Consider the following 57,466-nt stretch of genomic DNA (forward strand, 5'->3'; position numbering starts at 1 on the left):
GCTCGCCGACCAGTCCGCGGACCCGGTCGGCGACCTGCGCGAGTGGCTCCAGCGGTGTCGGCAGCCCGGCCTGGAGCGGCTGGACCGGACCTTGCAGGAGATGGCCGAGGCGCTGTCGAGTTACCCCGCGGTCGCCGAGCCCGCAGACCGGGTCGCCGTCCGCGACACGGTGGTCCGCGCGCTGGACACCGCGCTGCGCGAGGTCGGCGACCACGCCCACGTCCAGAGCCCGAAGCTGGCCCAGGAGTTCGCCCGGTACAGCTTCTACGAGAACGCGGTGCACCCCGGCACGACGGCTGTGCTGGACCGCGCGCGCTGGCGTCCGCTGCTGGACGACCTCGACGCGGTGCGCACCCTGCTCGGACTGATCGGCCCCGACCTGCCGTTCAAGCTCACCCTCGACTCGTGGTTCCGGCGCAGGTACCCGGCCGGCGCGCGGGTCCCGCTGGTGGTGTTCTACCGCGACGTCCTGGCCGAGCAGTCCGCCGATGCCGCCCCGGGCCCGGCCGGACGCCGCTCCCGTCCGGCGCACAGCCGGTTCGCCGACGCCGACAGCCCGGTGGCGGCCGTGCGCGAGCTGTACCGCCTTCGCACCGCCGCCAAGCGGCTGCTGGGCGAGCGGACGCCCGACCGGGACGGCGTGGTCAGGGTCGACCCCGAGGAGGTGCGCAAGCTGGCCGAGGAGTGGCCGGACTGGGTCCGCACCCCGACCTCGCTCGCGGTCTACTGCCAGCTGGCCGACGCCGAGCACGGCCCGGCCCTGGTGGTCAACAGCATCGCCTGCGGCTTCGGCCGCGGCCGCAACCGGGTGCGGCAGATCCTGGACGTCCTCGACCTGCGCGCCGACGTCCCGGACGAACCGGGCCTGGCGGCGTCCCACGACGACGTGCTGTTCGCCGAGTTCGAGGCGGTGGCCCGGTCCGCCGTCAACGTCCGCAGACCTGGCGTCGGACTGGTCGTCGACTACCCCGGGGTCCGCAGCACGCGCGCGGCCGACGACCGGCTGCCGGTCAACGACCTCCACGTGGAGTGCGGCGACGACGGGCTGCTCGCGCTGGTGTCGCGGCGGCTCGGCCGGCGGATCCGCCCGGTGCACCCGGGCCTCGGCGCCGACCGGCTGCTGCCGCCCGCCGCACGGTTCATGATCGAGGCGTTCGGCGAGTCCAACACCTGGTTCGGCGCGCACACCGAGCTCAGGATGACCTCCGACCCGCGCGCCGACGACGGCGTCCTGCGCCTGCCCCGGTTGACGGTCGGAGACGTGGTGCTGCGCCGCGCCATGTGGATGACCCGCGCGGACCGGCTGCCCCGGCGGGCCGACGCCGCGACCGGCGCGGCCTGGATGTTGAAGGTCGCCGACTGGCTGGCCGAACACGGCATCCCGGAGCGGTGCTTCGTCACCGTCCTCGACCCGGCCTCGCTGGTGGCGGGCGGGAACGGCCCGCGGCCGGGGAACGACACCAAACCGAACTACGTGGACTTCGCGAGCATGCTGCTGCTGCTCGGGCTGGAACGCCGGCTCACCGAGCCGGACGCGATCGTGCAGATCAGCGAGATGCTGCCGGACCCCGGCCAGGTCCGCGGCGAGCACGTGGCGGAGTACATCGTGGAACTGAACGAGCCCGGAGTCACTTATGTCTGAGACCTCAGCGCACCGTTGGGTCAGCGCCCACCTCTTCTACCACGGCGACCAGGACGCCGTGATCACCGGTGTCGTCAAGCCCGTCGTCGAGCGGCTGGGCCGGGCCGGACTGGTCGACGGCTTCTTCTTCCTCCGCTACTGGGAGGGCGGCCCGCACGTGCGGCTGCGGCTGCGGACCCGGCCGGAGCACGTCCAGGAGGCGCGCTCGGCCGTCGAGGAGACCGCGGCGGAGTTCTACCGGACGACGCCGTCGACCTCCGGGCTGACCGAGCGGGCCTACGCCGAGTCCGCGGCCGAACTCGCCGCCCTGGAGCGGATGGCCGACCACGACACGGTGCTGCACCCGGACAACTCGGTCGCGTTCGTCGACTACGTGCCCGAGACCGGGGCGTTCGGCACCGGCCGCTCCCTGGAGGCCGTCGAGAAGCAGTTCATGGCGTCCAGCGTGCTGGCGCTCCAACTGATCGCCCGCGGCCGGACCGCGGGGCAGCGCGCCATGGACGCCTTCGCCATGATGGCCGCCAACCGTACGGTCTTCACCGGCATCCTGCCCGAACTCGCCTACCAGGCGCGGTTCCTGGTGGAGAGCGGCGGAGCGGCGGCGGAGGTGCTGGGATCGCCGGACTTCGAGAAGCACTTCGAGGCCAACAAGGCCCAGTTGCGCGCCTCCCTGGAGACGGTCTGGGCCGTGACCAGGGGAACGGCCCTGCCCGCCGGGTCGGTGACCGGCAGCTGGCTCAGGACCGTACGGGAGGCCAACGACACCCTGGTCGAACTGGAGCTGCTCGGCCGCCTCGACGCCTACCCCGACTTCGAGGCCCCGGCCGACGTGCTCCAGCACATCAACCACCTGGTCCCGCAGCTGATCGTGGAGCGCTGCACCCACCTGATGTGCAACCGGCTCGGCATCAGCCTGGCCCAGGAGTCCCACCTGCGACTCCTCCTGACCAGGGCCGCCTTCGACCTGTGCGCGGTGTGAAGCCCATGAGCGACGAGGCGACCCGCTACCAGGACACCGTGCACACGCCGACGGAGGTGGCGGACCCGCAGGCGTTCCCGCCCCGGCTGGTCAAGAGCTACCCGGGCGCCCCGAGGCATCCGCTGCCCTGGCCGCCCGAGAAGTCCGAGCACCGGCTCGGCCGGCTGCTGGCCGAGCTCGGCGGCATCACCCGCGCCCAGTGGCTGACCCCGCTGGACATGCTGCCCTTCACCGACAGCTTCGAGGCCATCCCGGACGACGACCCGCTGCAATGGCTGGTGACCCGCCGCCCGACGCCATCGGGCGGCGCCCGGTACAGCGCCGAGTGGTACGTGATCGCCGGGCCCGACTCGGAGGTCCCGACCGGCATCCACTACTACGACCCGGCCCGGCACGACCTGGTGCGGCTGCGCTCGGGCGACTACCGCGGCTGGGTGGCCGCCCGCCCGGCCGGCACCGTCCTGGTGCACACCAACGTGTTCTGGCGGCTGGCCGCCAAGTACGGCGAGATGTACTACCGCCTCGCCTGCCTGGAGGCGGGCATCCAGGTGGCCCAGGCCCTGGTGGTCGGGGCCGACGACGGTGCCTCGGCCCGGCTGTGCTTCCCCGACGCCGACCTCACCGAGCTGCTGGGGCTGGACCCGAGGGCGGAGGGGGTGCACGCCGTGGTCGAGCTGGTCGCCCCGGTGCCCACCGCGTTCGAGGGCCCCTCGCTGGCGGCCTTCCCACGCGCCTTCGCCGCGCACGCGTCCGTGCTCCGGCAGAGCCGCCCCGCCCCCGAGCCGCTGCTGACCGCGCCCCCCGGCGAGGGCGGAGGCGAGGGCGGGACCGAGGCAGAGGGAGAGGGTGCGCGCGGGACCGAGGCCGAGCGCGAGTGGATCAGCCTCCCGCACGCGGAGCCGGACCTGCGGGCCGGCACCCGCAACCGCCGGGCGGCCGTGCGCGGCTTCAAGGCCGACACCATGGCGATCGGCACCCTGGCCACCGTCCTCACCGCCTACGGGCGGCAGGAGAACTGGGACCTGCCGGCCGGTCTGGTCGAGTTCTACTGCGTCGTCGCCGACGTGGCCGGAGTCCCGGACGGCGCCTACCGCTACCTCCCCGACGAGCACCGGCTGGAGTTGGTCGGCGAGGGCAACCCCCGGCAGCGGCTCCGCGAGGCCGCGCTGGCAGCCCTGACCCAGCAGGGCGCCCGCACGGCGAACCTCTGGCTGCTGCCGGTGGGCGACGCCGAGGCCGCCGAGGAGCGCTTCGGTGCGCGCTGGTACCGCCTGCAGCAGGCTGCGGCCGGCGCCGCCCTGCACCGGGCCTGCCTGGCCGCCGCGTCCGTGGGCGTGGCCGGCCGGATCCAGAACGACGTGCTCACCCACCTGCTGGACGCCTGGTTCGGTCTGGAGGGGCGCAGGCGCAGTCTGCTGGTGGCGCAGCTGGGCACCGAGCACCCGGCCGGGCCGCGCCCCGAGTTCCGGCTGACCTGGTGAGGAGGAACGGCTCGTGAGCGACACCGTACTGGGCGAGGGCCTGTTGGCCGACGCCATCGCCCGGCGCCCGCCGTCGATGCTGGTGGTGGCGCGCGACGGCTGGGACACCGGCGGCTGGACCGAGGCGCACGAACGGGGCGAGCCCTGGCTGCCGGTGTGGACCGAACTCGACCGGGTCGTGATCGGCCCGCTGGTGCGGCCCGGCGAACCCGGCTGCGCCCGGTGCCTGGAGACCTGGCGCTCCGTCGCACCCGAACGCGCGCCCTGGACGGCCGAACTGCGCGCGGACGGGCGGATCGCGACCAGCCCGTCGGCCTGGCTGTCCGGCTTCGCCGCCGAGGCCGTGCGCGAGCTGCTGCACTTGGGCGTCGCCACGGACCGCTGCTGGTACCTCGACCTGCGCGACCTGTCGCTGACCCGGCACGCGTTCCTCCCGGACCCGCTGTGCGCGGTCTGCGGCGCGCTGCCCGAGGACACCGCGGAACGGGCGGTGATCGCCCCCGTCCCCCGGCCCAAGCCGCGGGCCCGCGCCAGCCGGATCGGCGAACTCTCCGAGGCCCGGCTCACCGAGCTCTACGTGGACGCCGAGACCGGGGTGGTCGCCCCGCCGCGCGGCATGCGCGACTCGATGGTCCCGCTGACCGAATCCGTCCTGGCCGAGTACGGTTACCGGGGCGAGGCGGGGTTCGGGCGCACCCGTGACTTCGCCTCCAGCCGGGCCACCGCCGTCGCCGAGGCACTGGAGCGGCTCGGCGGCCAGTGGCCCTGGGGCAAGCGCACCACCGTGCGCGGCAGTTACGCGGACCTGGCCGGGGACGCCCTGGACCCGCGGTCGCTCGGCCTGCTGGCTCCCGAGCGCTACCGGGAGCCGGACTGCGCCTACCAGCCGTTCACCGAGGACGCGGTGGTGGACTGGGTGTGGGCGTACTCCTTCGTCCGGGCCCGCCCGGTGCTCGTGCCGGAGACCCACGCGTACTACCGGACGCGGTTCCAGCCGAGGGCCCGCCCCGACGACCGCAGGGACAAGCCCTTCACCTTCGAGATCTCCAACGGCTGCGCGCTCGGCGGCTGCGTCGAGGAGGCGATCCTGCACGGGATCCTCGAAGTCGTCGAGCGCGACGCCTTCCTGATGACCTGGTACGCCCGGATGCCGGTGCCCGAGGTGGACCTCGCCCGGGCGCCCGATCCGCGCATCCGGGTCCTCGCGGAACGCATCGAGCGCACCGGCTGCCGGGTGCGGGCCTTCGACATCACCCTGACCGAGGGGATCCGCGCGTTCTGGGTGCTCGCCCAGGACACCACCGGCGACGACACCCGGCCGAAGGTCGTCTGCACCAGCGGCTCGGCCCTGGACCCGGTCGCCGCCGTGCTCACGGCCCTCGGCGAACTGGCACCCATCGTCGAACAGGAGCAGGCCAGGTACCCGGCCGAGGCCGAACGGGCCCGCCGGATGGCCGCCGATCCCGAACTGGTGCGGATCATGACCGACCACTCGCTGGGCAACGCGACGCCCGAGGCCCTCGACCGCTGGTCCTTCCTGCTCGACGGCGACCGCCTGACCGGCTGGGACGAGGTGATCGCCCGCAACCCCTGGCCGCTCCACACCGACCTGCGGGACGACCTCACCGAGGCCGTCGACCGGATGCTGGCGGGCGGCATGGACGTCGTGGTCGTCGACCAGACCTCGCCCCTGCACGAGGCCGCCGGCCTGACCTGCGTCAAGGTGATCGCGCCCGGCGCCCTGTCCATGACCTTCGGCCACCGCAACCGCCGCACCACCGGGCTGTCCCGGCCGCTGGAGGTGCCGTACCGGCTCGGCCACGCGCCGCACCCGCTGACCGAGGCCGACCTCAACCCCCACCCACACCCCTTCCCGTGACCACCCACGCCACCACCCTCGGAGTACGTGTCGCGGGCCTGCCCGCCGACGTGGTCGAGCAGCTCGCCGACCGGCGACTGCGGCGCGAACTGCTCGCGCTCTCCCGTACGGCCGCCGAACTGCGCAGCGGCGCCGGGGCGCTGTCCGAGCGCTGCCACACCGTGATCGGGGAGCTGCGCGACCCCGCGGCCAAGCCCAGGCTCGTCGCGCTGCGCCGCACCGTGCACCAGCTGCGCGACCCCGCCCGACTGCTCGCCGACCCCCGGACCGCCGCCGCCCTCGGCCCCGAACTCTCCTCGGACATCGCCGAGTTCGGTCGAGCGCTGGGCCGCTACCGGGCCGACCGGGCGCAGCTGCCGACGGTGTACGCCGAGGCGGGCCGAGCCGTCGACGCCGCGCTGCGCGAACTCGGCGCGGACCCCCGCTTCGACCAGGGCCTCGCCCACGCCAGCCCCACCCTGCACCAGGTGCTCGGCCGCAGGCCCGGGCGGCAGGAGCTGATCCGGCTGGCCGCCTACGCGGCCCGCGCCGCCGTCAAGACCAGCCCGTTCAGCACCTTCACCGCCAGCGGCCTCGGCCGGTTCGTCCCGGACGGGCCCGCCCTGCGCTGGGCCGCGACCGAGCGGGCGCGGTCGATCGTCGATCTCGACCTGTCGGTCCTCACCCCGCTGGCCGCCGGCGCGACCGAGCCGACCGTCCGGATCAACCCCAGTGCGCGCCTGGAGGGCGACACCGTCCGCTTCCTCGGCCCGGCGCCGGCGGAGGACCTCCTCACCCTGCCGCTGACCCCGGCGCTGCGCCACTGCCTGCGCGCCGCGGTCGCCCGCCCGACCCTCGCCGCGCTGGCGGCGGGCTTCCCCGCGCCGCCGGAGCGGACGGCCGGATACCTGCGCTCCCTCGTGGCCGGCGGACTGCTCCTGCTCCAACCGGACTTCGACGACCAAGGGATCGACCCGCTGGGGCAGTTGGCCGGGACGGTCCCCGCACTGGCTCCCCTCCGGGAAGAGCTGCGCGCCTACGGCGATGCCGGGGGAGCCGACCGGGTCGTCCTCGGGAAGGCGCTCCACGAGCGGCTGCGCGGCGTCGGCGTCACCGGCAAGCTGCGGGACGTGCTGACCGAGCAGTCGGTCATCCCCGGCGTCGTGGTCGAGGCGGGCCTGCCGTCCTGGCAGGAGGCCCTGGACGACCTGGCGCTCGCCTGCCGACTGCTCGCCGTCTTCGACTCCGCACTGCCGTTCAAACTGGCCGTCGCCGCGTTCATCCGGGAGCGCTTCGGCGACGGGGCGACGGTGCCGTTCGACCGGTTCTACGCCGAACTCCTCCGCGACGGCCACGAGGCCAGGCGACTGCACCCCGCCGCCGTCGCCTTCGACCCGACCGGGCTGACCGCGACCCTGGCCGCCAGCCCGGTCGCGGAAGTGCGCCGGCTGGTGGACCTGGTCGCCGACCTCCGGCGCGCGCTGCCGGACCGGCGGCGGATCGAGGAGGTGCTCCACGCGCTGCCCGCCTGGGTGCGTCCGGTCGGCTCGGTCGCCGTCTACGCCCAGGGCGACGCCGACGAGTTGATCGTCAACGCGGTCAACTCCGGTTTCGGCCGGGCCCGGTCGCAGGTGCGCCGGCTGCTGCGCCACCTCGGGGACGACCCGCTCCCGGTCGACGCGGTGTACCCGGACGCGCCGACCTACGCGGAGTTCACCCAGACCCTGGCCACCTCGCTCAACCAGCGCGAGCCCGCCCTGCCGGACCGGCTCGACTACCCGCCGCCCGCCCGGCTGACCGTCGGCCTGGACGGCGACGGACTGCCGGCCCTGTTCGACGACGGCGCGGCCGTCAGGCCGGTCCACGGCGGACTCTCCTACGAGCGGCAGTTCCCGCCGGTCATGGCCCTGCTGGTCGAGGCGTTCGGCGAGAACCCGCTGCTGCTGCGCCCCGACCAGCCGCTCCAGCACGACGCGGCAGCCGGCAGCGGGCAGGGCCGGGTGCTGCACGCGCCGCGGCTGAGCATCGGCCGGGTGGTGCTCCGCCGGGCGACCTGGGTGGCCCAGCCGGGGACGCTGCCGTGTCGCGCGGCCGGGCAGTCCGACCCGGACTTCCTGCTCCTGCTGACCACCTGGCTGACCGAACTCGGAATGCCCCCGAGGTTCTTCGTGTCCGTGCTGCCGACCGGCGTCGTCGCGGACGGGTCGGTCGCGAGCGACCGCAGCCGCAAGCCGGTGTACGTCGACATCGGTTCACCACCCCTCGTCCTGGCCTTCGAGCGACTGGCCAGGGACCCGGCGAACGCGGCGGTGTTCCAGGAGGTCGCGCCGAGGCCCGAGGCCGCGCTCCTCGACCACCAGGGGGTGCCCAGAGTCACCGAATACGTCATCGAGCTCAACTGCCGAGGAGACCGGGAATGACAGAGACCGTGTGGCGCACGGTGAACGTGTTCCACCACGAGCCCGACCGCACCGATCTGCTGCTCGACGCGGTGCGCCCGTTCGTCGCGGAGGTTGCCCCCGCGGCGCGGCGGGTGTACTTCCAGCCGCACTGGCGGCGCGGGCCGCACGTGCGGATCGTGGTCCAGGCGAGCGCGGAGGTCTTCGACGGCGTCGTCGCACCCGCCGTGGCCGACGTGCTGGAGCCCTACCTGCGGGCGCACCCGTCGACCGTGGTCCTGGACGAGCGGGCCTCGCACGCCGAGCACGTCCGGCTCGCCGCGGTGGAGCGCGAACGCGGCCCGCTGACCCCCTGGGCGCCCGACAACAGCGTCGGGACGGAGCCGTACGACCGGCGCGAGCACGTGCTCGGCGGACCGGCCGCCGCCGACCTGCTCGCCGACTACTACGTCGACAGCAACGACCTGGTGTTCGGGATCCTCGACCGGATCCGCGACGGCGGCTCGAAGACGGCCCTCGCGGTGGACCTCTTCATCGCGGCGGCGCACCGCTTCCTCCCGCCGGTGACGTACGGGTACATGTCCTACCGCGGACACGCCGACGCCTTCCTGGCGAAGAACCCCGACGGCCTGCGCGCCCGCTTCGACCAGGTCTACGAGGCCAACGCCGGCGCCTTCCGGCAGCGGGTCGTCGAGATCACCGCGGCCGCGGACCACCACGACGCGGTGCGCTTCGGCGAACTCCTCGACGTCCTGCTGCGCTACCGCGACCGGGCCGACGGGCTGATCGGCACCGGCGAGCTGGCGCTCGACACCGACCCGAACGGCGACCCGGAGGCCTGGGGCGCCACCTGGAGCGCCTGGTCCGACCGCAGCCCGTTCCACCGGGTGCTCGGCGGTCACCGCCCGGCGGCCGAGCAGCTCGGCGGCTGGCACACCTTCAAGCGGTACCGGGTCGTCCTCAACTGGATGTACCTCAACATGTACCGGCTCGGCATCGGCGAGCTGGAACGCAACCTGATCTGCCACGTGGTCTCCCGGGCCGTGGAGGACGTCCACGGAGTCACCGCGATGGACCGCATCGAGGACCTGATCGGGTTCGTCGACGGCGGCGGTCGGCTGTGACCGGTCCGGGCACCCGAGGAAGGACGACGCGATGACGCACGCCGTCACCGTCAGCGAACTCGTCAAGCGCTACCACCCGCACGCCCCGGCGGCCGTGGACGGCCTGAGCTTCACCGTCGAGCGGGGCGAGGTCTTCGGCCTGCTCGGCCCGAACGGGGCCGGGAAGTCCACCACCGTCGGCGTGCTGACCACCCGGATCCGCCCGACCTCCGGTCGGTGCCTGGTCCTCGGCACCGACGTGGTGGCCCGGCCGGCCGCCGCCAAGCGGCTGCTCGCCGTCGTGCCGCAGCGGCAGAACCTGGACCGCTCCCTCGACGTGCGGCAGAACCTGCTCTTCCACGCGCGCTACCACGGCGTCGGCCGGGACGAACGGACCGGCCGCGCCGAGGAGTTGCTCGACCTGATGGGGCTCACCGAGCAGGCCGGCCAGCGGGTCGAGCGGCTCTCCGGCGGCCAGGCGCAGCGGGTCGTCATCGCGCGGGCCCTGATGCACGCGCCCGAGGTGCTGTTCCTGGACGAGCCGTCGACCGGCCTGGACCCGCAGTCCCGGCTGTTCCTGCACGAGCGCATCCGCGACCTGCGCGAGCGCGGCGTCACCGTGGTGCTCACCACCCACGACATGGACGAGGCCGAGAGCCTGTCCGACCGGATCGGCATCGTCGACCACGGCCGGCTGCTCGCCCTGGACACCCCGCGGGCACTGACCGGGGCCCTCCCGGGCGGCACCACCGTCACCGCGCAGGTCCGCGGCGGGCAGGTGCCGAGCGCCGGGATCCTGGAGGCGCTGACCGGGCTGCCCGGCGCCGACGGCGTCGAGCACGACGCGCCGCAGGGGAGCGGCGGCAGCCGGTACTTCCGGGTGCGGACCGAGAAGGACCCGTCGGCCCTGCTGCCGGACGTGCTGCGCGCGGTCGCCGACCGGGGGGCCGAGCTGGTCGACCTGTCGATCGCCCGGCCGAGCCTCCAGGACGTGTTCATCAGCCTGACCGGAAGGGAACTGCGGTGACCACTGCGACCGAAGGCGCCGACCGGCTTCCCCGGGACGGCGTCGGTCCCGTGACACGGACCTTCCTGGCGGTGCTCTGGCGCGACGTCTACACCACCACCCGCCGACCGACCGCCTTCCTGCTCCAGGTGATCGTCCAGCCGCTGCTGCTGTTCTTCGTCTTCGGCAAGGTGCTCGGCGAAGCCGGTTACACCAAAGGCGACTTCGGGGCGACGCTGCTGCCCGGGGTGATGGCGCTCAACGCGCTGCTCGTCGCCCTGGAGAACACCGCGATGCCGCTGATCATGGACTTCTCGTGGTCCGGCGAGATCGAGGACCGGCTGCTCGCACCGATCCCGGGCGAGCTGGTCGCGGTCGCCAAGCTGGCCTACGGCACGCTGTGCGGACTGTTCGCCGGACTGGTCATGGCGCCGGTCGGGTTCCTGGTGCTGGGCACCACCGGCTGGCCGCCCACGAGGTGGCCGGGGGTGCTGCTGGTCCTGGTCCTCGGCGCGGCGACCGGTGCCGCCCTCGGCCTGGCGCTCGGCACGGTCGTGTCGCCGGACCGCATCGGCGTCACCTTCGCGATCGTCCTCGCCCCGCTGACGTTCACCGGGTCCGTCCAGTACTCCTGGTCCTCCCTCGACCAGTTGAGGTGGTTCCAGGTGGTCTCCGCGCTCAACCCGCTGACCTACGTCAGCGAGGGCCTACGGGCCGCGGCCCAGGCCGGACCCCCGTCGGCGATCCCGCTGTGGGCGGACCTGTCGGTGCTGCTGCTCGCCCTGGCGGTCACCGTGGCGGTCGGGATCAGGGGATTCATGGCCCGGGCGCTCGGCTGAGGCGGCCCGGGGTAGGAAACCACATGGAAACCAAGGAGGATGACGGATGAACAGGAACCTCAGGGCCGCCGCGCCGATGGTCTACGCGGCGCTCGTGGTCGGCGGCTTCATGATCAGCTCCCCGATCGGCGTCGGTGTCTGCGTGGTGGGCGGGATACTGCTCGGCGCCCTGTACGTGACCACCAACGGCGGTGGCCGCGACCGGAGGCGTGACCGGAGGGACGACGACCGGTAGGGGCACGGCCGGAACCGCGTCCGCCACCGGTGGCGGACGCCGGTCAGAGCCAGCCGCGGGTGCGCGCGATCTTGGCCGCGTCGGTCCGGTTGCGCGCGCCCAACTTGGCCATCGCACTGGACAGGTAGTTGCGGACGGTCCCCTCGGCCAGGCACAGGCGCGCCGCGATCGCGGCGTTGCCGGCCCCGTCCGCGACCGCCCGCAGCAGCTCCCGCTCCCGCTCCGTCAGCGGATCGGCGGCGTCCCACGCGGCCACCGCCAACTCCGGCGCGACCACCCGCTCGCCCGCGTGCACCCGGCGCAGCGCGGCCGCCAGCTCGCCGATCGGCGCGTCCTTGAGCAGGTACCCGGACACCCCGGCGTCCACCGCGCGCCGCAGGTAGCCGCTGCGCGCGAAGGTGGTCACGATCAGCACCCGGGTCGGGTCGCCCAGGCGGTTCAGCTCCACGGCCAGGTCCAGACCGGTGCGGCCGGGCATCTCGATGTCGGTCACCAGCACGTCCGGCCGGTGCTCGCGCACCGCGGCCAGCGCGTCGTCGCCGTTGGTCGCCGTCGCCACCACGGTGATGTCCGCCTGGAGGTCCAGCAGGGACGCGAACGCGCCCAGCACCATGCCCTGGTCCTCGGCCAGCACCACCCGGATCATCCGTTCACCGCCACCGGCACCGTGATGACCAGCGTCGTACCGGCCGAGCCGGAGCGCTGCACCGCGCCGCCGAGTTTCGCGATCCGCTCCCGGAGCCCGGTCAACCCGGTGCCCTCCGGGGCGTCGCCGCCGATGCCGTCGTCCGCGATCACCAAGCGCACCCGTTCCTCGTCCGTGTCCAGTCCGATGCGGCAGGTGGCGGCCCGCGCGTGCCGGGCCACGTTCGTCACCGCCTCCCGGAGTGCCAGCCCCAGTTCGTGGTCGGTCGCCGCGAGCAGGGCCGGTTCCTCGGCACAGCTCACCCGCAAGGTCACCCCGGTCCCGGCCAGCGTACGCCGTGCCACCTCCAGCTCCGCGCGGACGGTGGTCCGCCGCCAACCGGTGACGGTACTGCGCACCGCGGCCAGCGCCTCCCGGGCGTTGCGCTCGATCTCCTCGGCCTCGGCGCGCGCCCGTTGCGGGTCGGCGAGCACCAGCTCCTTGGTCAGCTGCGCGCGCATCACCACCGCGGTCAGCGAGTGCCCGAGCAGGTCGTGGAGGTCGCGCGCGATCCGTTCGCGTTCCGCCAGCGTGGCGAGCAGTTCCACCTGCGAGGTGCGCAGCCGCTGGTTCTCCGCCTCCTGCCGCCGGTCGCGCTGCCGGAGTTCGAGCAGCCCGACCACCCAGATCATCACGAGCGCCGACGCGAAGCCCAACAGCCGGTAGGGGAGCGGCACCTGCGACAGCAGCGCGGTGCCGCAGTCCAGCACGGTCAGGCCGGCGAACCACCGCCGGGCGACGGGCCAGGGCAGCGCGTTGCCCGCGGCCGCCGCCGCGTAGATGAACAGCACGCTCGCGGCGGCGTTGAACGGCGTGGCCAGCGCGCCCAGCACGGCCATCGGCACCACGGAGGCCCAGACACTCCACGCCGACCGCCCGCGCAGCAGGGCCAAGGCGTACAGCAGCACCGTGGCCGCGCACACCGTGATCGCCAGCGGCCACTCCCACCGGTCGGGCGCCGGCGAGAAGTACGGCTGCGCCGGCATGAACAGCAGGTAGCCGAGGTAGACCCACTCCCAGGTCCGCAGCCGTTCGGCCACGGACCGGGAGGCGGCGCCGTCGAAGTCGCTCACCGCCGCCTCAGATCCGCGCGTGCCGGTAGGAGAGCGCCGCCGCACCCGCCGCCACCGCCGTGGTGACCAGCAGGGCGAGCACGTGGATCAGCGCGGTGCCGTCACCGAGTTGGGCGAGCCCGAGCTGGGCGAGGTGGTAGGTGGGCAGGAACTCGGCGATCTGCCGCACGACCGAGGGCAGCAGCCGGATCGGGATCCACAGCCCGGACAGCACCGCCAGCGGGAACAGCACCGCGTTGAGCAGCGCGACCGCCGCCCCCGGGCGGAACCGGAAGCCGACCGCCACGCTGAACAGCGTGAACGGGACGGTGCCCAGCAGCAGTACCACCGCCACCCGCAGCAGCGCCCAGGGCGAGGCGTGCAGCGTGCCGAAGGCTGCGGCCGCCACCCCCATCAGCGCCAGCACGCCCACCCCGTAGAGCAGCGCGGCGGTGGCCTTGGCGGCCAGGCTGATCCAGACCGGGACCGCGGAGACCCGTTTCATCCGCAGCCAGCCGAGGTCCCGGTCCTGGGCGACCCCGACCCCGGGTTGCAGGGAGGCGACGGTGATCACGCCGTAGGTGCCGAAGGTGGCCACCATCGCCGTACCGGCCGAGAGGCCCTGCACGGCGCCCTGCCCGTACAGCAGGTTGAACAGGACGAAGAAGCCGACCGGCATCAGGATGCCGAAGAACAACGAGGTGGGCTCCCGCACGATCGACCGGAGTTCGTCCCTCAACTCGGACCGGAAGACCCGCCCCAGTACCACGTTCACGCCGCCGCCCTGCCTTCCCGAGTACGTTCCGAGGCGTCATCACGGCCGTCGGTGAGTGCGACCACGGCCTCCGCCAGGCCGGCGTCCTGCACGCGCAGCTCCGACAGCTCCGTGTCGAGATCCAGCAGCACGCGCAACAGGTCCTCCGGCGAGCGGGTCTGGATCGTCACCAGCTCGTGCTCCCGGCCGACCCGGAGCACGCCCGGCAGCCGCTCCAGCTGCTCCTGGTCGAGGCCGGTCCGGACGGTCACCGTACGGTCCGGCAGCCGGGCCACCAGCTCCTGCGGCGGCGCGTCCGCCAGGATCCGGCCGCGGTCGAGCACCACCACCCGGTCCGCCAGGGCCGCGGACTCCTCGATCAGGTGGGTGGTCACCAGCACCGCGGCGCCCTGCGCCCGGCGCTCCGCCAGGACCTCCCAGAAGTGCCGCCGGGCCCGGGTGTCCAGACCGACCGTCGGTTCGTCCAGCACCAGCAGCGCCGGCTCGGTGACCAGCGCCATCGCCAGCTGGACCCGCTGCCGCTGGCCGCCGGAGAGTTTGGAGACCCGCCGGCGCGCCAGCTCGGTCAGCCCGAGCTCCGCCAGGACCGGACCGGCGGCCGTCGCCCGCAGCCCGCCGCGGACGGCGGCACCGCGCACCAGCTCGTCCACGGTCAGCGTGTTCGGGAACCCCAGGGTCTGCTGCGCCACGCCCAGACGGCGGCGGGTCGCCGCGCGGCGCGGGTCACCGCCCATGATCCGCACCGTCCCCTGCTGCGGCGCGAGCAGGCCGACCGTGAGTGCCACCAGGGTCGACTTCCCGGCGCCGTTGGGGCCGAGCAGTGCGACGCACTCGCCCGGACCGACCCGCAGGTCCACGCCGTCCAGCGCGAGCGTCTCTCCGTACCGGTACCGCAGCCCTTCGGCCGTCAGCACCGCCTGTGTCGTTGCCATGGTCACCAGACTCCCGTCCGGTGACCGCGCGCGGCAGTGTCGCCGTGTCACCGGCCCGAGATGACGAAAGTCATCCCTGCGCGCCGGAGCTTTCCCGGGCGGGAGGGATCGGGGGTGCTCGCACTATAGCGGGGGCACGTGAACCGGCGAGCGGGCCGATCACGGATTCCGGCTCCCGGGGAGGCGTACGGGGCAGTGGGGCCGGACCGGCCGGGCGCACCAGGCCGCCCGTCCGGTCCGGGGGCGGGCCCGCTCCGCCGTGATGGCCGCCGACCGGGCCCGAAGGCTCAGGCGCACCAGAACAGGACCGGCTTGCAGGACGGTGTCGGCGTGGAGGTCGGCGTCGGCGTGGGCGCGGTCGGGCCGGGCGCGGGCCGGGTGGGCGGCGCCGGGGTGGGCTGCGCGGGCTGGGGCGCGGACGGCTCGACCGGGGCCGCCTGGCGGGACGGGGCGGCGGTCGTCCGCGACGCGCCGGGCCGGGTGGCGGTGACCGACGGCTGCGCCGGGGAGCTCGCCCTGCTCGGCTCCGCCGACGCCGTCGGGGGAGCGCTGACGGTCCCTCGGGTGGACGGCGCGACCACCGACGCGGACGCCGTCGTACCGCCCGGGGGGAGCGGAACCGCAGAGCCGTCGCCCTCGCCGAAGGCGACCACCGCGGTGGCCAGTCCGCCCGCCGCCGCGCCGAGCGCGACCAGGCCGACCAGGGCGCCGCGCCGCCGGCTCGTCCGCCGCCGGGCCCTCCGGGGTGCGGGGGCCGCGGTGGGCGCGGCCGGGACCGGGCGTTCGGGCTCCTGCTGGGGGAGCGCCTCCTGCGGTCGCCCGCAGCCTGGGCAGGAGAGCGCGCCGTTGAGGTGTCGTTGGCAGAGCGTGCAGTAACTCATTCGATCTTCCGTAGGTGCCCGCGTGCCGTGCCGGGTGTCTGCGGAGCCTACGCAGGTCGGCCCCGCTCGCGACACCGGTCCGGCGCGGGGCTTCTGCGGAGATCGCGTGGGGTTCGCGTGAGCACGAACCGGTCGCCCCGCGGCGGCGCGGCCACGGGTCGCGGCCTCCGGCTGCGCACTCCCACGTGCGGCCCGAGGCCTCCCCGGCCTTCCGTCGGGAGCGCCCCAACGCCGCTCCGTCCGAAGGGAGTTCGAAGGCGGACGACCCTAGTGTCGGAGGTTCGGCGGGGGCGGGGGGAGGGTGTCGGCCCCCGGCGCCGGTTCCGGCCAGACCAGCAGGACGGGACAGGGGGCGTGGTCGACGACGAAGCGGGTGGCCGGCCCGAGGCTGTGGGGCCCCAGCCGGGTGCGGTCGCCGTCCCGGGCCAGGACCAGCAGCTCGGCCCCCTCCGCCGCGGCGACCACCTCGCGCTCGGTGCGGCCGCTGCGCTCCACCCGGGTGCAGGGCCGTCCGAGCCGGTCGGCGGCGGCGTCCAGGAGGTGCCGCCCCGAGGCGGCGGCGAGGCGTTCCACCTGGTCGCCGGGGTCGCGCTCGCGGTGGCCGCGCCCCAGCAGGCCGGCGAAGGCGCCGTGGGCGACGCCGGGGACGTCCTGGCCGCTGACGTGCAGCAGGACGAGCTCGGCGTCCTGCGGCGCGTGGACGCGGGCGGCGTCGACGCAGGCGGGCCAGGTGCCTTCGGCGATCCAGACGACGACGGTCACGGTGTCGGCCTCCTCGTGCTCAGACTCCGATGATCTGCAGGGACCCCCACAGTGCCACCACGGACAGCGTCAGGGCCGCGGGGACGACGAGCAGCCCGAGCCGGGTGAACTCGCCCAGGCCGATCTCGGTGTCGTGCTCGCGGACGATCCGCCGCCACAGCAGGGTGGCCAGCGAGCCCGCGTAGGTGAGGTTGGGGCCGATGTTCACCCCCAGCAGCACGGCCAGCACCGCGCCGGAGCCGGAGGGGACGGCGAGCGGGAGCAGCACCAGGGTGGCGGGCAGGTTGTTGATGACGTTCGCCAGGACGGCCGCCAGCGCCGCGACCCCCAGCAGGGCGGGCAGCGAGGTGCCGGCCGGGACGAGGTGCCCGAGCGCGGAGGCCAGCCCGTTGTCGACCACCGCCCGGACCACGATGCCGAGCGCGAGGACGAAGGCCAGGAACGGCACGGCGGCCGAGTGCAGGATCGCCGCCGGGGAGGTGCGGCGCCGGGCGAGCGCCCGGACGGCCAGCACCAGGGCGCCGGCGGCGGCCGCCCAGGCCGGATCGATGCCGATGACCGAGGTCAGCACGAAGCCGGCCAGCGTGCCCGCCACGGTGAGCAGGGCGAACAGCGGCATCTGCGGTGCCGCCACCTCGGTGTCGGGCGCGGTGCCCGGCTCCAGGTCGGTCGCGAAGAAGCGGCGCAGCACCGCGTACTCGACGGCGATCGCCGCCAGCCAGGGCAGCGCCATCAGGGCGGCGAAGCGGGTGAAGCTGAGTCCGCTGGCGGTGAGGGCCAGCAGATTGGTGAGGTTGGAGACCGGCAGCAGCAGCGAGGCGGTGTTGGACAGGTGGGTGCAGGCGTACAGGTGCGGCTTGGGGCGGGCGCCGAGCCGGGCGGCGGTGGCGAACACCACCGGCGTCAGCAGCACCACGGTGGCGTCCAGGCTGAGCACCGCCGTGACCACCGACGCGACGACGAACACCTGCGCCAGCAGCCGGCGCGGACTTCCGGCCGCGGTGCGGGCCATCCACGCCCCGCAGGCGCGGAACAGCCCCTCGTCGTCGCACAGCTTCGCCAGCACCAGCACGGCCGCGAGGAACCCGATCACCGGCCCGAGCCGCTCCGCCTCGGCCACCGCGTGCGCCCACGGGATCGCCCCGGTGGCGACCACCAGCCCCGCCGCCGGCACCGCGACCACCGCCTCCGGCCACCCCCACGGCCGGGCCACCGCACCGACCAGCACCAGGACCAGCAGGCCGACGGACAGCGCTTCGGCGAACGACGTACTCAGGGTCCTGCTCCTCGCGGGCGGCGGTGGCGACGGCACCCATCGAACCAGAGCTCCCCGGACCGCGGCACCTCAGGAGGGGTTCGGCGGTGTGACCGCCACCATCCTGCACGACCCGGAGGCCCGTCAGTCCCGCTCCCGGCCGAAGGAGGAGGGCGCGGTCGGCAACGGATCCGGCCAGACGCCCCGCTCGGACAGGTGGAGGACGAGGGCGGCGATGTTCCAGGCGTCGTCCTCGCCGCGGTGGTGACGGCCTTCGAGTCGCCGCCCGGCGAGCTCCAGGGCCTGCGCCATGCCGGGGCGTTTGCGCAGGCCGTACGCCTCGGTGAAGACGATCTTGGCGTTGGTGTGGCTTCGGCCGAAGGGATAAGGCGTCCGGGTGGACTGGCACTGCCGGGTGAACTGGTTGCGGTCGTAGTCGCCCCAACTGGCCCACGGGCGGGACCCGGCGTGGTGTTCGGTCGCCAGCAGCCGGCACGCCTCGGCGAAGCTGACCCCGCCGTCCACCTCCTGTTGGGTGAGGCCGGTCAGCTCCGTGCAGAACTCGCTGACCGTGGACCGGGCGGGGCGTACCAGGATCCGGTGCCGGGCGAGGCGTTCCGCGGTGGTCAGGTCGACGACGGTCAGCCCGATCTCGATGATCTCGCTGACCGCGCCCTGCGGTTCGCCGCGGGCCCAGCAGGTGGCCTCGATGTCCACGACGTTCAGGAGCCGCTCGGCCCCGGTGCTGTCCATGGCGGAAGCGTAGGGACGAGGGGTGGGCGGGGCACCTGGATTTTTCCTGCTGTCCTGGTCGTGGGGCCCCGGCGGAGATCAGGCCCGGGCGAGAGCCTCGTCCGGGCGGCTCGCCTCGGCGGCCGGGGCCTGGGCGGCCCAGCGGCGGGCGAGCACGGCGCAGACCATCAGCTGCAGCTGGTGGAAGAGCATCAGCGGCAGCACCATCAGCCCGGCCGCCGCGCCGGGGAAGAGGACGGCGGCCATCGGGACGCCGCTGGCCAGGCTCTTCTTGGAGCCGCAGAAGACGATCGCGATCAGGTCGCCCCGGTCGAAGCCGAGGCGGCGGCCGCCCAGCAGGGTGACGGTCAGGACCAGGGCCAGCAGCGCGGACTCGACCGCCAGCAGGGCGGCCAGCCGGGGCAGGGAGAGCGTGGCCCACATCCCGCCGACGACGGCGGCGCCGAAGGCGCTGTAGACGACCAGCAGGATCGAGCCGCGGTCCACCAGGGAGAGGACGGAGCGGTGGCGGACCGTCCAGGGGGCGATCCAGCGGCGCAGCACCTGGCCGGCGGCGAAGGGCAGGAGGAGTTGTTCGGCGATCTCCAGTACGGTGCCCGGCGAGATGCCGCCCCTGGTGTGCAGGAGGGCGGCGGCGAGCAGCGGGGTCAGGAGGATGCCGAAGAGGCTGGAGAAGGTCGCGCTGCAGACCGCGGCGGCGGTGTTGCCGCGGGCGATGGAGGTGAAGGCGATCGAGGACTGCACGGTGGAGGGCAGCAGGGTCAGGAACAGCAGGCCCTGGTAGAGCTCGGGTGGCAGGACGCTCGGTACCAGCAGGTGGGCGGCTGTTCCGAGCAGGGGGAAGAGGACGAAGGTGACGGCGAGCACGGTGGTGTGCAGTCGCCACTGCTTGAGTCCGTTCCAGGCCTCGCGGGCGGAGAGCCGGGTGCCGTAGAGGAAGAACAGCACGGCGACCCCGGCGGTGGCCGCGTCCGAGACGACCGGTGCGGCGGCGCCGCGGGCGGGGAGCAGGGCGGCGACCAGCACGGGGCCGAGCAGGGAGGCGATGAACGGGTCGATCCGCAGGCGGGAGCGGAGGAGGCGGAGCGGGGTGTTCGGGCGGATCGGGGTCTTCGGGCGGGGCATGGTTCTCCGCGCTGGTGGTTCGGCTGGGACGGCCTCAGCCTGCCGTCCGTTCGGGTGAGTGGGAATCCCGCTGGCCGCACTCACTGTCATCATGATTCGTGATATCAGCGGATAGGCTGGCCGGATGTTCGATCCGGTGCAGTTGAGGTCCTTCCTCGCGGTGGCCCAGACCGGCGGCTTCACCCGCGCCGCCCAACGGCTGGGGCTACGGCAGTCGACGGTCAGCCAGCACGTGCGGCGGCTGGAGGAGGCCGCCGGCCGGCGGTTCTTCCTCCGCGACACCCACTCCGTGCAGCTCACCGGCGAGGGCGAGGAGATGCTCGGCTTCGCCCGGACGATCCTGGAGGCGCACGAGCAGGCACTCGACCACTTCGCGCGGACGCAGGTGCGCGGGCGGGTGCGCTTCGGCGCCTCGGAGGACTTCGTCCACACCGAACTGCCGCAGATCCTGCGGGGCTTCCGGCGGCGCAACCCCCAGGTCGACCTCGAACTCACCGTCGGACTCAGCGCCGTGCTCTACGAGCAGCTGGCCGACGGGCGGCTCGACCTGGTCCTCGGCAAGCGCCCGCCGGGCGGCGACGCCCAGGGCCAACTGGTCTGGCAGGACCGGCTGGTGTGGGCCGCGGCGGAGGACTTCCGGCTGGACCACCCGGCGCAGCCGCTGCCGCTCATCGTCTACCCGCCGCCCAGCATCACCCGGGCCCGCGCCCTGGAGGCCTGCGAACGCGACGGCCGCCCCTGGCGGATCGCCTGTACCAGCACCAGCCTCTCCGGGGTCCGGGCCGCCGCCCTGGCCGGCCTCGGCGTGGTGCCGCACGCCCGCAGCCTGATCCCGTCGGGCCTGCGGCCGCTGCCCGACCAACCGGGCCTGCCGGACCTGGGCACCACCGACTTCGCCCTCACCACCGGGCGCACCACCGCCCGCGGCCCGGCCCGGGCGCTGGCCCGGGCCGTCCTCGCGGACGCCTTCCGGCTGCACCGCGCCCCCACGGCGGGGGAGGCACCGGCTGCTGGGGAAACCCGCTGGTGAGGGGCGTTCGGAGCAACGTAGACTCCCGTGCTCGTGACCGAGACCTCCGCCGCCGCTTCGATACCCGGCCCCGCTGACGTACCGCCCGGCCGGGCCGACGTGCCGCCCGCCGCGCCGCCGGCGGACGGGCTGCCGACCGCCGATGCCGAGCTCGTCGCCGCGGCCGTGTCCGCCGCCGGGCGGGGCATGGTCGGGCGGGAGACGGTGGCCGAGGTGGTGGCGCTGTGCGCCGTCGCCGGGGAGCACCTGCTGGTGGTCGGCCCGCCCGGGACGGCCAAGTCGGAGGCGGTCCGGCGGGTCGCGGCGCAGCTCGGCGGGCGGTACTTCGAGTACCTGCTCGGCCGCTTCACCGAGCCCAACGAACTGTTCGGACCGGTCGACCTGCGCCGCCTGCGGGAGGGCCGGGTCGAGTTCGAGACCGCCGGGATGCTGCCCGAGGCCGAGATCGCCTTCCTGGACGAGGTGTTCCTCGGCTCCACCGCCGTCCTGAACACCCTGCTCGGCCTGCTCAACGAGCGGGTCTTCCGGCGCGGTGGCACCGTGCTCGCCAGTCCGCTGCGGATCTGCGTCGGCGCGGCCAACCACCTGCCCGAGGACCCGGCGCTGGCCGCCTTCGCCGACCGGTTCCTCGCCCGGGTCTTCGTCGAACCCGTCGCCGACGGCCGGCTGGAGGAACTCCTGGAGGCCGGCCGCCGCCCGGCCGCGCCCGCCGTCACCGGCGACCTGCTCGGCGCCCTCGACCGGCTGACTGCGGCCGCCCGCCACTGCGACCTCGACGCCGTCACCCCGCTGCTGGCCACCGCGCTGCGCCGACTGCGCTCGGCCGGCGTCCCGGTCAGCGACCGGCGGGCCGTGCGCTCGCAGAACCTGGTCGCCGCGGCCGCCGTCCTGGACGGTCGCACCGCCGCCTCCGCCCGCGACCTCTGGGTGCTCCCGCTGATCGCCCCCACCGCAGACACCCAGGCGCTCGCCCGCGAGGCCCTCGCCGACCTGATCGACCGGGCCGCCAACCACAGCCTGGCGCACACCGCGGAGGAACTCTCCCGCAGCACCGCGGCCCGCGCCGAGCGCCTGCTGCGGACGGGCACCGCGCTGCTCGCCGAACACGGCGGGCTGTCGGACGGCCAGGACTCCCGGCTGCGGCTGGAGGCCGTGCTGCGCGAGATCGACGCCGGGTTCGACCCGGCGGACCTGCCGGCGCCGCTGACCGGGCTCCGGGCCGGGCTGGTCGCGGCGGTCACGGCGGGTGGGGTGGGCGCTGCGGGTGCGGTGGTCACGTCCGGCGTGGCGGTCACGGCGGGCGTGGCGGTCGCACCCTCGTGACCGGTGTCCCGCTCCGCTGGGAGCGCCGTGAACCACCGCTCGAACCGGTCGCCGTCCTCGCCCTCGGCGCTGCCGTCCCCGCCCTCGCGAGCGCGACGCGCGCCCGGCTGACGGCCGGGCACAGGCTTGCTGTGGCAGCCGACGGGACGGCGCTGCTGGTCCTCGGCGAGGCGCCGGACCTGCCCTGGGCCGACGGCGCCCGCTACCTGGGCGAGGACGACGGCGTGCTGGTCCCGACCACGGCCCGCCCGCAGCCCGGCGCGGCCCTGTGGCGGGTGGCGCTCGGGGCGGCGGACGGGCAGCTGTGCGTCCTCGTCCCCGGCCACGCGCTGGTCGGCGACCGGCCGGCGCCCGTCCGGGACCCGGCGGACCTGGACCGCTTCTTGGAGCCCGGCACCGGGGAGCCGGGCAGCGGGGAGCCCGGCAGCGAGGAGCCGGGAGGACAGGCCCCGCGCAGCGGTGCGGAACGGGTGTACGAGCAGTGAGGGCCTGGACGGTGGAGCCGTACGAAGTGGAGCGGAGCGCAAGCGTGGGCAGCGGGGCGACGGTCGGGGACCTGGACGGGCGGACGGTGCTGCCGGACGAACCGGCGCTCGGCCGGGTCGAGGAGCAGTGCGTGCGGCCGGCGCGGGTGCGTCGATCGTGACCGCCGCGCTCGCGCCCTGGGCCGGGACGCTGTCCGCGCTCACCCCCGAACTCGCCACCGCGCTGGGCCCCTTGCTGCGCCGCCTGGACGCCCTGATCGGCGCGCAGGAGCCCGTCGCCGGATCCGAGGGCGAGCCGGACGGCTACGGCGGCCTGGCCCGCGGCCGACGGCCGGAGCGGCTGCTGCCCGCCGAGTGGCTGCTCGCCGAGGAGTACCCGGAGGAGTTCCTGCGCCGCTGGAGCGAGGGTGAACTCCTGGAGCTGGAAACCGAGTTGCGCACCCCCGAGAGCCGCGGCCAGGTGGTCGTGCTGGTGGACGCCGGACCGGCCCAGGCGGGCGCGGCGCGGCTGGTCCAGCTGGCCGCGCTGCTCGTGCTGCACCGCCGGGCGGCGGCCCGGGGCAGCGAACTGCTGGTCGGCGTCCTGGGGGACCCGCCCGGGCGGCTGATCGGCGGCGACCTCGCCGAACTGCTGCCGCGCTGGCTCAAGGCCCGGCAGCACACCGACCCCGAACCCGAGGACGTCCGGTACGCGGAGCGGGCGCTGGACCCGGCCGCGCAGTGCTGGCTGCTCACCTCGCCCCGGCTGGCGGCCCGGCTGCCCGCCCGGCGGCGCACGGTGGCGAGCGAGGAGGCGGGCTGGAGCGCGAAGGGCGCCGCCGGAGTGACGGTCCGGGTGGACGGCGGGTCGGCCGTCGAGCTGCCGCTGCCCCCGGCGCGCGTCGCGGTCCGGGCCCTGCGTGGCCGCGGCTTCCGGGCCTCCGCCCAGCTCGACGCCCAACTGCCCGCCGTCGGCGGGGCGCTGCCCGCGTTCACCACCGGCGCGGCCACCCTGCTGGCCCGGGGCCGGCACAGCGATGTGCTGATCGCCCTGGCGCTGTCGAGCGCAGGGGCCCCCGACGGTGCCACTCGCCCGCGCCGCCACGAGCTGTTCGGCCCGGTGATCGCGGCCGCGCGCACCAGCGGGCGGCTGCTGGTGCTGTGCGTGCGCAACGACCGGCTGGAACTCCACGTCAGCGGACGGGCGTTGAGCGAATCCGACGGCTACCGGATCAAGTCGGCGGCCGTCGGCCTGCCGGAGATCGGCTCCCCGGAGTTCGCCGAGCTGATGGCCCGGCCGGTGCTGCCGCTGCTGCGCGAGGGCGACGCCCTGGTGCTGCCGGTGGCCGGCCGCTGGCGCCGGATCGAGCGCGGCGGGCGGGTGTCGGAGGTCGGACCGGTCGTCTCCACCGCGGGCGGCCACCCGTTCCGGTTCGCGCGGGAGCCCCGGCTGTCGCCCGTCCGGCTGCCCGCCGACGCGGCCGGGGCGCCGCACCTGGTGCACGGCGGCGGCTCCGTCGGCTGGTCGGCGGACGGGCGGACCTGGGAGGTCCGCCCGGCCCGGGGCGAGCAGCGCCGGATCCGCATCGGGGAGGGGGAGAGCGAGGTGATCGGACTGGTCGAGGACGGCTTCGAACCCGTCCTGATCACCTGCACCCGGGCCGCGGGGCTGGTCCGCGCCGTCCGGGCCGACGCGGTCCGCACGCTCACCGCGCTCTCCGGCGGTACGACCGCCCCCGCCGTCCACCCCCGATTGCCGCTGATCGCCGCCGAACCCCGCCCGGGCCGGGTGGTGGTGGCGAACGCGACCGACGGGCGCACCCACGCCGTGATCAGGAGCACCGACTGATGAGCAGTTCCACGACCGGCGGCCGCGTGGCGAGCAGCGCTGCGACCGGCGGTCCCGTGACGGGCGGCCCGGTCGTCGATGCGGCCGGGTTCCTCCTCGACGTGCCGCTGATCGGCGTCGCCGAGGCGGCCGAACGCGTCCTCGCGCACTGGCAGTCCGGCGCCCGGCTGAGTGAACTGCCGGACGGGCGCTGGCTGTTGCAGCTGCCCGAGCCGGTGCGGACCCGTACCGACCGGGCACCCGGCGCGCCGCTGCACGCCGTCGGCGGGGCGCTGGCGACGAGCCCGGGGCAGACCGGCCGGTCCGGTGAACTGGTGCTCACCAGAGGTGACCTGACGGAGCGTCAGGTGTTGGCCGAGCTGCCGGACGTGGACCCCTCGGACTGGTTGGACCTGGGCGGGCTCACCCTCCACCGACTGGGCCCGGTCGGCACCCCCGTCGAGGCCGAACCGGTCGGGACGGACCTGCCGCGCCCGGCCGCCGTGGACCTGCGCGCCGCGGCCGGCGTCCCCGGGCGCAGCCGGCGGGCGGGGCGGCTGCTGGCCGGGCCGCGTCCGGGTGCCGCGAAGGCGCGCCGGATCTCCGGGGTCGTGACCGGCCTGGTGTTCGCGCTGGGCCTGTCCTTCCTGGCCTCGGTCGTGGCGACGGGGGTGCCCAAGGGGCCCGTGATCGTCCTTCCGGTGACGATCGGCGCGATCGCCGGACTGACGTACCGCCGCCGCTCCCGGGCCCGTCCGGCCGGGCGCACCGGGCGGCCCGGCAGGCCCGGCAGGCCCGGCACCCGTGCCGCGGCGACGCGCGGCGCCGTCGACGGACGGGCGTGGTGGGCGTCCGTCGTACCGTTCGCACTGTGCCTGCTGTTCGGCGTCCTCGCCCTGGTGGCCGGCAGCCTCGGCGGCGGGCTCCTGCTGACGCTCCTCGGGTCACTCGGCAGCGCCCTGCTGGTGCTGCCGAGGATCCCGGCCTTCGCCGAACGCGTCCGCGCCGCCCAGGGGGCGGCGGCGGAGAGCGCCGGAGGCGTCGGTGCGGCCGGAACGGCCCCGGCCGCCCCCGCCCGGCGGCGTCCGCCCCGGCGCCCGGGCAGCCAGTGGCTGGCCCGGCTCGCCCTGCGCAGCCCCGCCGGGGCGCTCTTCCGGGAGCGCCACGCCCGCTACCTGCACCAGCTCTCCCGGTCCTTCCGGCAGCGCCGGTGGGAGGACGCCCTGCGCGACGCGATCCAGCTCTCCGGCGGCGCCGACGCGGGCCCGGAGCGGGGTCTGCTGACCCTGCGCCTGCCCGAGCGCTTCACGGGCGCCCTGCGGCCCAGCCCCCGGGAGCGCGGCGGGGCGCCGATGGCGACGCCGCTCAGCGGGCCGACCGTCCACGAGTACCTGACCGGCCTCTACCGGGAAGCCGCCGAGGCCCTGGAACGGGACGGGCGGATCGACGAGGCCGCGTACCTGCTCGCCGACCTGATGGCCGCGCCCGCCGAGGCCGTCGCCCTGCTGGACCGGCACGGCCGCACCGCCCAGGCCGCCGAACTCGCCGAAGGGCGCGGCCTGGCGGCGGAACTGGTGGTCCGGCTGCACTGGCGTGCCGGGAACCGGGACCGGGCCGTGCGGATCGCCCACCGGCGCGGCGCCTTCGCCACCGCCGTCGAGCGGCTCACCGCCACCGACCCGGCGGCCGCCCGGGACCTGCGTGCCGCGTGGGTGGACCACCGCCGCCGGGCCGGGGACCGGCTGGGCGCGGTCGAGGCGGCCTGGCCGGACGAGACCTTGCGCCCGGGCGTGCTGCCGGACCTCCGGGAGGCCGCCGAACTCGGCGGCGCGGCCCGCGGCCGGGCGCTGGTCCACCTGCTCGCGCTCGGCGAGGACGTCGCGGCGCCGGTCCGCGCCGCGCTCACCGCGGCCGGGCCGAGCATCGCCGGGCCGAGCGGCGCCGGGCCGCAGGTCACGACGCCGGACACCGCCGCGCCGCGCACCGAGCGCGCGGCCGCCGTCGCCGCCCTCGCCGAGCTGCGCTGCGCCGACCCGGCCCTCGACCGCGAGCTCGCCACCCTCGCCGTACGCTCCCTGGTGCGCACCGGCGGACTGTCCGGCCAAGCCGCCGTACGCTCCGAAAGCACCGTCCACAACCGGCTGTTGAAGCGCGCCGACCCGTTGGCCGCCGCCGACCTGCCGAAGCCCCGGCGGACCGGACCCGGCCGCGGCGGGGCGCTCGCCGTCACCGCCGCCGACCGCCCCGGCACCCTGCCCGTCCTGGACGCGGCCCGGCTGGACTCCGGCCTGGTGCTGGTGGCCTGCGGCCAGGCCGGCGTACGGCTGCTCGGCCCGGACGGCCGGACCCGCGCCCGCTGGGACGTGCCCGCCGAGCAGCTGGTGGTCGCCGACCACGGCGGCACCGCGCTGCTGGTCGCCCGCTACGGGGCGGTCCGCGAACTGTTCCGGCTCGACCTCGCCACCCGCCGGGTCGAGCGGTGGACGGCCCTGCGGGTGCGCGCGATCGTCCCCTCCTACGACGGCCGCCACCTGCTCACCGTCGACCAGGACGGCATCGCCGTGCTCGACACCGACGCCACCCGCCCGACCGTCGTCCACCGCGAACTCGGCAACGACCAGCAGGCGGTGGGCCGGATCGCCCGCACCCCCGCGAGCTGCGCCGTGGTCGTCCACACCCGGGCCGGCGGCCACACCGCCGAACTCACCGAACTGTGGCGCTGGGACCAGCCCGGCTGGGAGCTGCGCGCCCGCACGGCGGTCGACCTGGACGACGCCGACGACCGGGTGGCGCTCGCCGACGGACGGCTGCTGACCGCCCGGCCGGGCGAAGCCCCCGGGACGACGGTGCTCAGCTGGACCGGCCGGGGCAGCGCCGAGCGGACCGTCACCGGCCCCCCGGTGGTGCTCGGCGCCGACGGCGCCCACTGGGCGTTCACCGAGCGCGCCGAGGACGGCCTGCGGGCCACCGTCGGGAGCACCTCCGGGACCGCCTTCACCGCTCTGCTGCCCGGGGCGACGACCGACCCCGCGCTCCGGCTGCGCGCCCACGCCGGGGCGGTGACCTGCTGGCACCGCGGCGGGCGGGTGTTCGCGGTGCGCGCGGACGGCACGGAGCTGCTGGCCAACCTGCGGGTCACGGCCGGCTGACGGTGATTGTTCGGATGGAGTTCGAGGAGGTGGGCCGGTGTCCTGGCCGGTGGTGATCGTTCTCGTCCCGGCGGAGCGGCGTCCGGAACTGGAGTCGCGCTTCCGCGCGCTCGGCCCGTTCTGGCACTGGCCGACGCGGCAGGACGACCAGGTGCAATGGGGAGGCAGCGCGTACTCCCTCGACCTGTCGGGGGAGGTGCTGCGCGACTACGAGCCGGAGCACCTGGACGAGGTCACGGCCCGGATCGGGGAGCCGTACGCCGTCCGCGTGGCGAGCGAGTCGATGGACGCGGCCCGGGCCCTGCTGCGGCACGTCCTGCCGGGCCTCGCCGCGATCGTCGACACCGACCACTGGGAGCTCATCCCCTCCGACGACTTCCTCGGCCTGCTCGCCCGTCACCCCGGGTGGGACTGGCGCCGCGTCCCGAGCACGGAACTGCCCGGCGGGCCGGGGCCGTCGGGCGGGTCCGGGGCCGGGGACAGGTAGGCGTCCAGCCGGGCCGCGGCGGTGAGCATCGCCCGGCCCCGGGTGGTGAGGCGCTGCTGCCAGTCGTCCAGCGCCGCGGCCAGGGAGTCGGTGCCGCCCGCCGTGCGGACCTGCCGCACGACGGTGGTGATGTGGGCCAGCGGGTGGCCGCCGCGGCGCAGCAGGTGGGTCAGTTCGGCGTCGCGGACGTCCTCGGGGCGGTAGGAGCGGTGTCCGCCGGGGCGGTCGCGGGCCGGGGTGAGGATGCCGGCCGTCTCCCAGGTGCGCAGGGTGGCGGGGGTGAGGCCGAGCCGGTGGGCGAGTTCGCCGATGCTGAGCGGGCCGGGGAGGGAGCAGCCGGTCCCGGCCCGCTCGGTGGTCCGCCCCGAGGTGAGGTCCTCGACCGCCCGGCGGACGGTGGCGAGGGTCTCCCGGTCGCGCAGCAGCTGGGCGTGGCCCCGGTCGAGCGCCGTCAGGGCCTCGTCCGGACGGTCGGCGTTGACGGCGGACATCACCAGGGCCGCCGTCGCGTGCCCGAAGGCCGTGACGAGGGCGAGGAAGGCCCGCAGCGCGGCGGCGTGGCGCTCGGTGTAGATCCGGTAGCCGGTGGGGGTGCGCTCGGCGGGCGGCAGGAAGCCGTCGCGCTCGTAGTTGCGCACGGCCTGGGTCGAGAGGCCGTGCTCGCGGGCGAGGTCGGCAGGGCGCACGGCGGTGACCTCCGGATTTGAGACTTCTCATCGAGAATGCCGGGCCGAGACGCGGAAAGTCTCAACCGAGCTTTCAAGGATACGCTTGAGGTTCATGAGCCAGGACATCGGAGACTTCCGCACCCCTTCCTGCGAACTGCTGGCGCTCGGCGAGCCGACGCACCAGGAACCGGCCTTCGGGCTGGTCCGCAACCGGCTGTTCGCCCGACTCGTGGCCCAGGGCTTCCGCTCGATCGCCCTGGAGACCGACCGGGTGGCCGCACTGGCGGTGGACGACCACGTCCGGCACGGCGTGGGCACCCTCGACGCGGTGCTCGCCGAAGGCTTCACCCACGGCTTCGGCGCCCACCGGGCGAACCGCGAACTCGTCGCCTGGATGGGCGAGTTCAACCGCGACCGGGAGGCCGGGGAGCAAGTGGCGTGCCACGGCTTCGACCTCCCCACCGAGAACACCACGGCGCCCAGCCCGCGCCGCTACCTCGAACACGCCCGTGACTTCCTCCGGCTCGACCTGGACGTCGCCGCGCTGACGGGGGAGGACGAGCGCTGGGAACGCGAGGAGGCGATCCTCGACGCCGCCGCGTCACCCGGAGCCACTCTCGAGGCCGAACGACTGCGCCGCACAGCCGACGACCTGCTCAACCAACTCTACGTACGCGCACCGGACTTGATCGCAGCGACCTCACACGCCGAGTGGCTCCGGGCCGGTGTCCGGCTGCGGGCCGGGATCGGACTGCTGCGCTACCACGCCCAGGCGGCCGTCCAGGGCCTGGGGGCGAGCGCCCGGATCTCCGGTCTGATCCGGATGCGCGACGCCCTGATGGCGCAGAACCTGCTCGACATCCGCGCCGTCGAGGCCCGGCGCGGGCCGACCCTGGTGTTCGCCCACAACCGGCACCTCCAGCGCAACCCCAGCGCCTGGTCCCAGGGGGAACTGGACTGCGGCTGGAACGGCGCCGGCCACATCGTCGGCTCGCTGCTGGGGGAGCGCTACGTCTTCGTCGCGGGCAGCCTGGGGCGCAGCGCCGCGCTCGGGCTCGGCGAGCCGACTCCGGGGACGTACGAGGCACGGCTGCAGACCGGCGGTGGGGCCTGGCGGCTGACCGCCCCGCCGGTCCCGGGCACGGCCCGCACCCGCACCGACACCACCCCGCGCCAGGGCTACTTCCCGCTCGACCCGGAGACCCTCGACGGCGCCGCGGCGCTGCTGCACATCGTCGACGGCGCGGCGGCCGCCGGGTAGCGGCTCCTCACGGCCCCGGGTAGGCCGCCCGCAGATGGGCGAGCAGGGCGGCGGTCGGCGGCGCCGGGGGCCGCTCGCTCGGCCAGGCCAGCGCGACCCGCACCCGGGGGACGGGATCGGCCAGCCGCCGGACGGCCACGCCGGCGGCCGGCTCCCGGTCCGGCAGCACCGCCACGCCCAGTCCGTGCGCGGTGAGTTCGGCCAGCTGTGGCGGCGCGGCGGCCTCGACCGCCACGGTCGGGGCCGCGCCCGCCTCCGCGAGGGCGCGCTCCAGCGCCGTCCGCAGGCCGGTGCCGGGCGGTGTGCTCACCAGGGCGTGCCCGGCGAGCGCGGCGACGGGCAGCGGGCCGTCGCCGCGGGCGAGCGGGTGGTCCGCCGGGCAGAGCGCGACCAGCGGGACCTCCAGCACGGGGTGCAGGGCGAGTCCGGCCAGTGCCGTCCAGCCGTCGTCGTCCGCCCGCCCGCTCGCGACGGCGGGCAGGCCGATCACGGCGAGGTCGAGCCGCCCCTCGCGCAGGGCGCCGAGCATCCCGGCGGTGGTGTCCTCGGCGAGCGCGAAGTCGATGCCGGGGTGCTCCTGACGGAAGGCGGCCAGCGTGGTGGCGAGCCCCGGGAGGGCGCCCAGGGCGGGTGGCGGGGCGAGCGCCGCGCCCGCGACCATGCCGAGCCGTACCCGCCCGCACCGCAGGCCGTCGAACTCCTGCGCCGTCCGCCGGGCGGCCGCCGCGGCGGCGAGCGCGGCCCGGGCGTGCGGCAGCACCGCCTCGCCGACCCTGGTCAGCCGCACCGTGCGGCCCGAGCGGTCCAGCAGCCGGTGGCCCAACTCCCGTTCCAGCTGCCGGATCTGGGCGCTCACTCCGGGCTGGCTCAGGTGCAGCAGCTCGGCAGCGCGGGTGAAGCTGCCGTGCCGGGCGACGGTGACGAAGTACTGGAGCTGCCGGAGTTCCATAACCGATGATCATAGGTGGCAGAACGATCCGGTCTTGGACGGGCGGACGACTCCCGTCGCAGGCTGGGGACATGAACAGCGCGCAGCAGGACCACGGCGTCGAATGGATCCGCGAGCAGGTCGCGGGGGAGCGGCGCGACCTCGCCGAGGTGTTGGCCGGCCTCACCCCGCGGCAGTGGAACGCGCCCTCGCTGTGCGAGGGTTGGCGGGTCCGCGAGGTGGCCGCCCACATGGGCACCGGCTTCCGCTACTCCACCGCCCGGACCCTCGGGGAACTCCTCCGCTCCGGTGGGAACGTCCACCGGATGGCCGACCGGATCGCCCGCCGCGACGCCGCCGCCCTCACCACGGACCGGCTGGCCGCCGCCCTGTCCGAGCACGCCGGGCACCCCTGGCGGCCCCCGGTCGGCGGCCGGATCGCCGCCCTCGCCCACGACGCGGTGCACGGCCTGGACATCACCGTCGCCCTCGGCCTGCCGCCGCGCCTGCCCCTGCACCGCGGCACCGCCCTGCTGGGCGGGGTCTCGCCCCGCAGCCTGCGCTTCTTCGGCGCCCGGCTGGAGGGGGTACGGCTGCGCGCGACGGACGCGGACTGGTCGTACGGCCCCGGTCCGCTGCCGGTGGAGGGGCGGGCGGAGCACCTGCTCCTGGTGGCGTACGGGCGTCGGCTCCCGGCGGGCCTGTTGACCGGAGCGGGCGCGGAGCGCTTCACGGATCGGGCCGACCGGTGACACCGGCCGGCCCGGCCCCGCGCCGGGTGGCGCCCGGGTGTGGCGCCTGGGTGTGGTGCCCGGGATCAGAGCGAGTCGCAGTACCGCGCGAACGCGGCCCGGGTCCCGGCGCCGGCGTCGCCGTCGATGGCGCCGGTGTAGCCCCAGTTGCTCTTCAACCAGCGTTGCAGCGCCTCCACCGTGTGGGTCCCGACGATGCCGTCGATGGCGTCGGTGTAGCCCCAGTCGGCGCGCAGGAACCGCTGCATGGCCTGCCAGCTGCCGGTGCCGAGCTGGCCGTCGATGGCGCCGGTGTAGCCCCAGTACTGCTTGAGCGGGGCCTGGAGCTTGGCGGCCTGCGAGGTGCTCAGCCCGAGGTTGACGACCGCCGCCAGCCCGGCGGGCCCGGATTCCGCCGCCTGCTGGACGCCGGTCGGCGTCGCCGCGACGGCGGCACCGGCACCGGCCAGGCCGCCGACGGCGATACAGGCCACGGCCGTGGCACCGACGACCGCCTTCACCAGAACGTTCGAGCGCATGTGCAGCCCCCTTCGGGACACCCGTGGGACGGGTGACTTGTCTGGACACCGTCACTCTGGCACGGGTGCCGCCGCCCACGAACCGAACCGGGCCGGATGGCCGGTACTGCGCCCACACTGGCCGACCGGCGGAGCTTCGAACCCGAACCTCCGCCTCCACCGGCGGGCCGGGCCGGGGCGGGCCCTCAGACGGACTGTCCGACCGGCCGGATCACGACGGTGTTCACGTCGACGCCGGCCGGCTGGCGCACCGCCCACACGATGGAGTCGGCGATCTGGTCCGCGGTCAGGTTGAGGCCCTGGGGGGCGCCGCCCGCGCCCTCCCAGAAGTTGGTCTCCACCCGGCCGGGGGCGACCAGGGTGACGCCGATCCCGTCGGCGGTGACCATCCGGCGGGTGTTCTCGGCGAGGCCGGTCACCGCCCACTTGGTGGCGCCGTAGATGTTGCCGGGGGTGTGGACCAGGCCGGCGACGCTGCCGATCAGCACGATCCGGCCCTTGGACTCCTTCAATGCGGCCAGCGAGGACCGGATGAGCAGGGCCGGGCCGAGCACGTTGGTGAGGACCATGTCACGCCAGCCGGCCGGGTCGCCGTCGGCGAGCGAGTCGTGGGTGGCGTAACCGGCGTTGGCGACGACGGTGTCCAGCCGCCCGAAGGTCCGGACGGTGGCCTGGACGGCGGCCTCGACGGCCTCGTGGTCGGCGGCGTCGGCGGCGACGGTGAGCAGGGTGTCCGGCTTCGCGGCCGCCTCCTCCGCGAAGCGGGCGAGCCGGGAGCCGTCGCGGCCGGTGACGGCCACCCGGTGGCCCTCGGCGAGCAGTCGGCGGGCGGTGGCGGCGCCGATGCCGCTCGAACCGCCGGTGATGAGGGTGACGGGCGAGTCGGTCACGGGGTGGTGCTCCTTGTTCCTCGGTGTGGAGCGGTGACCACTGTCCCTCTCTCCTCACGGGCCGGAAGCTGATCGTGTCGCGTCAAACAACGTATTGATCGTTTGTCGTGCCAGGCAAGATCCCGCCGGGGTTCTGGCCGAAAACCTTCGGGTCTGACGCCTTGTCGGCTTCGATCCGCCGGTGGCGGGGCCCGAGGATCTTGCTTTCGGTGCCCGGCCCCGGTCGGCGGGCCGTCGTCGGCCGGGGCCGGTGGGCTGTTCCCGTCAGCTCGCGCGCCCCGCCGCCCTCCGTGCCTACGATCGGAGGAGCCTCCCGCTCGCCGGACGAGCGCAAGGGTGCAGGCGAGACGGAAGCCAGGTAGCCGATGGCCCCGAGGTCCGTGCAGTGGCCGCCGTACGTGCGGCTGGCGCCGTGGTTGCTGATCGTCGGCGGGCTGGTGTGGGACGCGCTGGACCCGGCCGACTACTGGGGCGACCCGATGCTGGCGGCGGCGGCCGTGCTGGCCGGGGCGCTGCTGCCGCTGCGGGACGTCGTCGCGGTGGCGCTGGCGAACGTGGTCGGGATCCTGGTGCTGTCCGTGCGGGACGGCTCGATCGGGACCGGGAACGGCTACCTGGAGCTGGTCAACACCGCCTTCGCCGCGCTGCTGGGGATCGGGGTGAACCGGGTGGTGGCCCGGCACGGGCGCCGGCTGGAGCGGGTGCGGTCGGTGGCGGAGGCCGCGCAGCGGGCGGTGCTGCCGGAGCCGCCGGGGCGGGTGGCGGGGCTGGAGGTCGCGGCCTGCTACCGGGCGGCCCAGGACGAGGCGCTGATCGGCGGGGACGCGTACGCGCTGCAGGCCACTCCGTACGGGGTGCGGGTGGTGATCGCGGACGTGCGGGGCAAGGGGCTGCACGCGGTGGGGGCGGTGTCGGTGCTGCTGGGGGCGTTCCGGGAGCTCGCGCACCGGGAGCCGGACCTCGCCGGGCTCGCGGCGGCCCTGGAGCGCACGCTGGCCCGGGAGAGCGCCGGGCTGGGCGAGGAACTGCGCCTGGAGGGGTTCATCACCGCGCTGCTGGTGGAGTTCCCGCCGGGGGAGGCGGTCGCCCGGACCGTGGACTGCGGCCACCCCGGGCCGTACCTGCTCGGCGGCGGCGGGGCGGGGGTGAGCCGGTGGGACGCGGCCGACCCGGGGCTGCCGCTCGGGATGGGCGCGCTGGGGGCGGACGGCCCGGAGGCGGAGACCAGGCCCTTCCCGCCGGGGAGCACGCTGCTGCTGGTGACCGACGGGGTCACCGAGGCGCGGGACGCGGCGGGGGAGTTCTACGACCCGGTGCGCGGGCTGGCGCCGCTCGGGCCCTTCGAGGGGGCGGAGCAGGCGGTGGCGGCGCTGGTGGCGGACGTGGCCCGGTGGACGGGCGGACCGCGGGACGACGACATGGCGGTGCTGGCGGTCACCCGGCGCCGGCCGACCGACCCGGCGGACGCGGCGGACGCGGTGGATCCGACCGGATGACGGCGGCCGGGCACGGCTCCGAACGGTTACGCCGATATCACGGTGAGGTTACGGAAGCTGCCTACTCCACGGATTCCGGCCAACTTGAGGGGTGTTGGCCGGTGGCCGGAAAGCGGGTGTCCGGATATCGGACGACGAAATGGACGCGCTGGTCGGGGGCCGTCCGCGTCGGCCCGGAGAGCGGCGCAGGCCTTGGCGGGCAGGCCGGGCCGGGTGCGCGCCGGGGCATAAGGGCTCGTAAGGGGGGCGTCGGGGCCGGTCGCCGTGGTGGCGGGATCCGGCCGAGCCGGGGATCGTCCGGAAAGGGACCTGTTGCTTGCCCCGTGTCGAATGCGTGACCGAGAGTCGCATCGATGAACGAGAAGCCTCACTCCCGTCAGGCCCGTCTGTTCGGCCACCGCGACTTCCGGCTCCTGCTGACCGGAGCGGCGGCGGCCCAGACGGGCAGTCAGGTCACCCTGGTCGCGCTGCCCTTGGTGGCCGTGGTGGTGCTCGACGCCACCCCCTTCGAGGTCGGCCTGCTCACCGCCGCCGAGACCGCGGCCTTCCTGCTGGTCGGCCTGCCGGCCGGCGCCTGGCTGGACCGGATGCGCAAGCTCCCGGTGCTGATCCGCGCCGACGTGGTGCGCGGCCTCGCGGTCGGCTCGATCCCGCCGGCGGCGGCCTTCGGGGTGCTCACCATGCCCCAGCTCTACCTGGTCGCGCTGGTCACCGGGGTGGCCACGGTCTTCTTCGACGTGGCCCACCAGTCCCTCCTGCCCGCCGTCCTGCCGCGCGAGCAACTGGTCGCCGGGAACGGCGCCCTGGAGACCGTCCGCTCCTCGGCGCAGATCGCCGGGCCGGGCCTGGGCGGCGGACTGGTCCAGCTGCTCGGCGCACCGCTCGCCATCGTCGCCGACGCCTGCGGCTACCTCGCCTCGGCGCTGCTGCTCGCCCGGATCCGGGTCGAGGAGGAGCTGCCGGAGCCGGAGCCCGGCCGTTCGCTGCGGGCCGAGGTGGCCGAGGGCGTGCGCTTCGTGCTCGGCCACCCGCTGCTGCGGGCGATCGCCACCGCCACCGCCGTGTCCAACCTGTTCGCCGCCGTGCTGATGGCCGTTCAGACCGTCTTCTGGGTACGGGTGCTCGACCTGTCGCCCGGGGCCATCGGCGCCCTGCTGTCGGCCTCCGCCGTCGGCGGGCTGGCGGGCGCGCTGTGCGCGGGGCAGCTGTCCCGCTGGGTCGGGCAGGCCCGGCTGATCTGGCTGGCCACCGTGGTGACCGCGCCGTTCGCGCTGCTGTGGCCGCTGTCCGGCGGCGGTCCCGGCGCCGTGCTGTTCGGTGTCGGCTCCGGCGTGGTGCTGTTCGGCGCGGTCGCGTACAACGTCGCCCAGGTGAGTTTCCGGCAGAGCGTCTGCCCGCCCGAACTGCTCGGGCGGATGAACGCCACCATGCGCTTCCTGGTCTGGGGCACCCTGCCGATCGGCGCCCTCGCCGGCGGGGCCGTCGCCGACTGGGCCGGACCGCGCGCCGCGCTGTGGCTGTGCGCGGTGGGCTTCCTGCTGGTGCCGGTGCCGCTGCTGCTGTCGCCGCTGCGGCGGATGCGCGACCTGCCCACCGGGCCGGCCGGATCCGGACCCGGGGTCGAGGCCGAGGCCGAGGACGGTGAGGACGACGTCCGACAGCCCGCCGTGAGCCCCACCGCCGCCCCCTGACCATCCGCCCCTGACCCCCTGACCCCCTGAACCCCTGACCGACGAACCGAACCGTCCGAGCCGACCGAACCGTCCGAGCCGACACCGGAAACCGGAGACCGTTCCGTGCACGCCAGCATCACCGCCGCCTACCTCGCCCGGTACCGCGCCGCTGCCGCCGACTCCCCGGTGGAACTGCTCCCGCTGACCGGCGCCCAGCGGCGGTTCCTGATCACCCGCCGACTCGCCCCGCAGACCCGCTCCGACGTCGCCCCGCTGTTCTTCGCCTACCCCGCCGACGCCCTCGACCTGGACCGGCTGGGCCGCGCCGCCACCGCCGTCGCGGCCGCCCACCCGGCGCTGTGCGGCGCCTTCGTGACCGTGCGCGGCACCCCCGTGCTGCGCACCGGCGGCCCCTCCGTCGAGGTCGCCCGGATCGACGTGGACCCCGGCGCCGGCACCCACCGGGCGCTGCGCGCCGCGCTGCTGGACTGGCCGCTCGACGGGCCCGCGCTGCGCCTGCTGGTGGCCCGGGAGCCGGACGGCGGCGAGGACCTGCTCGCCCTCGCGCTGGACCACGCGGCCTGCGACGAGCAGTCGCTCGGGGTGCTGGTCGGCGAACTCGCCGAGGCCTACCGGCGGGACGAGCCGCCCGCGCCCGGCCCCGGCCCGCAGGCCGTCGCCGACTTCCGGGAGGCCGTCGAACTCCAGCTGGCCGCGGAGGAGTCCGCCGCCGGTCCCGCCGCCCAGGCCCACTGGGGGCGCCGGCTCGGCGGTCTGAGCGGGGCGGGCGGCGGCGCCGCGCGGACCACCGGCATGCTGGTCGAGCGGCTGCCCGCCGTCCCGGCGAGCGCCCGCGGCGCGATCTTCCCCGCCCTGCTGGACGCCGTCGGCGCCGCCGCCCGGCGGCTGCACCGCGTGGACGGCCCGCTCGCGCTCGGCTACCCGTGGGGCGGCCGCCCGCCCGGCGCGCCCGCCGCGCTCGGCTGTTTCCTCAACACCCTGGTGCACGCCGTGCCCACCCGGCCCGCCACCGACCTGGAAGCGCTCTGCGACGACTGGTGGGACGACCTCGACCACGCCGGAACGCCCTTCGACGAGGTGGTTCGGGCCGCCCGGGTCGCCGGTTCGCCCTGGTCCGGCGGGCTGGACGCGATGCTCACCTTCGAGGACCTCCAGCGCCGCCCGCCGCTGGTACTCGGCGGCGTCCCCGGCCGCGAGGTCCACCTCGGCGGGCGCCCGCTCGCCGCGCCGACGGCCGTCTCCGCCTCCCACGGCGAGGAGCTGACGGTCCGCCTGGCCTGGGACGACGAGCGCTTCCCGGCCGCCGACGCGGAGGCCGCCTTCGCCGACCTGCTGGCCGTGCTGAGCCGCCACCTCTGACCGCCACCTCCGGCCACCCACGCCCGGCCACCCTCCTCCGGCCGCCACCCCTCACCGTCGCCTCCAGCCGTCACCCCTGGACGCCACGGCCCCTCAGACCCCATCCTCCCCAAGGACCACATCCACTCCAAGGACCCCGGGCCGCACCCTCACCCCGGTGCGGCCCGCCCCCACCGGCCGCGTCGGGACCACCCCACGCCCGCGCCCGGCCACCGCAGTGCCGACACGCCCACCACACAAGGGAATCATCCATGTTCGCACTCTCTCCGTCGCAGGAGATCGTCTGGCTGCACGAGCAGATGCAGCCGGGCAGCCGCGCCTACAACTTCACCGGCGTCCTCGACCTGTGGGGCACCCTCGACCGGGACGCCCTGCACGCCGGCCTCACCGCCGTGCTGGCCCAGCACCCCGGCCTGCGCCTGGAGTTGGTGGCCCGGGCGGAGGGCCTGCCCGGCCAGCGGGTCGCCGAGGACTGCCCGCCGGAGCTGCGGCACAGCGACTTCACCGCCGAGGCCGACCCGGAGGCCGTGTTCCGGACCCTGCTCGCCGCCGAGGCCGAGGAGCCGCTGGACACCGAGCGGGCGCCGCTGCTGCGCTGGCACCTGGTCAAGCTCGCCGACGACCACCACCGGCTGATCCACGTCGAGCACCACCTCGTCCACGACGGCCACTCCTTCGCGATCTTCCTGCGCGACCTGTTCACCGTCTACCGCGCCCACGTCCTCGGCGAGTCCTACGAGTTGGCCACCGCCCCCTCGTACGAGCAGCACGCCCGCACCGAGGCCGACCCGCAGGCCCGCGAGCGCGCCCTCGCCTTCTGGACCAAGGAGCTGGCCGACGCCCCGCGCGAGGTCACCCTGCCCGGGCTGGCCCACCCCGGCGTCGAGCGCCGCCACCGCGGCGGGCAGCTGCGCCAGTCGATCGGCGCCGACCTCGCCGAGCGGCTGCGCGAGCGCAGCCGGACCGACGGCCACACCCCGTTCAGCACCCTGCTCGCCCTGTTCGCCGAACTGCTGCGCCGGCACAGCGGCCACCGCGAGGTCACCGTCGGCACCGCCGTCGGCAACCGCCCCGAGGGCTTCGAGGGCACCGTCGGGATGTTCGTCAACACCGTGCCGCTGCGCCTGCGGCTCGACCCGGCCGCCTCCGGCACCGAGGCCGTCGACGAGGTCACCGACGTCCTGATGCGCGCCCTGCCCTACCAGGACCTGCCGGTGCAGGAGCTCACCCGCCGGCTCGGCCTGCACACCGGCGGCGCCGACAACCCGCTGTTCAACGTGATGTTCAGCGCCCACGACGCCGCGCTGCCCGACGTCCAGGCCCCCGGCCTCGACGTCTCGCTGTACGAGGGCTTCAACACCGGCACCACCCGCTTCGACCTCGACCTGGTGCTGCTGCCCGACGACCGCCGGGTGGTCGGCGAGAAGCACGGCGTCGCCGGGATGACCCTGATCTGGGACTACGACGCCGAGCTGTTCGGCGAGGCCAGGGCCGTCCTGCTGTCCGAGCGCCTGTTGGAGCTGCTGCGCCGCTACCTGGACGACCCGGAGACGGTGCTCGCCGCGCTGGCCCCCGAGCCCGCGGCCGAGCCCGCCGCCCCGGTCGTCCCGGTCGGCCTGGACCCGGCCGCCGCCCACGACCCCACCGCGCTCGCCCTGCTGGCCGGAGCCGAGCGCATCACCTACGGCGAACTGGACCGCCGGGTCGGCGAGTTGGCCGACCGGATGCGCGCCGCCGGAGTCACCCCCGGCCAGCCGGTGGCCGCCGTCCTGCCGCGCGGCACCGACAGCGTGGTCGCCCTGCTGGCCTGCCTGCGCCTGGGCGCCGTCCACGCGCCGCTGTCCACCGAGGACCCGGCCGCCCGGCTGGGCCTGCTGCTGGAGCGGCTCGCCCCCGCGCTCGTCCTCGCCACCCGGCAGAGCGCGCTCGCGCTGCCCGCCGAGGGCGTCACCCCGGCGCTGCTGGACGGCCCCGCCTTCCCGAAGGCCGAGCCCGCCGCCGTCCTGGAGGGCGGCGCGTACGTCATCCACACCTCCGGTTCCACCGGTGTGCCCAAGCCCGTCCTGGTCGGCCGCGAGGCCCTCGCCGGGTACGTCGCCGCGGTCGCCGCCCGCTACGAACTCACCGCCGCCGACCGGGTGCTGCTGTTCGCCCGGCCCTCCTTCGACGTGTCGCTGGAGGAGGTGCTGCCCGCCCTCGCGGTCGGCGCCGCCCTGGTCGTGCCGCAGCGCGAGGTGCCCACCGGGCCCGAGCTGGTCGCCGTGCTCGCCGCCCGCGGCGTCACCGTCGCCAACCTGCCCACCAGCTACCTGCTCGCGGTCCGCGAGGACCTGCGCGAGGCGCTGCGCGACGGCCGCTGGACGCCGCGCCTGCTCGTCCTCGGCGGCGAGCGGCTGCCCGCCCGCGCCCTGGCCGGGCTGACCGAGGCCACCACGGTGCTCAACGCCTACGGCGTCACCGAGGCCACCGTCACCTCCACCGTCCACCGGGTCACCGCCGAGGACGTCGCCGAGGACGGCGAGATCCCGCTCGGCGCCGAACTCGACGGCGTGCGCCTGCACGTCCTGGACGAGACGCTGCGCCCGCTCCCGTACGGCTGCGTCGGCGAACTGGCCGTCAGCGGAGGCCTGCTGGCCGAGGGCTACGTCGGCCTGCCGGAGCCCACCGCGGCCCGCTTCATCACCGTCCCCGGCCTCGACGGCGCCCGGGTCTACCGCACCGGCGACCGCGGCTACCGCGACACCGAGGGGCGCCTGCGCTTCCTCGGCCGCGCCGACAACCAGGTCAAGCTGCGCGGCCACCGGATCGAACTGGAGGAGATCGAGGCCGCCGCCTCCGCCGAACTCGGCGGCCGCTCCTGCGCGGTGCTGCTGCACCACGACCCGCAGACCGGCCCCCGGCTGGTCGGCTTCCTGGAAGGCGCCGACCGCCCCGACCAAGCCGCCCTGCACGACGCGCTGGCCCGCCGGCTGCCAGGCGGACTCGTCCCCGCCACCTGGACGGCCGTCGCCGCGATGCCCACCCTGCCCGGCGGCAAGCCCGACCGCGCCGCCCTCGCCCGGCTGGCCGAGCAGGCCCCGGCCGAGCGGGAGCAGGACAGCGCACCCAGCGTCTTCGCCGACCCCGGCCAGGAGCTGATCGCCAGCGCCTGGCGCGAGGTGCTCGGCCACGACCGCTTCGGCGCGGACTCGCACTTCTTCGAGGTCGGCGGCCACTCGCTGCTCGCCGCCCAGCTCGCCGCCTTCCTGGAGCCGCACCTGGGCAGCCGCCCGCCGCTGCGCACCCTGTTCCGGCACGCCGTCCTGGCCGACCAGGCGCGCGTCCTGACCGGTGGCGCGGCATGAGCGCCCCGTCCGCCGTCCTGGAGGACGGCCACCGCGAGCTCGTCGAGGCCTTCGAGAGCTTCATCCGCCGCGAACTCGTCCCGCTCGCCGCCGAGTTGCCGGAGACCGCCGACCAGGTCCCGGGCGACCTGCGGTCCTACGTCCGCAAGCGCTCCGCCGCGCTCGGCTTCTACGCCGGCGACTACCCCGAGGAACTCGGCGGCGCCGACATGCCGTTCACCGCCGTGGTGCTGCTGCACCACGCCGCCGGGCGCAGCGGCTGCGTGCTCGCCCCCTACGCGCTGGCCGGCTCCGACGGGCCCAGCCCGCTGCTGCGGCACGGCACCCCCGAGCAGATCGAGCGGCACCTGGTCCCGCTGGTGCGCGGCGAGCAGACCCGCTGCCTGGCGCTCACCGAACCGCAGGCCGGCTCGGACGCCTTCCACCTCACCACCACCGCCGTGCGCACCGGCGACGGCTGGGTGCTGAACGGGCGCAAGACCTTCGTCAGCAACGCCGAACACGCCGGGATCGCCCTGGTGGTGGCCGCCACCGACCTCGGCGACGGCAAGGGCCCGACCGCCGGGGCGACCGCCTTCGTGCTGCCGATGGACCAGCCCGGCCTGCGGATCGGCCAGCGCTACGAGGGGATGTCCGGCGAGCCGCTGTTCGAACTGCTGCTGGACGGGGTCACCGTCGGCCCGGAGGCCGTGATCGGCGGCGAGGAGGGCATCGCCGCGGCCACCGCCCTGGCCATGGACAGCCTCTCCCGCGGCCGCCTGGTGGTCGCCGCGATGTGCAACGGCATCGCCGAGCACGCGCTGCGGATCGGCGTCGAGTACGCCCGCGAGCGGCGCGCCTTCGGCAAGGTCATCGGCGAGTACCAGCACATCCAGGAGCACCTGGTGACCACCCGCGCCGAGGTGGAGTGCGCCAAGCTGCTCACCCTCGCCTGCGCCCGGCTGGTCGACGAGGGCACCGAGGCGCCCGAGAACGCGGCGCTCGCCAAGCTCACCTCCTCCGAGACCGCCGTCCGCGCGGTGGACCGCTCGCTCCAGGTCCACGGCGCCACCGGCTGGGTACGCGGCCACCCCTTGGAATTCCTGTACCGCTACGTCCGGATGACCACGATCATCGAAGGGACCTCCGAGGTCCAGAAGGTGATCATCGCCCGCTCCATGGGCCTGAACTGACGGTTTCTCGTACGTATCTGGAGACGATGATGGAATCCCTGAGCATCGGCTACGGCCACCCGCACCAGGACGGCGCGCTCCTCGACCTGTTCACCACCTGGGCGCACCGCACCCCGCAGGCGCCCGCCCTGATCGACGGCGGGCGCACCCTCGGCTACGCCGAACTCGACCGCCTCGCCGACACCGTGGCGGAGTCCCTGCGCGGCAAGGTCGGCGCCGGAGACCTGGTCGGCGTCTGCCTCGGCCACTCGGCGGAGCTGGCCGCCGTCACCCTCGCGATAGCCAAGCTCGGCGCCGTCCACCTGCCGCTCGGCCCGCGCCCCGGCGAGAAGCGCCTCCAGGCCGTCGCCGAGCAGCTGCGCCCGGCCTGCCTGATCGGCGACGCCGCCGTGCTGCCGCCCGGCGGCGAGCGGCTCGAACTCGACCTGCCCACCCCCGGCCTGCTGGCCGCCCTGACGCCCGGTGAGCAGGCGAGCGTGCCGGTCGGCACCCACTACGCCGTGCTCACCTCCGGCTCCACCGGCACCCCCAAGGCCGTCGCCGTCACCGAACCGGCGCTCGGCGCGCTGCTGCACTGGTACCGCGAGCTCACCGGCCTCGGCCCGGGCGAGCGGCACAGCCTGCTGATCGGGGTGGCCTTCGACCCGCACGTGATGGAGCTGTGGGCCACCCTCACCTCCGGCGCCGCCCTGGTCGTCGCCCCCGAGGCCGTCCGCTGGGACTCCGGCGCGCTCACCGACTGGCTGGGCGAGGCGGGCATCACCGCCGCCGTGCTGCCCACCCCGCTGGCCGAGCCGATCCTCGACCGGCCCTGGCCCGCCGGGCTGGCGCTGCGCCACCTGATGATCGGCGGCGACCGGCTGCGCCGCGCCCCCGGGGCGGAGGTCACCGCCACCGTCCACAACGCGTACGGCCCCGCCGAGGCCACCGTCGCCACCACGGTGCACACCATGGCGCCCGGCGGCGACCACGGCGCCGACGCGCCGCCGATCGGCCTGCCGATCGCCGGCGCCGTCGTGCTGGTCACCGACGAGGAGGGCAACCCGGTGCCCAGAGGGACGGCCGGGGAGCTGCGGATCGGCGGCCGGGGCCTGGCCGCCGGCTACCTCGACCCCGAGCTGACCGCCCGCCGCTTCGTCCAGGCGCCCCCCGGGGTGGACGGCACCGACCGGGTCTACCGCACCGGCGACCGGGTGGTGATGCGCGCCGACGGCGTGCTGGAGTTCCACGGCCGGCTGGACGACCAGGTCAAGGTCAGCGGGGTGCGGATCGAACCCGCCGAGGTGGAGGCCGCCTTCGAGCGCGACGACCGGGTCCGCCGCGCGGTGGTCGCCGCCGAGACCGCGGCCACCGGCGGCGTCCGGCTGCTCGCCTTCGTCCAGGCCGAGCCCGACGCCGAACCGGCGAGCCTGCTGGAGGCCGTCCGGCCCTGGCTGCCCGAGCAGGCCGTGCCCTCGGCCGTACGGCTGGTCGAGACCTTCCCGCTGGACCCCAACGGCAAGGTGGACCGCGCGGCGCTGCTGGCCGCGCTCGCCGCCGAGCCCGAGGCCCCGGCGGCCGCCGGCGAGGACGGCGACACCGCGGTCGAGCGCACCCTGGTGAAGCTCTGCCGCGAGCTGCTCGGCCGCGCCGACCTCGGCCCGGGCGACAACTTCCTGGCGTCGGGCGGCAACTCGCTCGCCGCCGCCCGACTGCTGGAGTCCCTGGAGGGGGAGTACGGCGTGCGGCTGCGCGCCCCCCTGCTGCTGCGCCAGCCCGACCTGCGGGCGGTCGCACGGCTCATCGAGGAGCGGATGCCCAGCGCGTCCCTCGCCTGAGGACCCGGAGCCGTCCCGCACACCGGGCCCCGTCCGGCCCCGTGCGGGACGGCTCCGCCCCCGGAGCGGGACGGCTCCGCCGCCGCCGCGCCCCCGTCGCACCTCCCGATCTGACCTGCGGCGCCCCCGGCCCCAGCGCCGGGGCGCCCGGAAGGGACCCAGCCATGACGCCCGTCCTCCCCACCCTCCCCGCGCTGGTCGCCCGCCAGGCCGAGCAGCACCCGAGCGCGCTCGCCCTGACCGACGGCGCCACCTACCTCACCTACCGCGAACTCCACGACGCCGCCGGCCGCCTGGCCGCCGTCCTGGCCGCGCGCGGGATCGGCCCCGGCAGCGCCGTCGGCCTGCTGTGCGCCCGCTCGGCCAGGTTCGCCGTCGCCCAGCTCGCCGTCTGGCGGGCCGGCGGCCTCGTCGTCCCGCTCGACCCGGCCTACCCGCGCCCGCGCATCGCCGAGATGACCGCCGACGCGCAGGTCCGCCTCGTCCTCGGCGACAAGGCGCTGCTCGCCGACGCCGCACTGCCCGCCGAGCGCACCCTGGTGCTCACCGAACGCGGCACCGAGGAGACCGGCGCGGCGGTGCCCGACGCCGCCGAACCGGACGCGCCCGCCCTGCTCTACTACACCTCCGGCTCCACCGGCCGCCCCAAGGGCGTACTCGTCCCGCACCGCGCCGTCACCGACCTGGTCACCGCCCCCGACGGGCTCGCCCTCGGCCCGCGCGACCGGGTGCTCTTCCACTCCACCCCCTCCTTCGACGCCGCCACCTTCGAACTCTGGGCGCCGCTCGCCCAGGGCGCCGCCGTCGCCGTCTCCCCGGCCGAACGGCCCAGCGCCGAGGAACTCGTCCGCGACGTCGAGCGCTTCGGCGCCACCACCGCCTTCATCACCACCGCGCTCTTCCACCACCTGGCCGCCAAGGAGTCCCGGATCTTCGGCGTGCTGCGCACCCTGGCCGTCGGCGGCGAGGCGCTCGCCCCCGAGTACGCCGGGGCCGTGCTGCGGGCCTTCCCCTGGCTGGAGCTGTACAACGTCTACGGGCCCACCGAGGCCACCACCTTCACCACCGCCCACCGGATCACCCCCGCCGACTGCGCGGGCGGCCCCGTCCCGATCGGACGCACCTTCGGCGGCGCCCGCGCCCTCGTCCTGGACGAGCGGCTCGCCCCGGTCGAACCCGGCACGGTCGGCGAACTGTGGATCGGCGGCGGGCGGCTCGCCCAGGGCTACCTCAACCGGCCCGAACTGACCGAGGAGCGCTTCCGCGAACTCCCCGGCGGCGGCCGGGCCTACCGCAGCGGCGACCTGGTGCGCCAACGCCCCGACGGCGCCCTGGAGTTCCACGGCCGCACCGACGACCAGGTGAAGGTCCGGGGCTTCCGGATCGAGCCCGGCGAGGTCGAGCAGGCCCTGCTGCGCTTCCCCGAGGTCGCCGAGGCGGCCGTGGTGGTCCGCCGCGCCGGACAGGCCGACGCCGCGCTCACCGCCTGCGTGGTCCTCGCCGAGGGCGCCGGGGCCGCCGCCGAAACCCTGCGCACCCGGCTCGCCGAGCTGCTGCCCGCCCACCTGGTCCCCACCGCCTGGGCCGTCCTGCCCGCACTGCCGCTCAACGGCAGCGGCAAGATCGACCGCCGCGCGCTCGCCGCCGCCCCGGACCCGGCGGCGGAGCGCACCGGCGTCGAGGTCGACCTCACCCCGATCCAGCGGGTCGTCGCCGAGGCCTGGAGCCGCGCCCTGGAACGCCCGATCACCGACCCGGCCGCCGACTTCCTCGCCGAGGGCGGCCACTCGCTGCTCGCCATGTGGGTCGTCGACGACCTCGCCGGCGAGTTCGGCATCGACCTGTCCCTCGCCGACTTCCTCGGCCACCCCACCGTGGCCGGCCAGGCCGAACTACTGGAACGCGCCCTGCGGGACGCCGACGACACCCAGGGAGCACCCCAGCGATGAGCAACGACCAGAACGACCTGCTGCGGCGCGCCCGCAACCGCCGCACCGCCCTCGCCCCGCAGCGCCCGGCCGCCGCCGCCGACGTCGACGCCGGCCCGGCCCCGCTCTCCCACGCCCAGCAGCGGATGTGGCTGATGGAGCACCTCGGCCAGGGCGGCGCCCTCTACAACGTCCCGATCGCCACCCGGCTGCGCGGACCGCTCGACCGGGCCGCCCTCGCCACCGCGCTCACCGGACTCACCGAGCGGCACGCCGTCCTGCGCACCCGCTACCCGCGCCGCGGCGAACAGCCCTACCAGCACCTCGAAGCGGCCGGCCCCGTCCCGCTGGCCGTCCTGGACGCCACCGGCGACGGCACCGGGCAGCTGGCCGCCGAGGCCGCCCGCCCCTTCGACCTCACCGACGGGCCGGTGCTGCGCGCGCTGCTGCTGCGCCACGCGCCCGAGGACCACACCCTGCTGCTGACGATCCACCACATCGCCGTCGACGGCGGCTCGCTGCCCGTCCTGGCCGCCGACCTCGCCGAGCTGTACGCCGCCGCCCGCGACGGCGTCGAACCCCGGCTCCCGGCGCCCGGCATGCCGTACGCCGAGTACGCCCGCCAGGAGCGCGCCCGCGACACCGAACTCACCGCCGCCGCCGACGCCCTGGCCGCCCGGCTGGCCGGCGCCCGCCCGCTGCCGCTGCTGCGGCCGGTCGCCCCCGGCGCCCGCGACCGCCGGGCCGGCCTGCACGCCGTGCCCCTCGACCCCGCCACCGTCGAGGGCCTGCGGCAGCTCGGCGCCCGGCACGGCGCCACCCTGTTCGCCGTCGTCCTCACCGCCGCCTTCGCCACCCTGCGCACCGCCGGCGGCCAGGACGACCTCACCCTCGGCTGCGCCAGCGGCCACCGGGCCCGCCCCGAACTGCGCCGCACCGTCGGCCTGGGCGTCAACACCCTCGCGGTGCGCGCCGAACCCGCCGGGGACGCCTCCTTCGCCGAGGCGCTCGCCCTGGTGCGCGGCGCCCTGCTGGAGGCCCAGCAGCACCACCAGGTGCCCTTCGACCTGGTGGTCGAGCGGCTCGGCGCGGCGGCGCGCGGCGCCGACGGCACCCCGCTGCTGTCGGCCAGCTGCGACCTGGTCCAGCCCGCGACCGCCCTGACGCTGCCCGGCCTGGACGCCGAACACGTCGACGTCGACCTGGAACTCGCCAAGTTCGACCTCACCCTGGTCCTGGAGGAGGGCCCGCGGCCGCGCTGCCTGGTCCAGCACGACCACGCGGCCCTGGACGGCGCCACCGCCGCCCGACTGGCCGAGGCCTTCGCCGCCGTGCTCCGCGCGGTCGTCGAGGACGCGGACCGCCCGCTCGCCGAACTCCCCGGCGAACTGCTGGCCCGCGCCGACCGGCACCCGGTGCTGGAAGCCCTGGCGGCCCACCCCGGGGTGGCCGACGCGGCCGTGGTGGAGACCGCCGACGGCCCGCCGCTCGCCTACGCGGTGGTCCGCGGCGCGGTCGCCCCCAGCGGCACCGACCTGCGCGCCCGGCTCCGGGCCGCCGTCCCCGCCGCCGAACTCCCGCTGGCCGTCACCCTGCTGGACCACATCCCGCGCGGCGCGGACGGCGCCGTCGACCGCGGCCGCCTGCCCGGCGCCGCCGTCACCGCGGCCCGCGCCGCTGCCGCCACTCCCGCCGGCCGGGCCGAGGCGGCCCGCGCCACGGTCGCGACCGGCCCGCTCGACCTGGTCCGCACCGCCTTCGGCGAACTGCTCGGCAGCGTCCCGCCCGCCGACGGCGACTTCTTCGCCCTCGGCGGCCACTCGCTGATCGCCGTCCAGCTCGCCGAACGCCTGCGCACCCGCGTCGGCGTGCCGCTCACCGGCCTCGACATCCTGGAGCACCGCACCCCGCGCGCCCTCGCCGCCCTGCTCGCCGCCCGCGAGGAGGAACGCCGCGCCGCCCTCACCCGCGTCGACGGCCTCCACAGCACCGAGCCGCGCACCGGCACCGTGCTGCTCACCGGCGCCACCGGCGGCGTCGGCGCCGCCGTGCTCCAGGAACTGATGGCCCAGGGGCGGCCGGTACGCGTCCTGGTCCGCCCCGAGTCGGCCCACCTGCCGGCCCTGCACGGCGCCGAGATCGCCGAGGGCGACCTCGCCGACCTCGACAGCCTCCAGCGCGCCGTCAAGGGCGTGGACGCCGTCATCCACTCCGCCTGCACCTTCACCGACCACGAGGTCGACACGGCCGCCATGCGCGCCCTGCTGGACGGCTGGTCCGGCGGCCCGTTCGTCTTCGTCAGCAGCATCGACGCCTACGGGCGCCCGCCCGGCACCGAGGTCGCCGAGGGAGGCCCCAGCGGCGCACCCGTCACCGCCTACGGGCAGGCCAAGCTCGACTGCGAGCGGATGCTGTTCGAGACCGCCGAGGCCACCGGCCACGGCCCGGCCACCGTGGTGCGCGCCCCCATCGTCTGGGGCCCGCACCACCGCCTGCGCGACCAGCTCCGCTGGGGCTCCACCGGCGACCTCTACCAGGCCGCCCTGGCCGGCCGCCCGATCGCCCTGCCGGCCGCCGCCGACGGCGAGCCGCAGGAGTGGCACGGCGCCGCCTGGGTGCACTCCGCCGCCCTGGCCCGCGCCCTCGCCGCCTGTGCCCTGCCCGACGGCCCCGCCGCCGGCCGGATCGTCAACGCGATCACCGGGCACGTCTCCTGGGCGGAGTTCGGCACCGAGCTGATCCGGCTGCTCGGCTCGGACAGCGTCCTGGACCTGCGCCCCGACGCCGACCCCGAGCTGCGCCGCCCGTGGCACTACCGGGCGGAGACCCTCGCGGCCGCGCTCCAGCCGGAGCCGGGCGAGGACTGGCGCAGCGTGCTGGCGGCCATGGTGGGCTGACGGCGCCCCCGTCAGGCGGCGCTCGGTCCCCGGATTCTCCCCGGGGGCCGGGCGCCGTCCGGCATCAGCTCCGGTACCGGCGGTCGCCGGCCCTCGGCGCGGCGCCCTGCACCAGCGGGGGCCGACCGCCCCTCGCCGGTCGGCGGCTCAGCGCCGCCGCAGTCGGGCCGTGGCCGCGTTGCGGATCTGCCGGGTCCGGCCGCGCTCGGCGAGGAGGCCGAGCGCGGGGCCGGTCGGGGCCGTCTCGGCGGTGCGCAGCTGGAGCCGGTCGGAGGCGGCGAGCAGCTGCTCCGCCTCCCACGGCTCGCCGAGGGTGACCGCCCGCAGCAGCGCCCACTCGTGCAGGCGCCGTACGGCGAAGCCGTCGGCCGCCGCGGCTCCGGCCAGCTCCCGGTGCCAGGCCGGGAACCCCGGGTCCGTCAGCAGTTCCGCCGCGCGGCGGTCCAGGTACTCGACCACCGCGCCGCTCGCCATCGCCCGGTCGGGGTCGGTGAGCACCTGCGCCACCAGCGCGGCCGCGTCCGGCGGTGCCACCTCGGCGAGTGCCCGGCGGTGGTGCGCGAGGCGCACGTGTTCGTCCGGGTGGTGCTGCGGGGGAGCGGCCCCCTCCTCGTCGTGCACGGGAACCTCCTGCCGTCGTGCCCCGTCAGCCGATGTCGACCACCCGGGCCCAGCTCGGCGGTGCGTCCGGCCGGTACTCGCCGTTGTTCTCGTCGTACCGGGCCGGGCGCCGGAACCGGCCCACCACCGTACGGCACGAGGGCGCGACCGCCGGCCAGGGCGTCTGCCCGTCCGTCAGCACCACGACGACGTCCGGCTGCGGCCTGGTCCGTAGTGCCGCCGCGAAGCCCGTCCGCAGGTCCGTCCCGCCGCCGCCGACCAGCGGGATGCCCGCCGCGCGGCAGAGCGCGCCGACGGACTGGGGGGCCGCGTCGCAGGACAGCACCGTGACCAGGTCGTGCCGGCCGCCGACCGCCCGGCCGATCGCCGCGACCTCCAGCAGCGCACCGCCCAGCTCCCGGTCCGAGACCGACCCCGAGGTGTCGATCACCACCGACACCCGGGGCGGGCGCCGCCGCAGGCTCGGCAGCACCACGCCCGGCAGCGAGACCGAGCGGCGGGCCGGACGGCCGTAGCTGTAGTCCCCGCCCGCGCCCGGCCCGGAGACCGCCGAGCGCAGCGCCGCGCCCAGCAGTTGGCGCCACGGCTGCGGCGGGTGGAACGCCTCCTCGGCCCAGCGCCGCCAGCCCGCCGGGGCATCCCCGGGGCGGCCCCGGATGCCCTCGGCGACCCGGAAGCGGACCGCGTCTTGTTCCTGGGCGGTCAGCCCGTGGGCGCCGTCCGGGCCCAGCTCCCACGGGCGGTCCACGCCGTCGGCGCCGCTGCCGCAGTCCAGCCAGGCCAGGTTCAGCCGGCGCAGGTCGAAGCGGAAGCCGCGGACGTAGTCCTCCATCAGCCTCCCCTCCGGCAGGTCGAGGCGGCTCGGCGTCAGCGCGCCCGCGGGCGTGACCAGGCCGTCGCCGAAGGCGTCGTCGTTGATCTCGCAGTCGGCGGCGATGTTCATCCGCAGCCGGTCCGCCGGACCGGTCAGCCCGAGGCTGCGGGCCAGGCGGTCGCTGCGCCCGTGGTGGTCGCGCAGTAGGTGCGAGACCTCGTGGACCCAGATCGAGGCGAGGTCCTCCACCGCGGTGCGTTCGACGAAGGCGGGGGAGGCGTAGCAGCGCCAGTGGCGGTCCACGCCCATGGTCGGCACCCGGCGGTCCTCCACCAGGTGGAGGGCGAACAGCGCGGTCGCCAGGTAGGGGCGGGCCCGGGCGGCCTGGAGCCGGGCGGCGTACAGCTTGTCGAGGTCCAGCGGGCGCGGGTCCGCCGACGCGGACACCGGGGTCCGCACCGGTAGGGACCCCGGGGCGGTCACCGGTACGGCCAGTGGGCGGGCGGTGAGCGGTCTGCCGTGCCTGCGGACGTCCAGCGGTGTGGCGGCGGGCCGGGCGCTCCAGCCGGTGTCCGGCGGGGTGGTGCCCTTCGGTGTGCTGCCCCCAGGTGTGCTCGCCCCGGGCGTGCGGCGGGTGCTCATCGGCCGGCCGTCACGTCGGCCCGGGCGGCCGTCCGGACGGCCGCCCGGTCGGCCCGCCGGGACAGCGCCACCGTCGAGGCGAGGTGCTCGATCGCCGCCGGGACCTCCCAGTCCTCCCGGCGCAGCGAGGCCAGCGTGGTGGCCGGGACGACCAGGACGTCCGGCGCGCCGGTCGCCATCGCCCGTACCAGCAGCGCCCAGGCCGCGTCCCAGCGTGCCCGCTCCGGCCGGTTGCGCACCGCGGCCACCACCCCGTCCAGCACCACCTGGCGCAGGTCCCCGCGTTCGGGCAGCACGGCGGCTGCCGGGTCGGCGAGCAGCAGCTCCGGGTCCGGCAGGTCCATCCGGTCCATGCTGGCCATCAGTTCCAGCCCCGGCCCGTCCCCGACCGTGCCCCGGACCAGTAGCGACAGCACCTCCCGGGAGGAGCCGGCCGCGGTGGCGAAGGCGATCAGCCGCAGCGTCATGTCCCAGCTGCGCGGGGACGGCCAGGCGCCGCCGCGCCGGGTCTCGCTGGTGGGCAGCCGGTGCACCAACTCCGGCCTGACCGTGAGCAGTTCGCAGACCGCCCGGCGGGCGAACCCGACCGCCGCGGACAGTTCCGCCGGATCCAGCTCCGGCAGGGTGGCGACCGGCCACACCCCGCCGAGGCCGCGCACCACCACCTCGTGGTCGTGCACCCACTGGAGGTGGACGAACCGGTTCGCCAGCGGCGCGCTCAGCTCCCACCCGTCAGCCGCCGAGGAGCGCGGGTTCGCCGCCGCCACGATCCGTACGCCCGGCGGCAGTTGGAGCGAACCGATGCGCCGCTCCAGGACCAGCCGGAGCAGCGCCGCCTGGACGGCGGGCGGCGCGGTCGACAGCTCGTCCAGGAACAGCAGCCCGTGCCCGGCCCGGACCAGGCGCACCGCCCAGTCCGGCGGGGCCAGCGGGATGCCCTGCTGCGCGGGGTCGTCGCCGACGACCGGCAGCCCGGAGAAGTCCGAGGGCTCGTGGACGCTGGCGATGACGGTGGTCAGCGGCAGGTCCAGGGCCTCGGCGAGCTGGTTGAGGGCGGCGGTCTTGCCGATGCCGGGCTCGCCCCAGAGCAGCACGGGCAGGTCCGCGGCCACCGCCAGGGTGAGCGCCTCCAGCTGGTCGTCCGGGCGGGGTTCGGTGCGGGTGTCGGCGAGCAGGTCGAGGAGTCGGCGGGCGACGTCGAGCCGGGCGGGGGCGGGCGTGGTCACGGGCATGGTCATGGTCATGGGCATGGGTGATCACCTTGGGAGGTCGGAAGTCAGTGGGTCGTTCGGCATGCGCGGCATGCGCAGGGTGCACGGCATGCGCGGGGTGCGCAGGTCGTGTGCGGTCGAGCGGTGGTCAGCGAGTGGTGGTGGCGATCCGCGGCGGACGGGGGAACGGGTAACCGCCGCGCAGGTGGCTGGGCCTGCCGAACCGGTAGAGCGCGTAGGAGGTCCTGCCGGCCACGGCCTTGGCCCGCCCGTCGACGGTCAGGCCGGAGCGGTAGAGGCCGTAGGCGACCCGGCGTTCGGCGGTCGCCGCGAGCTCGTCCCGCAAGGGGCCGTCGCGCAGTGACGCCTGTCGGCCGAGCAGGTCCTCCACCACGGCCAGGGCCCCGGCGGTGTCGCCGTGGTTCAACCGCTCCCGAACGTCGTCCAGTTCGGCCGGATCGCGGTGCGCCTGGTCGATGGCGCGCAGGCAGGGCAGCGGGGTGCCGGACAGCGCGGCCAGCAGTTCCTCGCGGCGCAGCTGGTCCGGGTCGTGGTCGAGTGCGGTCAGCACCCCGTCGACCACGGCGATCCGGTGCCGGGCGCCGCGGCACTCCACCAGCCGTTGTCCGGCGGGTGGTCGGTCCTGCCGCCCCGGTCGGTGGCCGGGCGCCAGTGCGGCCGCGACCAGGGGGTGCAGCCGGCCGGCGTCGAGCTCCCCGCTGTGCAGCAGGTCGAGGTCGGGCGGTACCCAGGTCGCCGCGTCGGGCAGCAGGGGCAGGGCCCGGAGGTCCCCGACGGCCGCGCCGATGCGGCCGTCGGGGGCGAGCACCAGCCGTTCACCGCGCCCGAGCCGGACCGCGACGGGCCCGGGCGGGAGCCCCTCGGCGCGCAGCAGCAGCTCGGCCTCGGCGGCCCAGCGGTCGACCGCCCGGCGCAGCCTGTGCGGCCCGACTCCGGTGCCCGGTGGGCAGGTTGGCGGACACGAGCCGGCCCTCGTCGCCAACTCACCGCTGCGGCCCGCGTCCCACAGGTGCCGGTGCAGGTCGAGCCGGTAGCGGCGGCTGGGGCGCGGATGGGGGTGCGGGGCCGGGCCGGGATCCGAACCGTCCCAGAGCGCCAGGCTGATCCGCTGCCCGTACTCCGCCCAGGCGGGCGGTGTCCGGACGACGAGGTGCACCGGCCGTTCGCCCGGGTAGCGGGCGAGCGGCACGGTCAGCCCGGCGCGCAGCAGTCCGGCGGGGGCGGTACGCGGCAGGTGCCAGCGCAGCAGGTCCGGCGCCAGGCGGCGCAGGTCCTCGCGGACCCGTTCGGCCAGGGTGTGCCCGTGGGCGTGCGCGACGTCCCGCAGGCGGAAGTCGACCTCGACGTTGGCGGCGGCGCAGGCCCCGGCCCAGTCACCGGCGAGTCGGCGCGCGGTGGCGGTTTCGATCATGGAGGGCGGCACGGCGTACTCGCGTACGCGCCGCCAGAGGGAGAAGCGGGAGTCATCCTCGTTCGCGGTGTGAGTGAGCATCAGCACTCACCTTGGGCGAACGGGACCTCCGATCCGAGAGCAGCGAAAGTGTTCATCGCCGGGGAGCATAGCGCCCGCCGTCGCCGCCGCGCCACCGCTTTCCGCCGCGGTTTCGTCGCGGTCGTCGCGGTCTCGCCGTGAGAGCGGTCCTTCCGCTGCGCGCCCGCTGGGTGTGCTCAAGGACCGCTGGAGGACGGGTCGAGGGCGGTGGTCGGCGGCGGCCGCGCCGTGCTCTGGTGGACGCCGGAGGAGGTACGGCCCCGGGCCCCGGGGCCGGCCCGTGCCGTGGACGCTCACGCATGCGCCTGGGCGCCGGGGAGAACCGAAGGATGACCGATGCGCTCCAGCCAGACCTCAACTCCCGATCACCGCACCGCTCCAGGGGCCTTCGACGGCCCCACCCGAGGAGGTGCCCCGCCGGTGGTGCCCGCTGGCCGTGGCAGGGCCGCCGGTCCGGTCCTGGTGGGTGCCACCCTCGCGATGGGCCTGATGGCCGGGCTGTTCTTCGCCTTCGACGTGGCGGTGATGCCGGGCCTGGCGGCCGGTGACGACCGGACGTACGTGACGGCGATGCAGCACATCAACACGTCGATCGAGAACGGCGTGTTCGGCCTGGTCTTCGTCGGCGCCTTCGTCGCGACGGGTGTCGCGGCCTGGCTCCAGCACCGGGCGGGCCGGCGGCGGGCGGCGCTCTGGGCGGCCGGGGCGACCCTGCTGTACGGGGTGGCGCTGATGGTCACCATGGGTGTCAACATCCCGCTGAACAACGACCTGGCGGCGGCCGGCGATCCGTCCCGGATCCTCGACCTCGCCGCGGTGCGGGCGAAGTTCGAGGGGACGTGGGTCACGGCCAACGTGTGCCGCACGGTGCTCTGCACGGCGGGGCTGCTGGCGCTCGGCCGGGCGCTCGTCCTGCACGGGCGCGGCGCGCGCTGACCCCGGGCGCTCCCGGCGCGGCGTGCGCGCGGTCAACCCGCCGTCCGGCTGGCCGATTTCGTCCCCTTTCGTGCTCGGGCCGGTCGCGGTGCCGGCGGTCGGCGGCGCAGACTGGTCGGTGCACGGCAGTTCCGACACCAGGGGGCAGGCATGGCCTTACGAGCCTTTGGGCGCAGCGGAGTTGGGCGGCGGAAGGGTGGACGGCTCCGGGAGGCGGTCGGCGCGCTCGCCGTCGCCGCGCTGGCGGCGGGTGCGGTGCTCGGGGGCCCCGTCGGCACCGCGGACGCTGCTGGGCCGGCGGGGCTCGCCGGTCCCGCAGGGCTCGCCGGTCCGGCCGGGAGCAAGGGCGGCGCCAAGGTCGTCTACCTCACCTTCGACGACGGCCCCAGCCCCGCCTACACCCCGAAGATCCTCTCGATCCTCGACCGCTACGGCGTCCGCGCGACCTTCTTCGAGCTCGGCGAGAACGTCGCCGCCCACCCCTCGCTCACCGCCCAGGTCGCCCGGCAGGGCCACAGCGTGCAGAACCACTCCTGGTTGCACCCGGACCTGCGCCGGCTCTCCGGCTCCTCCTTCACCGCCCAGGTCGGCGACACCGACCGGGTCATCCGCGCCCGGACGGGACACACCCCGACGTGCCTGCGCCCGCCGTACGGGGCGGTCAACGGCACGGTGCGCTCCCGGGCGGCGGCGCTCGGCAAGCAGGTCGTGCTCTGGTCGGTGGACCCGGCCGACTGGTCCAGGCCGGGGGCGGCGGCGATCCGGTCGCGGGTGTTGAACAACGTCCGCCCCGGTTCGGTGATCCTGCTCCACGACGGCGGCGGGGACCGCAGTCAGACTGCGGCGGCCCTGCCGACGATCCTGTCCACCCTCAAGGCGCGCGGGTACCGCTTCGCGACCCTTTGCTGACCGGGCCCGGCCCAGTCGGCCCGGCCCGGCCCGGGGCCGGGCCGGGGCTGACCAGGCGCGGCCCGGCCCCGACCGGGCCCGCCGGGCCTGCTGAAAAACCGGTTGCCCGCGGGCCGATCCTCGACCACGATCATCCGCATGGACTTTTAACGGCTGCCACGTAGCACCAACGAACCCTGTCGCGCGATCGACCTCGGAGCCTGACGGCTCGGTACCGAGGCGATGACCCGCGCCCACGTGTGCATCCGTCATCCCGGGAGCGCCCGCGATCCGCCCTGCCCTGCTCCGGCCTGCCACGGTCGGGGCCGCTGGGGGGCGGGGCCCGTGGGGCGCTCCTGCAGAGTCCTGAGAGCAACCACCACCATGAATACCGACCGCAAGGCCCGCTGGGCCGTGCGTCAGTCCGCCCTGCCCACCGTCGTCCGGCCCTGCCCGGACTGCCCCGGCACCCGGCACCGCCCCTCGGGGAAGATCCGCGTCAACGCCAGCGGGAAGCTGCTGGACGTCTGGCTGCTGCTGAGCTGCGCGGGCTGCGACCGGACCTCGAAGGTGCCCGTCCACGAACGCGCCCACGTCTCCTCGCTCGACCCGGCCCGACTGGTGGCCTACGAGACCAACGACGCCGCCGTGGTGCGGGAGTTGGCGACGAGCGCCTCGCTCGCCGCCCGGAACTGCTACCGCCTCGACTGGACCGGCACCTGGGAGCTGGAGGTCCGGACGCCCCTGCACGCGCTCGACGACCCGACTCCGCTCACCGTCCTGGTCGCCTTCGAGCTGCCTGTGCCGGTCCGGGTCGAACGGCTGCTGATGCTCGGGCTCGGCCTCAGCCGCACCGCCGTGCGGCGGATGGTCGAGGACGGGCGGATCCAGCTGCCGCCCGCCCTGACGCCGACGTCCAAGGCGCACCGGGACTTCGCCCTCACCCTCCGGCGGCCCGCCGCGGTCCGGCGTGCCACGTCGGCCGGGGTTGCCGCGCCCGTTCCGGCTGCCACGACTGCGGACCTCAGCCGCGTGGACCTCAGCCGCGTGGACCTGGGCCGAGCGGACCTGGGCAGCCCCCGGGCGGCCTCCCGAACGCCGGGGCGCCGGCCCCTCGTGGCGCGGGTCGCGGGCGGGTAAGGACGAGTACCGCCGCGCCTCCCGTGCGGCCCACCGGCGCAACACCGGCCGGTGGGCCGCACGGGAGTCCGGCAAGGTCGACGGGCCGCTCAGTGCGGCCCGTCGAGGACCAGCGCCCAGGCGAGACAGCCCAGTGCGGCCGTGCACAGCAGCGCGCGCAGCACGTTGAAGCGCACCCAGCGCGCCTCGAAGCGGGTGCGTACCGCCGTCGGGTCGGTGATCCGCTGCGGCGCCCCGGCCTTCTCCAACGCGTCGTTCAGCGGGATGTTGACCGCACGGGTGACCACGAGCGCCGCCCCGTACAGCACCAGGGCGGCGATCGTGGCGGGCAGCGCGCGGTGACCGTCCGAGGGCAGGTGCAGGGCGACCGCGGCAGCCGTGGTGAGCAGCGCGCCGACGAAGCCGAGCACGAACCAGCCGTTCAGGATCGCCACGTTGACGCGCTGCATGACCTCGATGAACGTCCGGTCCTCGACCCGGGCGAGCGCCGGCATCACCGAGCACGCGTAGGCGTAGAACAGCCCGGCGGTCAGTCCGCAGGTGACGGTGGCCGCCACCAGGACGAGTGTGCGTGCCGTTTCCATGTCCGCAGCCCCTCTGCTCACCCGTGTCGCTCGTGCCGCTTGCGTCGTTCGTGCCGTTCGTGCCGGAGTTCCGGTCCGGTCCGGCCCCGCGGGCCCGATCATCCGGCATCCGGTCCGTTCGGACCAGCTCGACCGCTCAAGACTCCCTCAAGCCGAGAAGCACCGGATCCCTGCTTGCACCTACACAGGCTTCCCATTTGCCTAATTCATCTAGGCAATCCCATACTCATCATAGGAAGCAGAGCTCCACACCGCAGAACGAAGAGACGCCATGATCACCACGCCCGTCACCGAAGCCCTCCTGCACGGCCACCTGGACGTCGAACACACCGGCCGCGGCCTGATCCCGC

Annotated in this window: 48 protein-coding genes (2 of these 48 cut by a window edge); 30 read left to right on the forward strand and 18 right to left on the reverse strand. The window is 75.9% G+C overall.

The features are described 5' to 3' along the window. The 9 genes in view from ACFY2K_RS17460 to ACFY2K_RS17500 are tightly spaced (at most 46 nt apart) and all read left to right on the forward strand, a layout consistent with a single transcriptional unit that may run on beyond the window. Positions 1-1,642: the 3' portion of a lantibiotic dehydratase gene (locus ACFY2K_RS17460; protein WP_387712229.1), read on the forward strand. Its footprint begins 1,010 nt before the window's first position; only the last 1,642 of its 2,652 coding nucleotides appear in the window; its start codon lies off the left edge, out of view; the stop codon is at positions 1,640-1,642. After that, positions 1,635-2,621, forward strand: a complete 987-nt coding sequence (locus tag ACFY2K_RS17465) for a thiopeptide-type bacteriocin biosynthesis protein (protein WP_380523052.1) — start codon at positions 1,635-1,637, stop codon at positions 2,619-2,621. Before ACFY2K_RS17460 ends, ACFY2K_RS17465 begins: the two co-directional genes overlap by 8 nt. A gap of 5 nt (positions 2,622-2,626) precedes the next feature. Beyond that, positions 2,627-4,102 (forward strand): nitroreductase family protein, encoded by a 1,476-nt coding sequence (locus ACFY2K_RS17470; protein WP_387712231.1) that lies wholly within the window; start codon positions 2,627-2,629, stop codon positions 4,100-4,102. A 13-nt stretch (positions 4,103-4,115) separates the two neighbouring features. Beyond that, positions 4,116-5,981 carry a TOMM precursor leader peptide-binding protein gene (locus ACFY2K_RS17475; RefSeq protein ID WP_387712234.1) on the forward strand — a complete coding sequence of 622 codons (1,866 nt, stop codon included), beginning with the start codon at positions 4,116-4,118 and terminating at the stop codon, positions 5,979-5,981. Beyond that, complete coding sequence (locus ACFY2K_RS17480; protein WP_387712237.1) at positions 5,978-8,380, forward strand: lantibiotic dehydratase; 2,403 nt, start codon at positions 5,978-5,980, stop codon at positions 8,378-8,380. Before ACFY2K_RS17475 ends, ACFY2K_RS17480 begins: the two co-directional genes overlap by 4 nt. Further along, positions 8,377-9,483 carry a thiopeptide maturation pyridine synthase gene (locus tag ACFY2K_RS17485; RefSeq protein ID WP_380523056.1) on the forward strand — a complete coding sequence of 369 codons (1,107 nt, stop codon included), beginning with the start codon at positions 8,377-8,379 and terminating at the stop codon, positions 9,481-9,483. The genes ACFY2K_RS17480 and ACFY2K_RS17485 overlap by 4 nt, the downstream gene beginning before the upstream one ends. Before the next feature lie 31 nt (positions 9,484-9,514). After that, a complete protein-coding gene (locus tag ACFY2K_RS17490; protein WP_387712240.1) occupies positions 9,515-10,489 on the forward strand; it encodes an ATP-binding cassette domain-containing protein in 975 nt (324 codons plus the stop codon). Continuing rightward, entirely contained in the window at positions 10,486-11,307 is an 822-nt protein-coding gene (locus ACFY2K_RS17495; protein ID WP_380589252.1) for an ABC transporter permease, read from the forward strand. Before ACFY2K_RS17490 ends, ACFY2K_RS17495 begins: the two co-directional genes overlap by 4 nt. A 46-nt stretch (positions 11,308-11,353) precedes the next feature. After that, entirely contained in the window at positions 11,354-11,542 is a 189-nt protein-coding gene (locus tag ACFY2K_RS17500; protein WP_380523058.1) for a hypothetical protein, read from the forward strand. Between the two features lie 43 nt (positions 11,543-11,585). Here ACFY2K_RS17500 and ACFY2K_RS17505 read toward each other — a convergent pair whose 3' ends face one another. The 9 genes from ACFY2K_RS17505 to ACFY2K_RS17545 all read right to left on the reverse strand — a co-directional run bounded on the left by ACFY2K_RS17505 (position 11,586) and on the right by ACFY2K_RS17545 (position 19,762). Beyond that, on the reverse strand, positions 11,586-12,188 hold the full coding sequence (locus ACFY2K_RS17505) for a response regulator transcription factor (RefSeq protein ID WP_375891055.1): 603 nt from the start codon (positions 12,186-12,188) through the stop codon (positions 11,586-11,588). Further along, positions 12,185-13,300 carry a sensor histidine kinase gene (locus ACFY2K_RS17510; protein ID WP_387712244.1) on the reverse strand — a complete coding sequence of 372 codons (1,116 nt, stop codon included), beginning with the start codon at positions 13,298-13,300 and terminating at the stop codon, positions 12,185-12,187. Before ACFY2K_RS17510 ends, ACFY2K_RS17505 begins: the two co-directional genes overlap by 4 nt. Positions 13,301-13,307: 7 nt before the next feature. Further along, a complete protein-coding gene (locus tag ACFY2K_RS17515) occupies positions 13,308-14,054 on the reverse strand; it encodes an ABC transporter permease (protein WP_380589257.1) in 747 nt (248 codons plus the stop codon). Next, positions 14,051-14,986 (reverse strand): ABC transporter ATP-binding protein, encoded by a 936-nt coding sequence (locus ACFY2K_RS17520; RefSeq protein WP_387712248.1) that lies wholly within the window; start codon positions 14,984-14,986, stop codon positions 14,051-14,053. The genes ACFY2K_RS17515 and ACFY2K_RS17520 overlap by 4 nt, the downstream gene beginning before the upstream one ends. A 287-nt stretch (positions 14,987-15,273) precedes the next feature. Then, positions 15,274-15,867: a hypothetical protein gene (locus tag ACFY2K_RS17525; protein WP_387712251.1), complete on the reverse strand. Its 594-nt coding sequence runs from the start codon at positions 15,865-15,867 to the stop codon at positions 15,274-15,276. Positions 15,868-16,134: 267 nt separating this feature from the next. Further along, complete coding sequence (locus ACFY2K_RS17530) at positions 16,135-16,629, reverse strand: universal stress protein (protein ID WP_375891064.1); 495 nt, start codon at positions 16,627-16,629, stop codon at positions 16,135-16,137. Positions 16,630-16,648: 19 nt separating this feature from the next. Then, the gene (locus ACFY2K_RS17535) at positions 16,649-17,905 is read right to left on the reverse strand and encodes an arsenic transporter (protein WP_387712386.1); all 1,257 of its coding nucleotides are present in this window, start codon (positions 17,903-17,905) and stop codon (positions 16,649-16,651) included. Between the two features lie 123 nt (positions 17,906-18,028). Further along, entirely contained in the window at positions 18,029-18,637 is a 609-nt protein-coding gene (locus ACFY2K_RS17540) for an exonuclease domain-containing protein (RefSeq protein ID WP_380523063.1), read from the reverse strand. Between the two features lie 78 nt (positions 18,638-18,715). Further along, positions 18,716-19,762: a bile acid:sodium symporter family protein gene (locus ACFY2K_RS17545; protein ID WP_387712254.1), complete on the reverse strand. Its 1,047-nt coding sequence runs from the start codon at positions 19,760-19,762 to the stop codon at positions 18,716-18,718. 124 nt (positions 19,763-19,886) lie between these two features. Between ACFY2K_RS17545 and ACFY2K_RS17550 the strand changes: the two genes are divergently transcribed. The 7 genes from ACFY2K_RS17550 to ACFY2K_RS17580 are packed head-to-tail and all read left to right on the forward strand — an operon-like array spanning position 19,887 to position 28,043. Beyond that, a complete protein-coding gene (locus ACFY2K_RS17550; protein ID WP_375891069.1) occupies positions 19,887-20,792 on the forward strand; it encodes a LysR family transcriptional regulator in 906 nt (301 codons plus the stop codon). A 33-nt stretch (positions 20,793-20,825) separates the two neighbouring features. After that, entirely contained in the window at positions 20,826-22,115 is a 1,290-nt protein-coding gene (locus ACFY2K_RS17555; protein WP_387712257.1) for an AAA family ATPase, read from the forward strand. After that, positions 22,112-22,600: a hypothetical protein gene (locus ACFY2K_RS17560; RefSeq protein WP_380523067.1), complete on the forward strand. Its 489-nt coding sequence runs from the start codon at positions 22,112-22,114 to the stop codon at positions 22,598-22,600. The genes ACFY2K_RS17555 and ACFY2K_RS17560 overlap by 4 nt, the downstream gene beginning before the upstream one ends. Positions 22,601-22,626: 26 nt before the next feature. Beyond that, positions 22,627-22,761, forward strand: a complete 135-nt coding sequence (locus tag ACFY2K_RS17565; RefSeq protein WP_380523068.1) for a hypothetical protein — start codon at positions 22,627-22,629, stop codon at positions 22,759-22,761. Beyond that, entirely contained in the window at positions 22,758-24,428 is a 1,671-nt protein-coding gene (locus ACFY2K_RS17570) for a hypothetical protein (protein WP_387712262.1), read from the forward strand. The genes ACFY2K_RS17565 and ACFY2K_RS17570 overlap by 4 nt, the downstream gene beginning before the upstream one ends. Next, positions 24,428-27,556: a bpX6 domain-containing protein gene (locus tag ACFY2K_RS17575; RefSeq protein ID WP_387712265.1), complete on the forward strand. Its 3,129-nt coding sequence runs from the start codon at positions 24,428-24,430 to the stop codon at positions 27,554-27,556. The genes ACFY2K_RS17570 and ACFY2K_RS17575 overlap by 1 nt, the downstream gene beginning before the upstream one ends. 37 nt (positions 27,557-27,593) lie before the next feature. Then, positions 27,594-28,043 (forward strand): hypothetical protein, encoded by a 450-nt coding sequence (locus ACFY2K_RS17580; protein ID WP_380523071.1) that lies wholly within the window; start codon positions 27,594-27,596, stop codon positions 28,041-28,043. Here the strand turns inward: ACFY2K_RS17580 and ACFY2K_RS17585 are convergent. Beyond that, positions 27,953-28,729, reverse strand: coding sequence for a TioE family transcriptional regulator (locus ACFY2K_RS17585; RefSeq protein ID WP_387712268.1), 777 nt, complete (start codon positions 28,727-28,729; stop codon positions 27,953-27,955). The two genes, ACFY2K_RS17580 and ACFY2K_RS17585, sit on opposite strands and share 91 nt — an antisense overlap. Positions 28,730-28,823: 94 nt before the next feature. Between ACFY2K_RS17585 and ACFY2K_RS17590 the strand changes: the two genes are divergently transcribed. Next, positions 28,824-29,972, forward strand: a complete 1,149-nt coding sequence (locus tag ACFY2K_RS17590) for an erythromycin esterase family protein (RefSeq protein WP_387712270.1) — start codon at positions 28,824-28,826, stop codon at positions 29,970-29,972. A gap of 7 nt (positions 29,973-29,979) precedes the next feature. Here the strand turns inward: ACFY2K_RS17590 and ACFY2K_RS17595 are convergent, their stop codons facing one another. Beyond that, entirely contained in the window at positions 29,980-30,921 is a 942-nt protein-coding gene (locus tag ACFY2K_RS17595; protein ID WP_380589287.1) for a LysR family transcriptional regulator, read from the reverse strand. Positions 30,922-30,992: 71 nt separating this feature from the next. On the opposite strand from ACFY2K_RS17595, the gene ACFY2K_RS17600 reads away from it, so the two are divergent. After that, complete coding sequence (locus tag ACFY2K_RS17600; RefSeq protein WP_380589290.1) at positions 30,993-31,652, forward strand: maleylpyruvate isomerase family mycothiol-dependent enzyme; 660 nt, start codon at positions 30,993-30,995, stop codon at positions 31,650-31,652. A 65-nt stretch (positions 31,653-31,717) separates the two neighbouring features. Here ACFY2K_RS17600 and ACFY2K_RS17605 read toward each other — a convergent pair whose 3' ends face one another. Both ACFY2K_RS17605 and ACFY2K_RS17610 read right to left on the reverse strand, forming a co-directional pair. Then, positions 31,718-32,170, reverse strand: coding sequence for a peptidoglycan-binding protein (locus ACFY2K_RS17605; RefSeq protein ID WP_380644310.1), 453 nt, complete (start codon positions 32,168-32,170; stop codon positions 31,718-31,720). A 185-nt stretch (positions 32,171-32,355) separates the two neighbouring features. Then, positions 32,356-33,060: an SDR family oxidoreductase gene (locus ACFY2K_RS17610; RefSeq protein ID WP_380523077.1), complete on the reverse strand. Its 705-nt coding sequence runs from the start codon at positions 33,058-33,060 to the stop codon at positions 32,356-32,358. Between the two features lie 365 nt (positions 33,061-33,425). Here ACFY2K_RS17610 and ACFY2K_RS17615 point away from each other — a divergent pair, with 365 nt between their 5' ends. The 8 genes from ACFY2K_RS17615 (at position 33,426) to ACFY2K_RS17650 (ending at position 48,767) form a co-directional block, all read left to right on the forward strand. Continuing rightward, on the forward strand, positions 33,426-34,556 hold the full coding sequence (locus tag ACFY2K_RS17615) for a PP2C family protein-serine/threonine phosphatase (protein WP_387712276.1): 1,131 nt from the start codon (positions 33,426-33,428) through the stop codon (positions 34,554-34,556). Positions 34,557-34,909: 353 nt separating this feature from the next. Then, positions 34,910-36,247 carry an MFS transporter gene (locus tag ACFY2K_RS17620; protein ID WP_387712278.1) on the forward strand — a complete coding sequence of 446 codons (1,338 nt, stop codon included), beginning with the start codon at positions 34,910-34,912 and terminating at the stop codon, positions 36,245-36,247. A gap of 105 nt (positions 36,248-36,352) precedes the next feature. Continuing rightward, positions 36,353-37,609: a non-ribosomal peptide synthetase gene (locus ACFY2K_RS17625; protein ID WP_380589297.1), complete on the forward strand. Its 1,257-nt coding sequence runs from the start codon at positions 36,353-36,355 to the stop codon at positions 37,607-37,609. Between the two features lie 251 nt (positions 37,610-37,860). Continuing rightward, positions 37,861-40,953: an amino acid adenylation domain-containing protein gene (locus ACFY2K_RS17630; protein WP_387712282.1), complete on the forward strand. Its 3,093-nt coding sequence runs from the start codon at positions 37,861-37,863 to the stop codon at positions 40,951-40,953. Then, positions 40,950-42,125, forward strand: a complete 1,176-nt coding sequence (locus ACFY2K_RS17635) for an acyl-CoA dehydrogenase family protein (protein WP_380523083.1) — start codon at positions 40,950-40,952, stop codon at positions 42,123-42,125. The genes ACFY2K_RS17630 and ACFY2K_RS17635 overlap by 4 nt, the downstream gene beginning before the upstream one ends. A gap of 29 nt (positions 42,126-42,154) precedes the next feature. Next, positions 42,155-43,942 (forward strand): non-ribosomal peptide synthetase, encoded by a 1,788-nt coding sequence (locus tag ACFY2K_RS17640; RefSeq protein WP_387712286.1) that lies wholly within the window; start codon positions 42,155-42,157, stop codon positions 43,940-43,942. Between the two features lie 164 nt (positions 43,943-44,106). Beyond that, entirely contained in the window at positions 44,107-45,891 is a 1,785-nt protein-coding gene (locus ACFY2K_RS17645) for a non-ribosomal peptide synthetase (protein WP_387712289.1), read from the forward strand. After that, on the forward strand, positions 45,888-48,767 hold the full coding sequence (locus ACFY2K_RS17650; protein WP_387712292.1) for a condensation domain-containing protein: 2,880 nt from the start codon (positions 45,888-45,890) through the stop codon (positions 48,765-48,767). The genes ACFY2K_RS17645 and ACFY2K_RS17650 overlap by 4 nt, the downstream gene beginning before the upstream one ends. A 147-nt stretch (positions 48,768-48,914) precedes the next feature. Here the strand turns inward: ACFY2K_RS17650 and ACFY2K_RS17655 are convergent, their stop codons facing one another. The 4 genes from ACFY2K_RS17655 to ACFY2K_RS17670 all read right to left on the reverse strand — a co-directional run bounded on the left by ACFY2K_RS17655 (position 48,915) and on the right by ACFY2K_RS17670 (position 53,568). After that, positions 48,915-49,388: a hypothetical protein gene (locus ACFY2K_RS17655; RefSeq protein WP_380644880.1), complete on the reverse strand. Its 474-nt coding sequence runs from the start codon at positions 49,386-49,388 to the stop codon at positions 48,915-48,917. A 25-nt stretch (positions 49,389-49,413) separates the two neighbouring features. Continuing rightward, positions 49,414-50,844: a VWA-like domain-containing protein gene (locus tag ACFY2K_RS17660; protein ID WP_387712295.1), complete on the reverse strand. Its 1,431-nt coding sequence runs from the start codon at positions 50,842-50,844 to the stop codon at positions 49,414-49,416. Continuing rightward, a complete protein-coding gene (locus tag ACFY2K_RS17665) occupies positions 50,841-52,076 on the reverse strand; it encodes an AAA family ATPase (RefSeq protein WP_387712389.1) in 1,236 nt (411 codons plus the stop codon). The genes ACFY2K_RS17660 and ACFY2K_RS17665 overlap by 4 nt, the downstream gene beginning before the upstream one ends. Before the next feature lie 127 nt (positions 52,077-52,203). Continuing rightward, positions 52,204-53,568: a hypothetical protein gene (locus tag ACFY2K_RS17670; RefSeq protein ID WP_387712298.1), complete on the reverse strand. Its 1,365-nt coding sequence runs from the start codon at positions 53,566-53,568 to the stop codon at positions 52,204-52,206. A 336-nt stretch (positions 53,569-53,904) separates the two neighbouring features. Between ACFY2K_RS17670 and ACFY2K_RS17675 the strand changes: the two genes are divergently transcribed. The 3 genes from ACFY2K_RS17675 (at position 53,905) to ACFY2K_RS17685 (ending at position 56,532) form a co-directional block, all read left to right on the forward strand. Then, positions 53,905-54,504, forward strand: a complete 600-nt coding sequence (locus ACFY2K_RS17675; protein WP_387712301.1) for a DUF1772 domain-containing protein — start codon at positions 53,905-53,907, stop codon at positions 54,502-54,504. A gap of 150 nt (positions 54,505-54,654) precedes the next feature. Beyond that, a complete protein-coding gene (locus ACFY2K_RS17680; RefSeq protein WP_387712304.1) occupies positions 54,655-55,413 on the forward strand; it encodes a polysaccharide deacetylase family protein in 759 nt (252 codons plus the stop codon). Positions 55,414-55,776: 363 nt separating this feature from the next. Then, a complete protein-coding gene (locus tag ACFY2K_RS17685; RefSeq protein ID WP_387712307.1) occupies positions 55,777-56,532 on the forward strand; it encodes a DUF1062 domain-containing protein in 756 nt (251 codons plus the stop codon). An 89-nt stretch (positions 56,533-56,621) separates the two neighbouring features. On the opposite strand, the gene ACFY2K_RS17690 is transcribed toward ACFY2K_RS17685, so the two are convergent. Continuing rightward, positions 56,622-57,116: a DUF1772 domain-containing protein gene (locus tag ACFY2K_RS17690; RefSeq protein WP_380594930.1), complete on the reverse strand. Its 495-nt coding sequence runs from the start codon at positions 57,114-57,116 to the stop codon at positions 56,622-56,624. Between the two features lie 271 nt (positions 57,117-57,387). On the opposite strand from ACFY2K_RS17690, the gene ACFY2K_RS17695 reads away from it, so the two are divergent. Continuing rightward, positions 57,388-57,466, forward strand: partial view of a GDSL-type esterase/lipase family protein gene (locus tag ACFY2K_RS17695; protein ID WP_380644885.1) — the beginning only. The gene runs 1,064 nt beyond the window's last position; 79 of the gene's 1,143 nt are visible here — the first part of the coding sequence; the start codon lies at positions 57,388-57,390; the stop codon falls past the right edge of the window.

The sequence above is a fragment of the Kitasatospora sp. NPDC001309 genome, assembly GCF_042896295.1.
Lineage (GTDB): Bacteria > Actinomycetota > Actinomycetes > Streptomycetales > Streptomycetaceae > Kitasatospora.

Bases quoted from the DNA above. Each gene is read 5' to 3' on its own strand.
- ACFY2K_RS17615 (WP_387712276.1), top strand. From the start codon at position 33,426: ATGGCCCCGAGGTCCGTGCAGTGGCCGCCGTACGTGCGGCTGGCGCCG.
- ACFY2K_RS17575 (WP_387712265.1), top strand. From the start codon at position 24,428: ATGAGCAGTTCCACGACCGGCGGCCGCGTGGCGAGCAGCGCTGCGACC.
- ACFY2K_RS17490 (WP_387712240.1), top strand. From the start codon at position 9,515: ATGACGCACGCCGTCACCGTCAGCGAACTCGTCAAGCGCTACCACCCG.
- ACFY2K_RS17605 (WP_380644310.1), bottom strand. From the start codon at position 32,170: ATGCGCTCGAACGTTCTGGTGAAGGCGGTCGTCGGTGCCACGGCCGTG.
- ACFY2K_RS17545 (WP_387712254.1), bottom strand. From the start codon at position 19,762: ATGCCCCGCCCGAAGACCCCGATCCGCCCGAACACCCCGCTCCGCCTC.
- ACFY2K_RS17470 (WP_387712231.1), top strand. From the start codon at position 2,627: ATGAGCGACGAGGCGACCCGCTACCAGGACACCGTGCACACGCCGACG.
- ACFY2K_RS17465 (WP_380523052.1), top strand. From the start codon at position 1,635: ATGTCTGAGACCTCAGCGCACCGTTGGGTCAGCGCCCACCTCTTCTAC.
- ACFY2K_RS17675 (WP_387712301.1), top strand. From the start codon at position 53,905: ATGCGCTCCAGCCAGACCTCAACTCCCGATCACCGCACCGCTCCAGGG.
- ACFY2K_RS17485 (WP_380523056.1), top strand. From the start codon at position 8,377: ATGACAGAGACCGTGTGGCGCACGGTGAACGTGTTCCACCACGAGCCC.
- ACFY2K_RS17500 (WP_380523058.1), top strand. From the start codon at position 11,354: ATGAACAGGAACCTCAGGGCCGCCGCGCCGATGGTCTACGCGGCGCTC.
- ACFY2K_RS17505 (WP_375891055.1), bottom strand. From the start codon at position 12,188: ATGATCCGGGTGGTGCTGGCCGAGGACCAGGGCATGGTGCTGGGCGCG.
- ACFY2K_RS17690 (WP_380594930.1), bottom strand. From the start codon at position 57,116: ATGGAAACGGCACGCACACTCGTCCTGGTGGCGGCCACCGTCACCTGC.
- ACFY2K_RS17620 (WP_387712278.1), top strand. From the start codon at position 34,910: ATGAACGAGAAGCCTCACTCCCGTCAGGCCCGTCTGTTCGGCCACCGC.
- ACFY2K_RS17590 (WP_387712270.1), top strand. From the start codon at position 28,824: ATGAGCCAGGACATCGGAGACTTCCGCACCCCTTCCTGCGAACTGCTG.
- ACFY2K_RS17650 (WP_387712292.1), top strand. From the start codon at position 45,888: ATGAGCAACGACCAGAACGACCTGCTGCGGCGCGCCCGCAACCGCCGC.
- ACFY2K_RS17645 (WP_387712289.1), top strand. From the start codon at position 44,107: ATGACGCCCGTCCTCCCCACCCTCCCCGCGCTGGTCGCCCGCCAGGCC.
- ACFY2K_RS17540 (WP_380523063.1), bottom strand. From the start codon at position 18,637: ATGGACAGCACCGGGGCCGAGCGGCTCCTGAACGTCGTGGACATCGAG.
- ACFY2K_RS17595 (WP_380589287.1), bottom strand. From the start codon at position 30,921: ATGGAACTCCGGCAGCTCCAGTACTTCGTCACCGTCGCCCGGCACGGC.
- ACFY2K_RS17660 (WP_387712295.1), bottom strand. From the start codon at position 50,844: ATGAGCACCCGCCGCACGCCCGGGGCGAGCACACCTGGGGGCAGCACA.
- ACFY2K_RS17640 (WP_387712286.1), top strand. From the start codon at position 42,155: ATGGAATCCCTGAGCATCGGCTACGGCCACCCGCACCAGGACGGCGCG.
- ACFY2K_RS17600 (WP_380589290.1), top strand. From the start codon at position 30,993: ATGAACAGCGCGCAGCAGGACCACGGCGTCGAATGGATCCGCGAGCAG.
- ACFY2K_RS17685 (WP_387712307.1), top strand. From the start codon at position 55,777: ATGAATACCGACCGCAAGGCCCGCTGGGCCGTGCGTCAGTCCGCCCTG.
- ACFY2K_RS17630 (WP_387712282.1), top strand. From the start codon at position 37,861: ATGTTCGCACTCTCTCCGTCGCAGGAGATCGTCTGGCTGCACGAGCAG.
- ACFY2K_RS17635 (WP_380523083.1), top strand. From the start codon at position 40,950: ATGAGCGCCCCGTCCGCCGTCCTGGAGGACGGCCACCGCGAGCTCGTC.
- ACFY2K_RS17665 (WP_387712389.1), bottom strand. From the start codon at position 52,076: ATGCCCGTGACCACGCCCGCCCCCGCCCGGCTCGACGTCGCCCGCCGA.
- ACFY2K_RS17680 (WP_387712304.1), top strand. From the start codon at position 54,655: ATGGCCTTACGAGCCTTTGGGCGCAGCGGAGTTGGGCGGCGGAAGGGT.
- ACFY2K_RS17550 (WP_375891069.1), top strand. From the start codon at position 19,887: ATGTTCGATCCGGTGCAGTTGAGGTCCTTCCTCGCGGTGGCCCAGACC.
- ACFY2K_RS17520 (WP_387712248.1), bottom strand. From the start codon at position 14,986: ATGGCAACGACACAGGCGGTGCTGACGGCCGAAGGGCTGCGGTACCGG.
- ACFY2K_RS17525 (WP_387712251.1), bottom strand. From the start codon at position 15,867: ATGAGTTACTGCACGCTCTGCCAACGACACCTCAACGGCGCGCTCTCC.
- ACFY2K_RS17670 (WP_387712298.1), bottom strand. From the start codon at position 53,568: ATGCTCACTCACACCGCGAACGAGGATGACTCCCGCTTCTCCCTCTGG.